52 protein-coding genes are annotated in these 53693 nt (G+C 39.4%); 9 read left to right on the top strand and 43 right to left on the bottom strand.

The features are described from left to right. Positions 1-129: 129 nt before the first annotated feature. The 3 genes from FFR60_RS20335 to FFR60_RS20345 all read right to left on the bottom strand — a co-directional run bounded on the left by FFR60_RS20335 (position 130) and on the right by FFR60_RS20345 (position 3489). On the bottom strand, positions 130-1893 hold the full coding sequence (locus FFR60_RS20335; protein WP_137665592.1) for a choline/carnitine O-acyltransferase: 1764 nt from the start codon (positions 1891-1893) through the stop codon (positions 130-132). 456 nt (positions 1894-2349) lie between these two features. Continuing rightward, on the bottom strand, positions 2350-2862 hold the full coding sequence (locus FFR60_RS20340) for a dihydrofolate reductase family protein (RefSeq protein WP_137665593.1): 513 nt from the start codon (positions 2860-2862) through the stop codon (positions 2350-2352). Between the two features lie 60 nt (positions 2863-2922). Beyond that, entirely contained in the window at positions 2923-3489 is a 567-nt protein-coding gene (locus tag FFR60_RS20345; protein WP_137665594.1) for a DNA-3-methyladenine glycosylase I, read from the bottom strand. 143 nt (positions 3490-3632) lie between these two features. On the opposite strand from FFR60_RS20345, the gene FFR60_RS20350 reads away from it, so the two are divergent. The 4 genes from FFR60_RS20350 to FFR60_RS20365 are packed head-to-tail and all read left to right on the top strand — an operon-like array spanning position 3633 to position 6745. Continuing rightward, positions 3633-4019, top strand: a complete 387-nt coding sequence (locus tag FFR60_RS20350; RefSeq protein ID WP_137665595.1) for a GntR family transcriptional regulator — start codon at positions 3633-3635, stop codon at positions 4017-4019. Continuing rightward, complete coding sequence (locus tag FFR60_RS20355) at positions 4016-4900, top strand: ATP-binding cassette domain-containing protein (RefSeq protein WP_137665596.1); 885 nt, start codon at positions 4016-4018, stop codon at positions 4898-4900. The genes FFR60_RS20350 and FFR60_RS20355 overlap by 4 nt, the downstream gene beginning before the upstream one ends. Beyond that, a complete protein-coding gene (locus FFR60_RS20360; RefSeq protein ID WP_137665597.1) occupies positions 4897-6123 on the top strand; it encodes an ABC transporter permease in 1227 nt (408 codons plus the stop codon). Before FFR60_RS20355 ends, FFR60_RS20360 begins: the two co-directional genes overlap by 4 nt. Positions 6124-6130: 7 nt before the next feature. Further along, on the top strand, positions 6131-6745 hold the full coding sequence (locus tag FFR60_RS20365; protein WP_249355053.1) for a VanZ family protein: 615 nt from the start codon (positions 6131-6133) through the stop codon (positions 6743-6745). A 144-nt stretch (positions 6746-6889) separates the two neighbouring features. Here the strand turns inward: FFR60_RS20365 and ffh are convergent, their stop codons facing one another. The 3 genes from ffh to FFR60_RS20380 form a co-directional block, all read right to left on the bottom strand. Further along, complete coding sequence (gene ffh / locus FFR60_RS20370) at positions 6890-8305, bottom strand: signal recognition particle protein (RefSeq protein WP_137665599.1); 1416 nt, start codon at positions 8303-8305, stop codon at positions 6890-6892. 102 nt (positions 8306-8407) lie between these two features. Then, positions 8408-8746, bottom strand: coding sequence for a putative DNA-binding protein (locus FFR60_RS20375; protein WP_088932897.1), 339 nt, complete (start codon positions 8744-8746; stop codon positions 8408-8410). Further along, positions 8746-9207, bottom strand: a complete 462-nt coding sequence (locus FFR60_RS20380; protein ID WP_088932898.1) for a 2-thiouracil desulfurase family protein — start codon at positions 9205-9207, stop codon at positions 8746-8748. Before FFR60_RS20380 ends, FFR60_RS20375 begins: the two co-directional genes overlap by 1 nt. Positions 9208-9329: 122 nt before the next feature. On the opposite strand from FFR60_RS20380, the gene FFR60_RS20385 reads away from it, so the two are divergent. Together FFR60_RS20385 and FFR60_RS20390 are read left to right on the top strand one after the other, a co-directional pair. Beyond that, positions 9330-10025, top strand: coding sequence for a response regulator transcription factor (locus FFR60_RS20385; RefSeq protein WP_088932899.1), 696 nt, complete (start codon positions 9330-9332; stop codon positions 10023-10025). Next, the gene (locus FFR60_RS20390; RefSeq protein ID WP_137665600.1) at positions 10022-11758 is read left to right on the top strand and encodes a sensor histidine kinase; all 1737 of its coding nucleotides are present in this window, start codon (positions 10022-10024) and stop codon (positions 11756-11758) included. Before FFR60_RS20385 ends, FFR60_RS20390 begins: the two co-directional genes overlap by 4 nt. A 78-nt stretch (positions 11759-11836) precedes the next feature. Here FFR60_RS20390 and FFR60_RS20395 read toward each other — a convergent pair whose 3' ends face one another. Further along, entirely contained in the window at positions 11837-12709 is an 873-nt protein-coding gene (locus FFR60_RS20395; protein ID WP_137665625.1) for a phosphate ABC transporter substrate-binding protein PstS family protein, read from the bottom strand. A gap of 241 nt (positions 12710-12950) precedes the next feature. Here FFR60_RS20395 and FFR60_RS20400 point away from each other — a divergent pair, with 241 nt between their 5' ends. Continuing rightward, a complete protein-coding gene (locus FFR60_RS20400; protein ID WP_137665601.1) occupies positions 12951-13151 on the top strand; it encodes a DUF4649 family protein in 201 nt (66 codons plus the stop codon). Positions 13152-13192: 41 nt separating this feature from the next. Here the strand turns inward: FFR60_RS20400 and FFR60_RS20405 are convergent, their stop codons facing one another. Next, positions 13193-14359, bottom strand: a complete 1167-nt coding sequence (locus FFR60_RS20405; protein WP_137665602.1) for a pyridoxal phosphate-dependent aminotransferase — start codon at positions 14357-14359, stop codon at positions 13193-13195. A 366-nt stretch (positions 14360-14725) separates the two neighbouring features. Between FFR60_RS20405 and FFR60_RS20410 the strand changes: the two genes are divergently transcribed. Then, positions 14726-15091 (top strand): hypothetical protein, encoded by a 366-nt coding sequence (locus FFR60_RS20410; RefSeq protein WP_249355054.1) that lies wholly within the window; start codon positions 14726-14728, stop codon positions 15089-15091. A gap of 34 nt (positions 15092-15125) precedes the next feature. Here FFR60_RS20410 and FFR60_RS20415 read toward each other — a convergent pair whose 3' ends face one another. From FFR60_RS20415 to rpsB, 27 genes are all read right to left on the bottom strand, one after another. After that, positions 15126-16028 (bottom strand): helix-turn-helix domain-containing protein, encoded by a 903-nt coding sequence (locus FFR60_RS20415; protein WP_137665604.1) that lies wholly within the window; start codon positions 16026-16028, stop codon positions 15126-15128. A gap of 87 nt (positions 16029-16115) precedes the next feature. Next, complete coding sequence (locus FFR60_RS20420) at positions 16116-16304, bottom strand: DUF6440 family protein (protein WP_137665605.1); 189 nt, start codon at positions 16302-16304, stop codon at positions 16116-16118. Positions 16305-16454: 150 nt separating this feature from the next. Further along, positions 16455-17282, bottom strand: a complete 828-nt coding sequence (locus FFR60_RS20425) for a MerR family transcriptional regulator (protein ID WP_137665606.1) — start codon at positions 17280-17282, stop codon at positions 16455-16457. Between the two features lie 12 nt (positions 17283-17294). Continuing rightward, a complete protein-coding gene (locus tag FFR60_RS20430; protein ID WP_137665607.1) occupies positions 17295-18035 on the bottom strand; it encodes an ABC transporter permease in 741 nt (246 codons plus the stop codon). Further along, a complete protein-coding gene (locus FFR60_RS20435) occupies positions 18028-18750 on the bottom strand; it encodes an ABC transporter ATP-binding protein (RefSeq protein WP_137665608.1) in 723 nt (240 codons plus the stop codon). The genes FFR60_RS20430 and FFR60_RS20435 overlap by 8 nt, the downstream gene beginning before the upstream one ends. 67 nt (positions 18751-18817) lie before the next feature. Then, the gene (locus FFR60_RS20440) at positions 18818-19216 is read right to left on the bottom strand and encodes a GNAT family N-acetyltransferase (protein ID WP_137665609.1); all 399 of its coding nucleotides are present in this window, start codon (positions 19214-19216) and stop codon (positions 18818-18820) included. Positions 19217-19310: 94 nt separating this feature from the next. Then, positions 19311-20258 (bottom strand): riboflavin biosynthesis protein RibF, encoded by a 948-nt coding sequence (ribF, locus tag FFR60_RS20445; RefSeq protein WP_088932911.1) that lies wholly within the window; start codon positions 20256-20258, stop codon positions 19311-19313. A 47-nt stretch (positions 20259-20305) separates the two neighbouring features. Further along, positions 20306-21262, bottom strand: a complete 957-nt coding sequence (truB, locus tag FFR60_RS20450) for a tRNA pseudouridine(55) synthase TruB (protein WP_137665626.1) — start codon at positions 21260-21262, stop codon at positions 20306-20308. A gap of 211 nt (positions 21263-21473) precedes the next feature. Continuing rightward, entirely contained in the window at positions 21474-23555 is a 2082-nt protein-coding gene (locus FFR60_RS20455; RefSeq protein WP_137665610.1) for a cation:proton antiporter, read from the bottom strand. Positions 23556-23559: 4 nt separating this feature from the next. After that, complete coding sequence (locus tag FFR60_RS20460; protein ID WP_088932913.1) at positions 23560-23850, bottom strand: hypothetical protein; 291 nt, start codon at positions 23848-23850, stop codon at positions 23560-23562. Positions 23851-24057: 207 nt separating this feature from the next. Continuing rightward, positions 24058-24405 carry a 30S ribosome-binding factor RbfA gene (rbfA, locus tag FFR60_RS20465; protein ID WP_088932914.1) on the bottom strand — a complete coding sequence of 116 codons (348 nt, stop codon included), beginning with the start codon at positions 24403-24405 and terminating at the stop codon, positions 24058-24060. Between the two features lie 81 nt (positions 24406-24486). After that, a complete protein-coding gene (gene infB / locus FFR60_RS20470) occupies positions 24487-27204 on the bottom strand; it encodes a translation initiation factor IF-2 (RefSeq protein ID WP_137665611.1) in 2718 nt (905 codons plus the stop codon). 12 nt (positions 27205-27216) lie between these two features. Further along, a complete protein-coding gene (locus FFR60_RS20475) occupies positions 27217-27519 on the bottom strand; it encodes a L7Ae/L30e/S12e/Gadd45 family ribosomal protein (RefSeq protein ID WP_171004990.1) in 303 nt (100 codons plus the stop codon). Further along, positions 27512-27808, bottom strand: a complete 297-nt coding sequence (gene rnpM, locus FFR60_RS20480; RefSeq protein WP_088932915.1) for an RNase P modulator RnpM — start codon at positions 27806-27808, stop codon at positions 27512-27514. The genes FFR60_RS20475 and rnpM overlap by 8 nt, the downstream gene beginning before the upstream one ends. A gap of 19 nt (positions 27809-27827) precedes the next feature. Next, positions 27828-28994, bottom strand: a complete 1167-nt coding sequence (nusA, locus tag FFR60_RS20485) for a transcription termination factor NusA (protein ID WP_137665612.1) — start codon at positions 28992-28994, stop codon at positions 27828-27830. 113 nt (positions 28995-29107) lie between these two features. Next, positions 29108-29581 carry a ribosome maturation factor RimP gene (gene rimP / locus FFR60_RS20490; RefSeq protein WP_137665613.1) on the bottom strand — a complete coding sequence of 158 codons (474 nt, stop codon included), beginning with the start codon at positions 29579-29581 and terminating at the stop codon, positions 29108-29110. Between the two features lie 166 nt (positions 29582-29747). Further along, entirely contained in the window at positions 29748-34091 is a 4344-nt protein-coding gene (locus FFR60_RS20495; RefSeq protein WP_171004991.1) for a PolC-type DNA polymerase III, read from the bottom strand. A 98-nt stretch (positions 34092-34189) separates the two neighbouring features. After that, positions 34190-35458, bottom strand: a complete 1269-nt coding sequence (gene rseP / locus FFR60_RS20500; protein ID WP_137665615.1) for an RIP metalloprotease RseP — start codon at positions 35456-35458, stop codon at positions 34190-34192. Between the two features lie 141 nt (positions 35459-35599). Next, positions 35600-36394: a phosphatidate cytidylyltransferase gene (locus tag FFR60_RS20505; RefSeq protein ID WP_137665616.1), complete on the bottom strand. Its 795-nt coding sequence runs from the start codon at positions 36392-36394 to the stop codon at positions 35600-35602. Continuing rightward, positions 36391-37188: an undecaprenyl pyrophosphate synthase gene (gene uppS / locus FFR60_RS20510; protein WP_088934648.1), complete on the bottom strand. Its 798-nt coding sequence runs from the start codon at positions 37186-37188 to the stop codon at positions 36391-36393. The genes FFR60_RS20505 and uppS overlap by 4 nt, the downstream gene beginning before the upstream one ends. A gap of 334 nt (positions 37189-37522) precedes the next feature. After that, positions 37523-38809, bottom strand: coding sequence for a PTS cellobiose transporter subunit IIC (celB, locus tag FFR60_RS20515; protein WP_137665617.1), 1287 nt, complete (start codon positions 38807-38809; stop codon positions 37523-37525). Positions 38810-38827: 18 nt separating this feature from the next. Further along, complete coding sequence (locus tag FFR60_RS20520) at positions 38828-39775, bottom strand: DUF7916 family protein (RefSeq protein ID WP_443093131.1); 948 nt, start codon at positions 39773-39775, stop codon at positions 38828-38830. Between the two features lie 131 nt (positions 39776-39906). Next, complete coding sequence (locus FFR60_RS20525) at positions 39907-40752, bottom strand: MurR/RpiR family transcriptional regulator (RefSeq protein ID WP_088932921.1); 846 nt, start codon at positions 40750-40752, stop codon at positions 39907-39909. A gap of 315 nt (positions 40753-41067) precedes the next feature. After that, positions 41068-41625, bottom strand: coding sequence for a ribosome recycling factor (frr, locus tag FFR60_RS20530; protein ID WP_088932922.1), 558 nt, complete (start codon positions 41623-41625; stop codon positions 41068-41070). A gap of 1 nt (position 41626) precedes the next feature. Next, entirely contained in the window at positions 41627-42349 is a 723-nt protein-coding gene (gene pyrH, locus FFR60_RS20535) for a UMP kinase (RefSeq protein ID WP_088932923.1), read from the bottom strand. A 129-nt stretch (positions 42350-42478) separates the two neighbouring features. Then, the gene (tsf, locus tag FFR60_RS20540; RefSeq protein ID WP_137665618.1) at positions 42479-43363 is read right to left on the bottom strand and encodes a translation elongation factor Ts; all 885 of its coding nucleotides are present in this window, start codon (positions 43361-43363) and stop codon (positions 42479-42481) included. Between the two features lie 78 nt (positions 43364-43441). Beyond that, positions 43442-44239 carry a 30S ribosomal protein S2 gene (gene rpsB / locus FFR60_RS20545; protein ID WP_088932925.1) on the bottom strand — a complete coding sequence of 266 codons (798 nt, stop codon included), beginning with the start codon at positions 44237-44239 and terminating at the stop codon, positions 43442-43444. A 404-nt stretch (positions 44240-44643) separates the two neighbouring features. Here rpsB and FFR60_RS20550 point away from each other — a divergent pair, with 404 nt between their 5' ends. Beyond that, a complete protein-coding gene (locus FFR60_RS20550; protein WP_088932926.1) occupies positions 44644-45123 on the top strand; it encodes an arginine repressor in 480 nt (159 codons plus the stop codon). 37 nt (positions 45124-45160) lie between these two features. Here FFR60_RS20550 and argS read toward each other — a convergent pair whose 3' ends face one another. The 8 genes from argS to tsaB form a co-directional block, all read right to left on the bottom strand. Further along, positions 45161-46852 carry an arginine--tRNA ligase gene (argS, locus tag FFR60_RS20555; protein WP_137665619.1) on the bottom strand — a complete coding sequence of 564 codons (1692 nt, stop codon included), beginning with the start codon at positions 46850-46852 and terminating at the stop codon, positions 45161-45163. A gap of 389 nt (positions 46853-47241) precedes the next feature. Beyond that, the gene (gene argF / locus FFR60_RS20560; protein ID WP_137665620.1) at positions 47242-48255 is read right to left on the bottom strand and encodes an ornithine carbamoyltransferase; all 1014 of its coding nucleotides are present in this window, start codon (positions 48253-48255) and stop codon (positions 47242-47244) included. A 147-nt stretch (positions 48256-48402) separates the two neighbouring features. Continuing rightward, on the bottom strand, positions 48403-49749 hold the full coding sequence (locus tag FFR60_RS20565) for a cation:dicarboxylate symporter family transporter (RefSeq protein WP_137665621.1): 1347 nt from the start codon (positions 49747-49749) through the stop codon (positions 48403-48405). 423 nt (positions 49750-50172) lie between these two features. Further along, positions 50173-50619 (bottom strand): DUF3788 family protein, encoded by a 447-nt coding sequence (locus FFR60_RS20570; protein ID WP_249355055.1) that lies wholly within the window; start codon positions 50617-50619, stop codon positions 50173-50175. A gap of 31 nt (positions 50620-50650) precedes the next feature. Next, positions 50651-51673: a tRNA (adenosine(37)-N6)-threonylcarbamoyltransferase complex transferase subunit TsaD gene (gene tsaD, locus FFR60_RS20575; protein ID WP_137665622.1), complete on the bottom strand. Its 1023-nt coding sequence runs from the start codon at positions 51671-51673 to the stop codon at positions 50651-50653. Beyond that, entirely contained in the window at positions 51666-52091 is a 426-nt protein-coding gene (gene rimI / locus FFR60_RS20580) for a ribosomal protein S18-alanine N-acetyltransferase (protein ID WP_137665623.1), read from the bottom strand. Before rimI (FFR60_RS20580) ends, tsaD begins: the two co-directional genes overlap by 8 nt. Position 52092: 1 nt before the next feature. Beyond that, positions 52093-52641: a ribosomal protein S18-alanine N-acetyltransferase gene (gene rimI / locus FFR60_RS20585; protein ID WP_088932933.1), complete on the bottom strand. Its 549-nt coding sequence runs from the start codon at positions 52639-52641 to the stop codon at positions 52093-52095. After that, positions 52625-53332: a tRNA (adenosine(37)-N6)-threonylcarbamoyltransferase complex dimerization subunit type 1 TsaB gene (gene tsaB / locus FFR60_RS20590; RefSeq protein ID WP_137665624.1), complete on the bottom strand. Its 708-nt coding sequence runs from the start codon at positions 53330-53332 to the stop codon at positions 52625-52627. Before tsaB ends, rimI (FFR60_RS20585) begins: the two co-directional genes overlap by 17 nt. Positions 53333-53693: the final 361 nt, after the last annotated feature.

Genomic DNA, 53693 nt, shown 5'->3' on the forward strand with positions numbered 1-53693 from the left:
AAAACTATATTTAGCCATAAAAATACCGACCTCCCGAAGTTAGATTTTTGGTCTAACTTTTGGGGGTCGGTACAATCTCCTGATAGTATAGGCATTTTTATTATTGAACAGAAAAGCAAAGTAATACTGCTAAACTAAGTCCAACAGTTCAGCTAACTGTTCCAGATATTTCACTATTTTTTCAGACATTTCCTTTGCGGCATTCTCCTGCTCTTTTTTTGCAGAAATATCGATAATGATTCGATCATTCAGCAGACTATAATAAAGACCAAAACCGACTGGGTTCACCGGACCAAAGGTAAAGCTTGCTAGAATAGGAAAAGGAATTCCGGTCGAGGAAATAAAGTCACTTTGCATTTTCTTCAAACTGTCAGCTTGGAGAAAATAATTCGCCTTTTCTGGTTGAGCTTGTGTCAGCTGATTGATACAGCTTAAACCGAATAAATGACGCTCTATACCCTGCCCCATTTGACATTTTCCGATTCGCTGAGTGTGTGCAGCCGCGGCTTGATGAATTTTTTTAATTAGCAAAGAACGATCCGTTGCCTGTTCTTCTTGGAACCAGTAAGAAACGAGTTCTTTTTTTGATTGACTAATCGAGCGGGCAGAGGCTGTTCTTCCTTCGTAATAATGACGCATGGCAACTGGTTCGTACACACTTTGAAGTTGAGCAAACTGATCATATTGCGCTAACGCCAAAGCAATATGAAAGAAGGCATCCGGACTGATTTTGGCTTTTTTGATCAACCCTTTTCCAAAGTGTGAAAACTCGTGATGTACAAAAGCGTGTCCTTCATATACCTGCTGTACCTCTTCTTTGCATTCATTCAGCAAATCCATTGCTTCTGGTGTCAATAACCAATCCAGCTTTGTCAGCAACGGATTTGCCGGTCGTTTTTCGATCAACGGAGTTGCACTGCATTTCGTGAAAACTTGACTTAAAACATTTAAAACCGGTACGCCGTCGATAGCGGTATGCTCAAAATTTAGACTGACAGCGCCATTTTCGTGTATCAATAATTGCATAGTTTTAGAAAACCACTGATCTTGCCACCCTAGCAGGCCTTCCTTCATTTGATCTTGAGTAGATTCTGGTGCGGAGCTAGGAAGTCCGATAATAAACAGCGCATTTTTAATTAAATGAAGGATATGCTGATTTTCGCTTTTTTTCCCTAACTCTTCATAAGTTTGGTGAGCCAAATTGCGATTAGCACCACTCAAGCTTTCTACGCCAAAGCCCTGTTCATTTTTATCAGCGCTGAGAGAGCACAGATTTGCATGCAGCTCATCTGCACTGATTGCTTTTCCTTTATTATCTGTTACTTTTAATTGATAGAAGTTGCTATCCTTAATGACAATAATATGATTATTTTCAGGAGAATCGTCACCTACAAAAAACTTATCCTTACCGCTATCAGGCAACCGACAGCTTTTAAAAAGATTACGATAATAGCTCATATCCACATTATTTCCTTTAGGATCAAGCTCCAGCGGATAAGTCTCATTGATCAGTGAAAGAAAAATTAACGTCAGCCGCTCAATGATTAAAGCTGCTTTAGAATTTATTGAACCAAGGTGCTGGTGGTATTCGGGACGAATCGTCAAGGAAAAATTGGTTTCACTTTGAATATTTCCACGAGTATTCAGATAACTTTTTATCCAAAAAGGTGCAAGCCAGCTTCCTGTAGTGTTTTGAGCATGTTCTTCCAAGGCACGTTGTAAAACAGGTCCCTCCTGCTTAGCAAAACGCTCAGAGAATGTTTCAAATTGCAGCAACTCCTCCGAAGAAACAACTGGTTTTACCCATTCATTCAGTTCTTTCAATGTGTTTTCCAAATCAGGAACTGGCAGCTTCGCCAGCGTGCTTCTTAAATCTTCTGTATACTTCTTCATCTATACTCTCCTTCTGCTTCTTTTTCGGTTCTAATGCTAGTTTTACAAACCAACCCATCAAAATACAGAAACCAATAATTAATACCGATATCCAGATATTCTGCATTAAACTATTACTAGCACGCGTCTTGTCAATAGGATACTCTGATTGAGGAAATGAGAAAATTCCTAAAACGAAGTCGATTCACCGAATTTATCTAAGCTTAACATATAGAAAGCATGTTTTTGGAAGCGTTATAGTATTCTAGTTTAAATTTTTTAACTATATGGAGTGAAGAACCTTTTTTGATCATAAAACTCAAAGCAAGCGAAAGTTTCTTCCGCGGTTGCACACCGACAGAGTATAGATAAAATTTTTAACTGATAAAACTTTTAATCCGACCACAATACAAACTAATTAATTACATCAAAAAAAAGATTCCTTTTCCAGTTTTCATTGGAGAAGGAATCTTCTTTTTATTTTTTTAAATGTAATTGAGCAAATTGGCCAAATTGTTCCGTTTCCAACAATTGGAATTTCTGCTGATTGGTTTGAGGCAAGAATAACGGCACTCCCTCACCTAATAAAATCGGTACAATCTGAATCCACCATTCTTCGATCAAACCCGCCTCAATCACAGGCTTCAATAGTGCTCCTCCACCAACAACCCAAACGGTTTTATCCGAAGGAAGCTTCTTAATAAATTCAACTGGATCTTCATTAACCACCTGTATATTATCATCGACTTTAATCGCCGAATGACTAAAAACATAGTTTTTCTTTTCTGGATAGAAGACTTCTGACCCCGCATCACGTTTACCAACTTCATAAGTTCGCCGTCCCATTATCGTGTAGTCAATCGTTTGATAGAACTTTTCATAAGGTACAAGCTCTCCGCCTTCTTGATGATACAGCCACTCTAGTCGGTCCTCTTTATCTGCCAAATAGCCATCTAAACTGATCGCTCCATAAAAAACTGCTCTTGCCATCAAACCCCTGCCTTCTATTCAATTTCTTTGCGTCACAAACATCCTGAAAATTAGTCAGCACTAATCTTGCACTAACTCCTTATGACGAAAACACTCAGTTTCATGATCATTCACGATTCCAACTGCTTGTAAAAAAGCATAAATCGTCGTGCTGCCAACAAACTTGAAGCCGCGTTTTTTCAAATCCTTTGCAATTTTATCTGATAAGTCAGTTTTAGCAGGTACCTCTGAAGCGGCCCCCACTTTATTATCAATTACTTGATGGTCGGTATAGCCCCATAAATAATCCGAAAAACTTAATCCTTCAGCCTGCATCTCTAAAATTTTCTGTGCATTGATGATAGCAGCTTCGATCTTGCGGCGATTACGAATAATTCCGGCATCTTGCATTAACTCTTCTACCTTTGCTTCATCAAAATTAGCGACCTTTTCGATCTCAAATTGTTCATATGCTTGGTCAAAATTAGCCATTTTATTCAAAATAGTTTGCCAGCTTAACCCTGCTTGGTTCATATCCAAAACCAGCTTGCGAAACAGACGTTGATCATCATATTCTGGAACACCCCACACCGTATCATGATACACCTGCATATTTTCATTATTACCTGACCATTGACAACGATACATCTTCATCACTCCTATTTTTAAATTTTAAAAAAGCGAACATACGCTCCCCTTTAGTATAGCAGAAAATGAAAAAAAGTCATTGCCTAACTAAAGTGTACTATGTATACTAGTACACATAAACAGCCGAATAGGGTGGTGATGAGATGGTTCATATCGATAAAAACAGCAGTCGAGCCTATTATGAACAATTAGTATTAGGAATCAAAGAAGATATTTTACATGGAATTCTGCAGCCTGGTGACAAGATTCCCTCAGTCAGAGAAATGGCTAAACAGCTTTTGATGAATCCCAACACGATCAGTAAAGCTTATAAAGTGCTGGAAACAGAAAAAGTTTTAGTTACGGTCAAAGGCAAAGGCACCTTTGTTCGTGCAATTGAAGAAACGCCGCGAGATGAAATTCGCGTTCAAGAACTAAAGAATGACTTAAATGAATTAGTCATTGAAGCGCGACACTTACAAATCTCACAGGAAGAATTAGTGCAATGGATTAAAGATGCAGAAAAAAGTTTAGGAGGTCACTCATCTTGATTGTCAAACAGCTAACCAAAACAATCGATCACCGCTCAGTCCTAAAAGACATCGAGTTTGAACTATTTGAAAGTGAAATTGTTGGTCTGGTCGGCCTCAACGGTTCCGGAAAGACTACCTTACTACGTGTACTAGCTGGACAATATCTACCAGACACGGGCGATATCACGATCGACCAAAAATCAGTATTTCAACATCCGATCGTTAAACAAGAAATCTTTTTTATTGATGAAAAAGAAAATTTTTTACGAACGTATTCTTTGCGAAAAATCGCCAAATTTTATCAAATAGCTTACCCGAAGTTTAATCAACTATTATTTTCAGACTTAGTCAAAAAACACGAATTTTCATTAAAACAGAATTACCGTCAGCTTTCAAAAGGTCAGCAAGCATTATTCCAAATTATTTTAGCTGTCTGCTCCAACGCACGCTATTTATTGTTGGATGAGCCCTTTGATGGGTTGGATGTCATTGTAAAAAAAGAAGTAATTGGATTATTAATGGAACATTTGGGTGAACACTCGCGAACTGCTCTGATTTCATCCCATAATCTGACTGAATTAGAAAATTTGGTTGATCGTGTTTTACTCTTAAAGAATCAGTCGATTATCAAAGACTATCGCTTGGAGGAAATGCGGGAAAATGCCAAAAAGCTTCAACTTGTTTTCAAAACAAAAAAAGTCCCTTCTGTGGTGAAGGAAAATTCCAAAATGCTGGATTTTCAAGGGCGGGTGGTTACGGTTGTCTTTGAGCATTTTTCAGAAGAACTAGAGGCTGCAATCAAAGAATTCGATCCTCTCGTTTACGAAGAATTACCTTTGTCCTTAGAAGACCTCTTCGAAGCAAATCTAAAACAACATAGAAAGGGGAGCTTAAAATGATTCGGTCCATTTACTTTGAACGTTATAAGAAAGTTTTGATTGCGGCTTGCGTGCTAGTCATTGGTTCATGCCTCTTTAATGCTGTGAACCAAAATAACCGATGGAAAAATGCATATAATGATCCGAACGATAAGCAATTCTACGAAGAGCACAAAGAAAATCTGTCCTCTTCATGGGACAATGTTGAAATGAAAGAAGTGCCGTTTGCTTCATATAAGGATTATCGTCAAGAGCAACTTATTTTTTATAGTATTGGCTCACCTGATTCTTTCTATACACAAGAAGGAGTCACTTTTGAAATAATTTCAAAAGCATCCAACTATTCCAAAATGTTTCCTTATGTTTCAAATTTCTCTTATATGTCTGAAGCATTTCTATTACTGTTCGTTCCTTTGATTGGTTTTTTACTCTTTTTTATTGATCAAAAAACCGGCTTTAACCAGTTTTTATTCTCATTAGGGGCTTCAAGAAAAGAACTGTTCAAGAAAAAGCTTTTATATGTCGCATTGCCTTTTCTGCTTTCGATCCTAGTTGGACAATCACTTTACGCTGTTTTGATTCATACATTAATTCCTGCGCCATATATGAATGCAACGCTGGGACAACTGTTTACTTCTGTCATCAGCAACTTTTGTTTGCTATCCTTCATGTTTGCCAGCAGCGCCTTTATTGGATCAATGGTAGGAAATATTGTTTTCGGGCCCTTAACTTGGGCCGTTTACTGGTGGTTAATGCTTAATTTCCCACGTAGTGTTTATAGTGTAGGAAATATCATCTACACAGCAAAGCAAATTACGCATAAACAATTTCCTAAAACTTTATTTGTTAGTTCAGTTGGAAAAATGGGTGGCCACTGGTGGATGAATCTACTATTTATTTCACTCAGTTCACTCCTTATGTTTTGGGCTTTCAAAAAATATCAAACTATCTCGCTGGAAAATGATAACGCCTATTTACTGCACAAAAAATCTCGTTGGCCAATTTGGGGAATAATGACGCTTTTTACCTCATTTATCCTTAATACTAGCTTCTTTGATCCGTGGGGTTACTTTTTAAGCAGAAAAATTTATGAGCAGGCCGATATTTCAATCAGCAACCCAATCTTGTCAAACATTACTGTAACTTTAATTGTCGGTCTAATCTGCGCATTTATCATTTTTTTCCGCGGGTTTACAAAAACTCTGACCCGCGCCTTGAACAAACTAAACCAGCGAACGGGGTGATTCTTTGATGATTTTAGATATTCTATTCCTAATCTATCGCGTTGCCTGTATCTTTTTACCGTGTCTTATCTATCAATTCTTCACGTTAAGAAGGAAAAATGAAAATATTTTTCTTTCATCCATGATTTGGCGTTGGGTCTTTCTGTTTTATCTTTATCTAGTTATCGATGTCACTGGGATTGGAACACTTGGGGATATTCTCAGCTACCCAGAGTTGATTCGATCTGAGGAAATTAATCTCATTCCATTTCAATCTGGTGTTGGTATGTTGAATATTCTGAATATCATCATGTTTACACCGCTAGGATTTTTATTACCGCTGATTTGGAAGCAGTGTCGCAACTTAGGAACTACAGTTTTATTAGGCTTTGAGTTTTCGTTAATGATTGAGCTTCTTCAATTATTTAATCGCAGAGCGACGGATATTGATGATTTGCTCATGAACACTCTCGGTGCGCTCTTTGGCTTTCTCATTTGGAAATTCAGTCAAAGGATCATTCACAAAGTTCCTAAAGATATTCAGATGTTTCCTAAACGAGAACCGCAAATCTATCTGCTTCTAAGTCTTGCTGGCGTCTTCTTTCTTTTTCACTGGCGATTCTTTCTGAAGCTGGCTCTTTAATAAAAAATGTATCTACCCCAATACACGTACCACTGTATACTCGACATTAACAACGATTTGTTTTGAAATAGCTGTACCGCATTATGAAAAGTTTAACGCATAAAAAAAGCGTCTGTCTCGTATTTGAGACAGACGCGGCTTTTCTTATTTGCGTTTCTTTTTTCTCTTTTTGTTCTTCTTGACCATACGATTCATGGCCATCTTACCCATTTTCCCTTTGATACCTGTGCCAAACATTTGATCCATTCCTGCTGGCATACTGCCTTTACTCATTTGCTGCATCATTTTGCGTGATTCTTTGAATTGCTTAATCATGCGATTGACTTCTACCACTGAGTTGCCTGAACCAGCGGCGATACGCCGGCGACGGCTTGGGTTCAACAAATCTGGATTTTCCCGTTCTGCCGGTGTCATTGAGAAGACCATAGCTTTTTTACGCTCGACATCTTTAGGATCGACTTTGACGTTTTCAATACCAGGCATTTGACTCATACCAGGAATCATTTTCAGCAGATCCTCGATTGGGCCCATCCCCATTACTTGATCCAATTGCTCGATAAAGTCATTGAAGTCAAAGCTGTTTTCCTTCATCTTGCGGGTAAGCTCTTCCGCTTTCTTCTCATCGTAATCTTGTTGGGCTTTTTCGATCAGGGTCAGCATATCCCCCATACCCAAGATTCGGCTAGACATCCGATCTGGATGGAAGACTTCTAAATCAGTCAGCTTTTCACCTGAACCAATAAATTTGATTGGCGCACCAGTCACAGCACGAATCGACAGCGCCGCACCACCACGAGTGTCACCATCTAATTTAGTGATGACCACCCCGGTAATTCCCAGCTGTTCGTTAAAGCTTTCTGCGACATTAACGGCATCTTGACCGGTCATGGCATCGACAACTAGCAGAATTTCATTCGGCTCGGCGATTGCTTTGATTTGTTTTAACTCTTCCATTAAAGCTTCATCAATGTGCAAGCGACCAGCCGTATCGATCAAGACATAGTCATTTTTATTTTCTCGAGCTTGTTCCATCCCTTTGCGTACGATCTCAACCGGACTGACATCCGTGCCCATATCAAAAACGGGAACATTCAATTGTTGGCCTAAGACTTTCAATTGGTCGATGGCCGCTGGACGGTACACATCACCTGCGATCATTAAAGGACGCGCTTTTTCATTTTTAATCAATTGGTTGGCAAGTTTTCCAGCAAAGGTTGTTTTACCTGCCCCTTGCAAACCAGCCATCATGATGACTGTCGGGATCTTTGGTGATTTTTCGATACCGACTGCTTCAGATCCCAGCGTCTTAGTTAATTCTTCATCAACGATTTTGACGATTTGTTGTGCTGGGGTCAGGCTTTCCATCACTTCAACACCTAAAGCTCGTGTACGTACTTCCTTCGTAAATTGCTTCACAACTTGTAAGTTAACATCGGCTTCTAGTAAAGCGAGACGAATTTCTCGCATCATTTCAGTGATATCTGATTCTGTCACTTTTCCTTTTTTACGTAATTTTCCCATCGCAGCTTGTAGGCGCTGCGTCAAACTTTCAAATGCCATTGCTTATTTTCCTTTCTACTATTAAGGTACAAATTTTCTCAAAAAAATCCTGTGTCCAAACGGTCAATCAATTTACCAAATTATAAAATCGATCTGACATTTTTATTCGTCTAAATCTTGTAAGCCCGTGATTGTTTCGGCTAAGAATTCATCTTTAGGGTAATGCTCGGTTACATACAGCTCCAGCTTATCCAGCTGCTCTTCTCTTACGATGTAATCAGAAAATAAATGCAGCTTGCGCTCGTAATCTTCCAAGATTTTTTCTGTTCTTTTGATATTATCATAAACCGCCTGCCGACTCACCTGATATTCCTCGGCAATTTCTCCTAAAGAAAAATCATCAGCGTAATACAACTCCATATAGTTCATCTGCTTTTCTGTTAACAGCGTCGCATAGAATTCAAACAACGCGTTCATGCGATTCGTTTTTTCGATCTCCATTACGTCATCCTCATTTCTTGCCAATTTTCTTCAGAATAAACGGGTAATCCCTGTTGGATAAAATACGCGGTTGCCACACCCGCTCCTTTGATTCGCGTACCGGAGAAGCTGCCATCATAGATTAAGCTGCTGCCGCAGGACGGGCTTCTTTCCTTTAGAACCAAGCCTGTAATCTGCAAATCGCGCAATTCTTCGTAGGCTTTGATTGCCCCTTGCTTAAAGGCTTCAGTCAAATCATTTCCTGCATTGTCCAAAACCCGTGCTTTGCCCTGCCACACATCAAAACCATCGCCGCCTTGTATCTCTGCAGGATGCCGTGGTGTTGGCAGTCCGCCTAAAACTTCTGGACAAACCATGATTGCTTGACCTGCTGACACCAAATGCTTCAGCTCTGTGATTTCATTTGATCCACCGTCATAACGACAAGCTATGCCGCCTAAACAAGCACTAATTCCCAACATCGTTATTTCTCCCATCAAATTAATAGAAAATAGGTGACAAAACTGCCTTCCCATTATACCATTTATTCAGGTATGGAAATAGTCTTTCACAAATGAAAAGTTTTTTAAAAAAGGAGACCCTTATGAAACGTGTATTAGTCGTAGACGATGAGCTTTCGATCGTAAAGCTGCTAAGCTTTAATTTAGAAAAAGAAGGTTATGCTGTCACTACCGCCGAAGACGGAAAAGAAGGCTATGAGCTGGCCTTGAATGAAAAATTTGATTTTATTATTTTAGACGTGATGCTGCCATCGATGGATGGGTTGGAAATCGCGAAAAAATTACGGCAAGAAAAAGTCGACACACCAATTCTAATGCTCACCGCTAAAGACGATGCGATTGACCGCATTTTAGGGTTGGAGATCGGAGCCGATGATTACTTGACTAAACCGTTCTCTCCTCGAGAAGTATTGGCCCGAATGAAAGCCATCTTCCGGCGAGTGGAGCCGCGCCAAGAAGTTATCGAACATGAATTTTTAACAGCCGGCGAGATTAAGGCCGATCTTTCTAATTATCAAGTGACTGTACGAGATAAAAAAATCGAATTGACTCCAAAAGAGTTTGAACTGCTGGTCTACTTTATGAAGCGTAAAGAGCGTGTAATCGATCGCGACACTCTGCTTGATCGAATTTGGCAGTATGATTTTTCTGGGCAAAGTCGGATCGTGGATGTTCACGTGTCCCATTTACGGGAAAAAATCGAAGTTGATCCCAAGCATCCGCAATACCTGCAGACTGTCCGGGGCTTCGGCTATAAATTTCAGGTGCCGGCTCAATGAAACGTAAGCATTTAGACTATCTAATTCCCTTCTTGCTGATTTGTCTGCTCTTTTTTGGCAGCTGGAAATTAGCCAATCATTTCTATACAAAAGAATTATTGGAGCAGCAGGAAGAATTTCTGACTAGTAATGGGGAGCTTATGATCCATCGGTTAGACCTAAATCAGCTGGATTCCAGCAATAACAAACAAGCGATCGAAAGTTTTTCTAAAGAAGCCCATGACCGAATTACATTATTAGATGCAAAAGGAAAAATAATTTTCGACAGCACGGAACCGAATCTTACTGGGAATCGTGAAAATAGACCGGAAGTAAAAATAGTTTTAAACAGCAATGATGTTGGTTCATCGGTTCGCTACAGTACAACGCTAAAAACGGAATTGCTCTATACTGCTCAGCCGATTCGCTCTGGCGATGAAACGGTCGGAATTTTGCGTGTCGCAAAAAGAACCTCCGCCTTTCAACCTAAAACGCGGAATTTCCAGCGGACGATTTTTATTATTTTGTTCTTATTTTATGCGTTTATCTATTTGATTATCTGCTATTTGACTTATCAGCGAAATCGACCGATCGAAACAGTGCTGCCGGTTTTACAGCGAATGTTGAAGGAACCCGAAAAGAGCAACTATGTCATGCAGGATTCGCCGCAATGGCAGGAGCTGTATCTCACAGTCAATCAAATTAGTGAACAGCTGAATGAAACCTATGCGGCCTACACCTCAACCGAGGAGCAATTTTCAACACTCTTTCATGAACTGACTATCGGAGTCTTCATTCTTGATACCGAAGGACGCTTCATCATGATCAATCCGGCGATGGAAGAGTTATTACAAATTGGCGGGGCCAATGAGCACTATTATTGGCAAGTGATTGAGGACAATAAATTTATTCAGTTGATCCAGCAAGTTCTAGTGGATAAAAATCAAGTCCACCAAGAAATTTCAGCCAAACTGCCAAGCTCGATGAATTTAGATATTCGTCTGCGGTATATTGAAAATGAAATCAAAGGGGATCAAATCATGGGAACCGTCTATGATCTGACCCATGTTCGCCGCTTGGAAAAAATCCAACGCGACTTTGTGGGAAATGTCTCACACGAATTAAAAACACCCGTAACCTCTTTATTAGGTTTTACGGAAACTTTATTGGATGGTGCCAAGGATGATCCAGAATTGACCGAAGAATTTTTGAACATTATGCAAAATGATGCGAAGCGTTTGCAGCGATTGATTCAAGATATCATCGAATTATCAAAAGACAGTGATGATCTGGCTGAGGATCGGCAAACGATCGAACTGAATCATTTTCTTCACCAGCAAATAGGCTTGTACGAACATTTACTGAAGAATAAACAAATCACCGTTGTTGTCGATGGTGCAGAAAACTGTTTTTATCAAACACGCCTAACATTCTTCCAACCGATCATCAAAAATCTTTTGGAGAACGCGATTCAATATTCACCTGAAGAAAGTCTGATCGAGTTAAGCTATCGCCTAACAGAGGAATTGGAAATAACCGTTACCGATCACGGAATTGGGATGTCTCAGAATGATCAAAAACGTATTTTCGAACGCTTTTATCGCGTAGACAAAGCACGTGCCCGCAACTCTGGCGGAACCGGACTAGGACTTGCGATCGTCAAAGAATACAGCGAGATTCTCGGCGGAACGATTGAAGTTGAAAGTCATCCAAAACTTGGCTCAACCTTCATTCTTAAATTACCAAACAAATAAGGATCGCGGAATAATCCGCGATCCTTTTTTTATTTAGGGAAGCTGTTGATTTGTCTTCAATCACTCCTGTGAAGCTGTTTATTTCACTGTGCCGTCAACAGAGCGTTCAACTTTCATTGAAGTAATTGGCAAGTAGCCCAATTCTTTGACTGGACCTGACTGGATGTCATCGCTGGTCATGTATTTCAAGAAATCGGCTAATGCCTTTTCTGGTTTGCCATTTGTATACATATGCTCGTAAGACCAGATAGGCCATTTGTTAGTAGTGATATTTTTGTCGTTAGCTGTTACACCATCTAATTGCAGTGCTTGCAGACTATCATCAACGTAAGATAAAGCAAGGTAGCTGATTGCACCTGGAGTCTGCGCCACGATTTTTTTCACCGTACCCGATGAATCCTGTTCTTGTGACTGAATCGGTTCTTTACCGTCTAATCCCCATTTTTCGAAGGTCGCGCGTGTTCCGCTGCCTGATGCCCGGTTCACTACTTGGATCTCTTCGTCTTTTCCGCCAAGCTCTTTCCAATTCTTGATTTTTCCTGTAAAGATATCGATTAATTGTTGTTTGCTGACATCTTTCACACCTACATCTTTATTTACAACTGGGACAAAGCCAACTACTGCGACTTTATGATCCACTAATTTACTAGCGTCCACGCCGTCTTTTTCTTCAGCAAATACATCGGAGTTGCCGATTTCTACCGAACCGCTCTCAACTTGGCTCAAGCCTGTACCGCTTCCGCCGCCTTGAACAGAGATTTGAACGTTGGGATGATCTTGAGTATAGCTTTCTTGCGCCGCATCAACTAACGGCTGCAAAGCGGTCGAACCTACTGCTGTAATTTTCGCTGTATCCTCTTTAGCTGAGCTGGGATCCTTTGTTGCATTGCCGGTACCGCACCCAGCTAGGATAATCCCTGAAAATGCTAATGCTAAAATAATTTTCTTCATCATGTACACTCCTTATAATAGATCATGCTTTTTTGAGAAATCGACGCAATCCATTGGGCCGCCTCTCATATCTTTAGTACATGGTTACTTTACCAATGGAAAGTAAATATCCTGTTGAATGCATGTAAACGATCGGTAAAGAACTGTAAATGTTTGGTAAAGACATATTAGCTTACTTTTTATTAGTTTTGATGTACAATACCTTTGCAATGAAAATTACAAATGAGAGAAGCGAATAAAGATGTTAGTGATTACCTATGAACTAAACGACTCTGAAAAAGAAAAAACGTATCCTAGTGCCAATGATTTTGTTGCGGCACAGTTAAAAGAGGTTCCTGATCTGCCAGATTATTATCATGTAGTGAGAGCAACTATTGATGGTAAAGAAGTCGACTTGACTGAAAAGACCATCAGCGGTCTTTTCAACTACTTAAATAACTAAAAAAGAAACGATCAAATCTTTTTCGATTTGATCGTTTCTTTTTAATTTTCTACATATGCTGCTAAGCGGTTCATTGCTTCGACTAAATTTTCCATTGAAGCCGCATAACTGATTCGAACATAGCCTTCACCTTCTCGGCCAAAGGCGATTCCCGGAATAATTGCTAATTGATTTTTTTCGGCAAGGTCAATACAGAAAGTCATCGAATCTTGTTCAAGACCTGCCGGTATTTTTGCAAAGATGTAAAATGCACCAGAAGGTCGTGCTACTTCAAAGCCTAGTTTCGTCATGGCTTGATAGACATAATCACGGCGTTCTCGATACTCTTCTCTCATTATTTCAGCGTCAGAAATCCCTTGTACTAAGGCACGAACTGCAGCCTTTTGGGAAATCGTCGAAGCCGCTGTTACCAAATATTGATGGACTTTGATGATCTGCTCAGTTAATTCCGCCGGTGCGAAGATAAAGCCGATGCGCCAGCCGGTCATGGCATGAGATTTTGACAAGCCATTAATTAAAATCGTTTGTTCCCGTAAATATTTTCCGAATGAAACATGCTTCGTCTCATAATTCAGCTCACTATAAATTTCATCGCTGATTACAAAAATCGGATATTTTTTCAACGTCTCGCTCAACGCAGAAACTTCTGCTTCATTGTAAGCCACACCCGTTGGATTGGATGGCGATGTGATAATGATTGCTTTGACCTTATCCCCATGCTCTGCCATCGCCTGATCGATTTGTTCCGGTGTTAAGACAAAACCAGTTTCCCGAGTATCGATATAAACAGGCTCAGCACCCGCCAATAAAATCAGCGGTTCATATCCTGGATACGTTGGTGCCGGCAGCAATACTTTATCCCCTGCCTCTAAAATGGCTAACAAACTAGCCGACAGCGCTTCGGTTGCTCCTACGGTCACCAAAACTTCGGTCGTCGGTTCATAATTCACTGTATATTTCTCAGATAAAAAACGGCTCGCTGCTTCTCGAACATCGATCAAACCAGACATGCCGGTATAATGGCTGAAATTATCCTTGATCGCTTGCTGCCCTGCTTCTTTGACGTGCTCGGGGGTATTAAAATCCGGCTCGCCTAATGTCAGCTTCAGCATATTAGGAATTCCAGAGACTTTTTCATCAAATTGACGAATCAATGAGACGGCGATTTCATAAACATTTTTGTTAAATCGATCTTGCAATTTATTCATATAACCCCTCCATTTTTAATCATATTATCACAATCTCTCAGATAGTAAAGAAAAAATATCTCCTGTCTATTTGCTTAGTAATCGCTATCTTAGCCAAATTCCCGTTGATTTCTGCTATTGATTTATTTTTACTTTCTGAATTTTTAAAGATTTTTATTGGATTTCTTTCTTTTTTAAACTCGCAAATTTTACTTTCGGAAGAAAAAATTTAGCTCTAAACAGATAATGTTTTGTTGATAGCAGCATAAAAGAACTTTCATTATCAATCGTATTTTTTACTTTTATATTGCTTTGACCATTCTTCAATCATAAAATAACTATAGAAAATTATTTAAGGAGGTTTTTTCGCTGAATAGGAAAAGAATCATGCAAAGTCCCTTTATTTTCTTTTTGATTCCCTATGTCCATCTTTCATTGGCAATTGATTACCTCTTTGACTCGATTATAGGAATTTTTCTATTTTTAATTCTTACGGTGATTATCGGGTTTTATGCTAAAATAACGCAACAGATTTCCTTGCTGATCATTGGAAATATCATCAATATATTATTGAGCAGTCTGCTAATCATTTTTAAAAGTCCTTTGATTACTCTGTACCATACATCTTCGCCCTTCACAGCAGCCGTCCCCTTGATCGCACTATTTCTAATTACACAGCTGACTGGTATTTTTTGGGGCTACGCGTTCCACAAAGAAGCAGCACTTTCAATTGATAAAGAAAAAGAAAATTAAAAATCTTCGGATCGTTAAATTGATCCGAAGATTTTTATTTGTTATTTGTCGGTTTGATCCATATTTCGATTTTTGGATCATTGGTCACATTTACATATTTCTGAATCAAAAATGGTTCCATCTCTTCCATTCCGATGTCATGTTTTTGCAGCCACGTTCCAAAAAAATAGTTGTTTGCTTTATACAAAGCATCTTCTACTAAATACTTAAAATTCTCCGCCTCAAATGTGCAGACATAAAAATCACCAGACTCTAGACAAAATTGATCAAACCCAGCGGCTTCACTGCTATTAGATAGACCGCCTACAAAATATTGAACTTTACCCGGTGTGGCATCGGTCGTAAAATAATCAACTTCAAGTCCATCTTCCGTCAAATTGGGAATCGTGTCTTTCTTCTCATGAAATTCATCCCACAATTCAATCAGTGTGTTCACACCAGCAGTATTCATTTCTCTCGCATCTACTTGTCGTGAAATACCGGTGTAATATTCTTTTTTCTCAAGTTTCCGCTGGTTTATTTCCAACACCATATCATCAACCATCAGCGGCACGCCCTCATCCACCAGCGTGTAATAAATCGACAAATCCGGCTTCAAAAAATCCGTTAGCAAGATTTTACTTTTACGATACACATCAGGCGTGATTCCATAAATTTCTTTAAAGGCCTTAGTAAACGTTTCGTGACTATTAAAACCGTACTCCAGCGCAATATCTGCGATTCTTCGATCAGTCGATCTCAATAAAGGTTTCGCATTTGCAACTCTTCTAGCCTTGATATACTCATTCACTGTTTTTCCAACCAAACGGCTAAATAATTTTTGAAAATAGTACAGCGACAAATAGGAAACTTTTGCCAAGTCTTCAATCGTTAATTCTTCTTTGATGTGCTCTTCAATATGGTCTACTGATTTTTGGATAGCTTCCCAAGCATGCATTTTACTCACTCCTCACTCGATTACCTTTTTCCTTTATAATAAAAGTTTAGCATAAGAGTAAAATACAAGCTTGTTCGCTAGTGCCGTTTATAATTTATTCAATTCTTCGGCTGGTGTGATGACTGGTTTCCCCTCTTTGTCTAATAACGGCGTTAACCCGCCAGCATAACCAACTTTGTTAAACATGTAGTTCACACCCGTTTCACGATCAACAAAGACCATGATTGCGTCCAATTTCCCTTGAGAATACACCCTTACAAAACGTTCTTTTGCCATTTTTCTTTCCTTCTTTCCTTTTTTTATAGCGTTTTCATTGAAACTAAATCTAGCGTAGCACAACCGACTCAACCAAACAATTAATTTTTGTCATTTTTCTTCAACAAATCACAAAAAAAGAAATCTTTTTGCAAAGATTTCTTTTAATCCTTATATTTTTTTGACAGGAATTTGGATTTCTGTCAGCCAGTCATACTCAGAGTCCTTATTCCAAAGCCCATCAATATAATTTTCTCGAGCTGAATCAATAATCTCGTAACCATTATTTTCAACAAATTCGATTGCTGCGGCATATGCTTTAGGAATACCTTTATATGAGCCCTTATGCATTGTACAAACTGCCTCAGGTACTTCATCAATGTATTTGAATTTTAAGTCACCTACATCTTCCTTCATTTCAGTCACAGCTTCGCAGATTTCGATATCGATGTTTTCCTCTTTATACTCATTATCATGGTAGATATTAAAACAATATTCCGGTACAGCACATACACACCCCGCTCTTTCCATCTGTGCACCCATCTCAGGAATCGTCGAAAACAGCGCCTGAAAATTCGGGACAGTTTTCCGCATCGAAGCGACGATTGCTTCCGGCAGCTTTTTGACTACCATATGATAATTTTCTTCTTCCTGTTGTAGATAGCCTTCGATCTGAGAAAGCATCGACATACGTTCGGAAATTTCTTTCATTAACTGCTGCTTCTTCCGTTGCAAGATGCGCTGCTCACTTACACCGTCTTGCACTTGCTTGATTTCTTCAATACTGTAGCCGATTCCTCGCAGTGCTAAAAGACGATGCAGCGGCTCCAGCTGGCTGGAGCTATAATAGCGATACCCATTATCAGGATCGATGAAGCGGGGCCGCAGCAGCCCCACTTCATCGTAATACCGTAATGTTTTGATTGTCACTTGATTCATTTTAGAAAACATCCCGATGCGATAGAGTTTTTCTTCGATTTTTTCACATTCCTGTTCCATGAAGTCCTCCTTTTATTCCCAACGAAATAGTTTCGCAGCTAATCCGAAGCCTGCGACTGTGATCACACCCAATAGAATCAGAACAAACTGCGGATTACCGACTGGTTGATTCAGACTGACACTCTTTAGTAGTTGAACGCCTTGTGTTAATGGCAGAACACTTGCAACTTTTTGCATTCCTTCTGGAAAGATTTCAAAAGGAATCACGGCACCCGATAAAAACAGCATCGGAAAATAGACTAAACTGCAAACTAGATTCGCGATCTTCATGTTTTTACACACACTGGCGATCAATAGTCCTAGACTATACATAGCAATCATAACTAAAAAGTAACTAGCAATCAATAATCCCCAGCTTCCCCGCATCCGATAACCTAGAAAAACAACCGATACAAGTGCTACTAATCCAGCAGAGATGATTGCCGTGACCATGGCAACGACCACCTGAGTAGCGATCAAATGACCTGGTGAAGCAGGTGTCACGAAAAAGTGCTTGAGTATTTTCTTGTCGCGATAATCACAAATTGTCAGCGGAATACCCATGAAAGCAGTCGCACAAATACCTACGGCTAAAAGAGAACTAAAACTGCTGTCTAAAAAAGTATAGGAAGCATTGCCCGCTTGCTTATTCCCCGCAATCATGGTGATCAATAGCAAGACACCTAAGGGCATGCCGATTCCAAAAAGAACACCATCAATTGAACGAAGCGCTAATTTTCCTTCGATTTTCGCTAAGTTAAGTACCTTATTCATCTTCATCCTCCCCTACATACCAAAGATAGGCATCTTCCAGATTATTTTGACAACTCTCAGTCAATAACTCAGAAACTGTTCCTTCCGCGACCATGTTGCCTCGCTTGATCAGAAAGAGTCGATCACAAAGAATCTCGGCCTCTTCCATATAATGAGTCGTCAAGAAGATTGTCAGTTGCGTCTCTTTGAGTTTGAGCAAAGTTTGCCAAACGTTTCTGCGTGCTTCAGTATCCAATCCCGTCGTTAATTCGTCCAAGAAGATAATTTCTGGATCTGGAATCAAAGCGAGTACAATAGAAAGTTTTTGTTTTTCGCCGCCTGAGAGCTTCTCGACAGGCTGTGCTTCAAATCTTTCTAACTTAAATAAGTTCAATAATTCTTGATAATCTCGCGGCTCTTTGTATAAACTTGAGATCTCTCGGCATAATTCCCCCACCCGGATATTATTTTGATAACTGGAAGATTGTAGTTGTACGCCCACTCGTTCAAAAACTTCACGGCGCCGTTTACGCGGGTCCAGCCCTAAAATTTTGGTAGAGCCTTGATCGGGTCGCTTGATTCCTAAAAGTGTTTCAATCGTAGTCGTTTTCCCCGCTCCATTTGGCCCCAACAGACCAAAAACTTCACCTTTATTGATGGTGAAGGATAGTTGGTTGACGATTTTCTTTCCGCCAATTTCTTTTGTTACTTGTTTTGCTTCGATAGCTGGATTCACTCTGATCCTCCCCTTTCATTAACAGAATACTATCTCCTGTTAAGGGAGAGTCAACAGCAGAAAAAAATTATTGCTGCTTCACGATAAAAATCGTTCCTTCTTTCTGATAACCTTGTTTTTCGTAATAAGGATCAACATCGCTCATTACATACACCTTTTGCTCAGGGAAATCCTTGCAAGCTTGCTCCATCAGGTAGCGGCCATAATTTTTCCCGCGACAACTGGCATCTACCAATAAATCGTACACATAAACACCAAAACCATCATCTTCGCGACAGCGAGCATAACCGCAGAGCTTTTCAGCCTCGAAAAGTAAATAGGTCAGAGAAGTTTGCAAAGCAGTCGAATATTTTTTTCGCTCCTCGCCGCGACAATATTCGTTCCACTCCGCTTCCTTTTCCATCATCACAAATAATTGATCTTCATCAGTTTTTTTATAAGGTCGAATATACCAATCATTTCCCATTTAAATGACTCCTTTTTATTTTATGATAGCAAATACGATTCGGTTCTGCTTCGGTAAATTTTGTCAAAAAAAAAGACATCCATTTCTGAATGTCTTAGTTCTGTTCAAAATAATCTCGCGCAGCCTGCTCATCCGCATCCAGCTGCTTAATCAACCCTTCAACTGATTCAAAAGCTACTTGTCCCCGCAGCATATGATACCAGCGCACCTTGACCTTTTCACCATAAATTTCTTGATTAAAATCAAAAATGTTGATCTCAACCGTCAGCATCCGATTCGAACCAAAGGTGTCATTATGTCCGATCGATCCCATTGCCGGATACCACTCATCGCCGACTTTGATTTGATTAACATAGACTCCTTCTTTAGGCAATTTCATATCATCAGGCACTTGAATGTTTGCCGTGGGATAACCGAGAGTTCTCCCGCGTGCTTCCCCATGAATAACAGTTCCGCTAGTTTCATAAATATACCCTAACAAATGATTCGCCTCATCCAAACGTCCCTCCGACAGCAATCGGCGAATACGTGAAGAACTGATTTTTTCGGTTTCATGCTCTTCTGTTTTCTTCGCAACGATCACCACTTCAAAACGATCCTTGGCATATTTAGGAAGATGCTTGGCATCGGCGGTTTGATCCTTGCCGAAATTATAATCGAAGCCTGAAACTGCGGCTTTAGCATGCAGCCCAACGATATACTGATCAACAAAAGCTTGCGGATTCAGTGCGGCAAATGACGAGGTGAATGCTACTTCATATAAAAGATCCACACCTAACTCTGCCATGCGTTCCTCTTTCTGTCTTAAAGTAGAAAGATATTTGATTGGTTTGCTTTGCACTTGCTGGAATACAACTGCAGGATGTTGGTTAAAGGTCATCACCGCTAATTTTAAATTCTTTTCTTGCGCAATCTTTTTACCAGTATTAATCACTTCTTGATGTCCCCGATGAACACCATCAAAAAAACCTAAGACTAACACACAATCTCCTGCAGGAATTTCTTCTGGTTTATAAGGATGACGTAGTTTTATAATTTCCATCTGACATGCCTCCTGATTCCTATCCATGAATTTATTTAAGTTGTCTATTATTCGTTATCAGACAAACTGTGACTAGCAGGACTGACTTCGTTTCGTATCACTTTGCTGGGCTTTAGCAGCCAATTTTTTTCTGGATGCTGTCCATACAGACTGACTAACTGATCATTATAAAAGAAAGCAATCAGTTCGCCCGGCATTTGCTTGATTCCAAAAGCCTTCATTGGTAAAACCTGCCCATTTTTAACTTTTTGCCAATCAGCATCCGTCAAGTCGATCCGCGGAAATTCTTTCATTGCCTCTTCGATCGGCTGTAGCGCTTGATCGATCTGACCTTTTTCCATCAGTTCGCTGACTTGAGCTAAGGTAGCCGCCTGCCCTACCGAAAAGCCGCCGCTGGCTAAACGTGTCAGATCAGACATGTGCGCTGGATAGCCCAGTTTTTCACCAAGGTCCACCGCTAAGGTTCGAACATAGGTCCCTTTGCCGCAGGTTACCTGAAACCGCCAGCTTTGCGTTTTATTCGCTTCATTATAAACCGGCTCTGTCGTCCGTTTAAAACTTTCAATTACCGCCTTACGCTCTGGTCGTTCCACCGTCTCACCAGCCCGTGCATATTCATATAAACGCTTGCCGTTGACTTTGACAGCCGAATACATCGGAGGGATCTGCTTGATTGTCCCGATGAATGTCGCCATCATTTGATCAATTTCTTCTATTGAGAGTGGTTGCTCTACGGCTCTAGTCTCGACAACTTCACCGCTGCGATCCTCCGTTGTGGTAGAAAAACCCAGTGTGATCTCACCTTCATAAATCTTTCCGCTATCTTGTAAATACTCGATCACTTTGGTTCCTTTTCCAATACAGATCGGCAAGACACCATCCACATCAGGATCTAACGTACCACCGTGACCGACTTTTTTTGTTTGTAAAATTTTTCTTAGTTTAAAGACACAGTCATGACTCGTCATGCCGCGTTCTTTCCATAACGGCAAAATACCGTCCATCGCTGTTTCCTCATTTCCATTTATAATCAACGTTCCCATTATAGCATAGCTGCTCTGAGAAATGGCAAGTCAACGCTGGCTGCTTGACACTGTATTTAACTGTCGAAGAATACATAGCTCACTCAGCAGACAGACGATTCGACTAGACTTTCTAAACAATGTATTTTTACTTTCTTAAAGCACAAAAAAACCGTCAATTATAACTGACGGTTTAGTAATTCTTTTCTTTAGCTTTTTTCTTTTGACGTTGCCGATTGATCACAAATGAAATACTTGGATCAGATGGCTGCTGCATTGCATAGGATTCTAATTGATTGACTTGGTGCCGATAATTATTGGCCGCAAAATTAGAAATGTCCTCATTGCCTTCGTACTTATCAATAAGTTTTCTTTCCAAATAAAACCCGCGAATCAATTCTTTCGCATAAATTGGATCTTGCTGAATCAAATAGGTGCCAAATAATCCATGACCGCTGACTTGGTGCATCAAATTTTTCCGTTCATCAACAAAGAAATCAATCAAATCTTCATCATAAACATCCCGCAGGTTTTCTAAACTATCTAATATCGCTTCGCTGTTGCGAATAAATATTTTTCTAAGTGTAGAAATATCTTCATTGTCCACTGTCTCTTTACGCTTCTGCCGCCGCTGCCAAAACATTTTTGGATGCATAATGACACGAATAATACGCCGAACAAAGATCAACCAAAAACTAAGTAAGGACAACATTTGTTTCGTAACCGATTCAGACACGTTTGAAATAAAACGTGAATACAAGCGATAAGCGCCTGAATCAATTTGATGGCGTCTAAAGCTTTCATCCAGTCCGTCGCGTTCAACCGAGATAATCAATGCTTGGATTTCTTGAAATTCCTGCTGCGCACTTTCCGGCATCGAATTATTAAAGACCATTTGAATACGCCCTTGATAATTCGCAATTACGGCAAGCAGTGCAAAGCGTTCTTTTTCGCTTAACTTTTTATTATCTAAATCTTCGTAAAGCTCGCTGATCACTTCACGAAGAATCAACATTAACTTAGGATCGGTAGGCGGTACAACTTCCCCTTCCGATAGAATCGGCAACAAAATCATACCGATGATTAAGGTTAAAAAAGTCACGCAGGCTGTAATGAACAATAGCAGCGATCGTTCAGGAAACTCCAAACCATTGATTGTTGTCGGTAAAATGAAAATTGTAGCGATACTGACAGTCCCCTTAACACCGCCGAAGGTCAACAACAATCGATCTCTCAACTGTTCATGATTTCTCTTCCAGCCTTGGGTAACGATGTAAAAACCACTAACAAACATGAATCGTAAAACGAATAATAGAACCGTGAGTAACAATACGATGCCTAATAGATGAATGTTGGAATAATTTCGACTATTCCAGACTGGAGAAAAGACTTGGGATAGTTCAATCCCTAAGAAGATAAAAACTAATGCGTTCAGCATAAAGCTGATCGTGCTCCATGAGCTTTCAGTTACATTAGAAAGCTGGGCTTCGAATAAATTAACTCTCCGGAAGCCGGTTGCCTGCAAGACACCTGTAACAACCGCTGCAATAATCCCGGAAGCATGAAATAATTCCGCAATAAAATAGGCCGCAAACGGCAAAATCAATTCAATCAGCAGATACGCCGATACGTCTTGAGCTGAGATGCGCTCAATAATTTTTATGACTTCATTTTTGACCCAAATGATTACTAAACCAACTAAAACACCAACGATACTTGATTCAAGTAAAGAAACTGACGCATCCGCCGCAGAAAATTGACCAGTCAATAACGCAGCTACAGCAAACTGAAAGGCTGTTACGCCCGTTGCATCATTGATCAGTCCTTCGCCTTCTAAGACGTGCATCACCGATTCAGGAATATTTAAACGTTTCGCCAGCGAACTAACCGCTACCGCATCAGTTGGTCCTAAAGAAGCTCCAAAAGCTAAACAAGCCGCGATCGGAATCGCTGGCAAAATACTATGCAAAACAAAACCCAAACCAAACAAGGTAAAGATCACGCCGCCAAAAGCCAGAAGCAAGATCAAACCGAAATGTTTCAAGATCGACGGAATATCTGCGGTCTCACCTTCTCGGAATAATAAGGGCGCAATGATCATTACTAGAAATACTTCTGGCTCAAAATGGATGGAGCTGCCGACTTCGGTAAATCCAAGAATGATACCGATAATGATTTGGATCATAAAGATTGGAAACGACGGGAAAACTTTTGCTAAAACATTCGATAAGGTAATGGCAATGGCTAAAATGATAATAATCTCAATTAAGCCCATTCACTCACCTCTTGGAACAATTCTCTTTTGCCTTAAATAATAATTTTAAGAACTCTCTTTTCTTGATAATGATTCGATCTTCCAAATCAGACAGTTCTTTTGATTCACCATCTAACGAAAGCTGAGCACGCTTTGTTTCCATACGCAGCAAATCATGCTTCATTCGTTCTAATTTACGAGAAGTTAAGACATTGATTCTCTTTATTTTTTGTTTAACGGCTTTACGTTCTTCAGGGCTCAGGTTTTCAAATTCTTTATGGAGAGCCTTCATCCGTTCTTCAAATTCCGTAGTCATTTTAGACTTTGCCTCCTTGAAAAAATATCCAGCAAAAGGATTAAATACAAACTGCATACACTTTAACAGGATTTGTCCAATAATGCAATCAACACAGTATCCAATTCGACAACCAACCATTAATTATTAAACTTCTCAATTAAACCGCACCAAAAAAGGGCAAATTGTCAAAAAAGAACCCGAAAAATTCTTCGGGTTCTTACGAATTTATTCTTTATTTAAGTCACGGATCATTTGATCGATTTTAGAACCATATTCAACTGATTCATCTAATTCAAAAAATAATTCTGGTGTTTTATAGATCGATAGGGCATGGCCTAATTCACGACGAACCAAGCCGCTTGCTTTATTCAATCCTTCTTGTGCCTTTTCTTTGTCTGATGCCTTATCAGATAATAGGCTGTAATAAATCGTCGCTTGCTGCAAGTCGCCTGTGACATGAACATCAGTGATGTTTACATCCTGGACCCGCGGATCACGAACTTTTTTTCGCAAGATGTCATTGACCTCTTTTAAAATCTCTTGAGCGAGACGACGATCGCGATAATTTGGCATAACGACTGCCTCCTTGTTCATACTAATTCATTTGCCTTCGATACTCCGCTGCATATTAAAAATACACAGCGGAACTGGCAACTATTTTGGTTTGATTTCTTCCATAATAAAGCCTTCGATTACATCGTCGACTTTAATGTCGTTGAAGTTTTCGATCATAGCGCCACATTCGTAGCCCATCTTAACTTCTTTCACATCGTCTTTGAAACGTTTCAAGCTGGCAAGCTTACCTTCAAGAATAACGATACCGTTACGAATGATCCGCACACCGCTATCACGTTGGATCGAACCTTCGTTGACATAACAGCCAGCGATGGTACCAATTTTAGAAACTTTATACGTTTCGCGAACAGTCATTTGACCAGTGATTTTTTCTTCGTATTCAGGGTCAAGCATTCCCTTCATCGCTGTTTCGATTTCTTCGATTGCCTTGTAAATGATACGGTGCAAACGAATATCTACTTTTTCAGCAGAAGATTGCTGTTTCGCTTGAGGTGTCGGACGAACGTTAAATCCGATGATGATCGCATTACTTGCGGCAGCTAGAGTAACATCACTTTCATTGATAGCACCTACTGCTGAATGGACGATCTTCACACGAACGCCTTCAACATCGATTTTCTTCAATGATGCGGCCAATGCTTCAGCAGATCCTTGCACGTCAGCTTTGATGATTACATTAACTTCCTTCAATTCGCCCTCTTTAAGAGATTCGAATAAGTTATCTAATGTCACACGAGCACTTGAACTGCGGTGTTCAAGCAACGCACGTTTCGCACGTTCTTCCCCGGCTGCACGCGCTGTTTTTTCATCTTCAAAGATAGCAAAACGATCTCCTGCTTGAGGAACATCATTCAATCCAGTAATTTCCACTGGTGTTGCTGGTCCTGCAGCTTTTTCACGACGACCAATATCATTGGTCATCACACGAACACGACCATAAGTGTTACCGACAACGATTGGATCGCCGACTCTCATCGTACCTTGTTGAACCAATAAGGTTGCAACTGGTCCTTTTCCTTTATCAAGACGTGCTTCGATAACTGTTCCGATGCCGTGTAACGTTGGATCAGCTTTCAAGTCTTCCACTTCGGCAACTAATAGAATCATTTCTAGTAATTCCTCAATGTTTTGGTTGAACTTCGCTGAGATTTCAACGAAAATCGTATCGCCGCCCCATGCTTCAGGAATTAATTCATATTCGCTTAATTCTTGCATGACATGCTGAGGGTTTGCACCAGGTTTGTCAATTTTATTTACTGCTACGATAATCGGCACTTTCGCCGCTTTCGCGTGGTTGATCGCTTCAATCGTTTGCGGCATCACTCCATCATCAGCTGCTACAACTAAAATCGTGATGTCTGTGATACTTGCTCCACGGGCCCGCATGCTAGTGAAGGCCGCGTGTCCAGGTGTATCTAAGAAAGTGATCGGCTTGCCGTTGATATCGATTTGATAAGCACCGATATGCTGCGTAATTCCGCCTGCTTCACCACTCGTTACACGAGAATGACGCAATGTATCTAGTAATGTTGTTTTACCATGGTCAACGTGCCCCATGATTGTTACTACTGGAGGACGAGAAACTAAGTTTTCTTCGTTAACATCTTCCACATCGAAGAAACGATCGATATCAGCAATATCAATTGTAACTTTCTCTTGTGGTTCGATACCGTAATCAGCAGCTAACAATTCAATTGTATCTTTATCTAATGGTTGGTTTTGGTTAACCATAACACCCATCATAAATAATTTTTTGATGATTTCAGCAGGCTCGCGATGGATTTTCTTCGCGATATCCGCCACATTCATACCTTCTGTATATTCCAAGATTTCTGGTAATTCACGGAATTTACGTGGAGGCACAGCAGGCTTATTGCTTTGTTGCTGTCTGCCTTTTTTACCTTTTTTATTGAATTTGTTTCTGTTGCGATTCTGATTGCCGCCAAAATTATTATTACGGTTTTGATTGCCATAATTATTTTTATTGCGGTTTTGGTTACTACTTTGATTTGTTGAACCACCTTGTGCCGGACGTTGCGCATTGTTCGTTCCGCTTTGAGCAGGACGTTGGCCTTGACTTTGCGTATTATTAGTATTCCCCTGTGTTGGGCGTTGACCTTGGTTTGGTCGTTGTGTGTTATTTGCACCGCTTTGTGCTGGGCGTTGACCTTGGTTTGGGCGTTGTGCATTGTTGTTTGCACCGCCTTGTGCCGGGCGTTGGCCTTGGTTCTGGCGTTGTGTGTTGTTTGCACCGCTTTGTGCTGGACGCTGACCTTGGTTCTGGCGTTGTGCATTGTTTGCACCGCTTTGTGCTGGACGCTGACCTTGGTTTGGTCGTTGTGTATTATTGTTTGCACTGCCTTGTGCTGGGCGTTGACCTTGGTTTGGTCGCTGTGCATTGTTCGCACTGCCTTGTGTTGAATTTTGGCGTTGTGCATTGTTATTGGTACCTTGATTTGGACGTTGTCCTTGGTTTGAACGGTTTGCGTTCGCTGAGTTATTCTGTCTATTGTTTTGTGTCAAGTCTTTATTTCCTTTTCTATTCTGGAAATTTGGGTTGTTCTTCGAGCTCTTTCCATGGAATTTTGGTTTTTCGTGCTGGTTAGCTGATGGTTTTGCTTGAGTAGTTTGTTTCGGCTTGCTAGAAAAAGCTTGTTTCAATTTTGATTCATCGTCTCCTGATAATGAACCCATATGATTATTAACATCAATACCTAAGGTCTGTGCTTTTTCTACAACATCCTTACTTGATTGATTCACTTCTTTGGCAAATTCGTATACTCTTTTTTTTCCCATGCAATCACCTTCCTAACCTGTTATTAACGTCATAATTTTGTCGGCGAATCCTTGGTCCAAAACCCCGATAACTTTTCGTGGTTTTCCGATTGCGCCTAAAATCTCTCCTTGAGTAAATTCGACAAAACATGTCGTCTGATAATACTTACTTTTGTCTGATACTTTTTTCTGAGTGTTTCCACTCGCATCAGTAGTAACAATCACAAGCTTCACTTTATTTCTGCGAATCTCATTGATCGTCATTTCTTCCCCTGTGATCAGTTTGCCTGCACGCATTGCAAGGCCTAACATGTTCAAGGCCTTCTGCTTATTCATTGCCAAAGAGCTCTCTTCTGGCTTTTTGGTGTTTCACATAATCCAGTAGTTCTTGATAAAAATCATCAGTCAATTCGATGTCCAGTGTACGGTCTAAGATGCGTTTTTTCCAAGCTTCTTCAACTTCAGCCGGCTCCAACGCAACATAAGCGCCGCGTCCTGGTTTCTTGCCTGTAGGGTCAATTGAAACTTCACCCTCTTTTGACTTAGCGATGCGAATCAATTCTTTTTTAGGGAACATTTCACCGGAAACGACCGATTTGCGCAAAGGAACTTTTCTTTTTTTCATTTGCAGTCCTCCTAATTAACTATTCTTCATCTTGAACAGAAGCGTCGTTTTCAACTTCTTCTGTCATTTCTGGTGTTGTTTCTTCAATTTCCTCTTCTGCACTAGGATCAATTTCCTCAATTTCTGATTCATCATAGTTTGCGTAAAATTCTTCCATGTCTGATTCAGATTTGATATCGATTTTATGCGCAGTTAGCTTCGCAGCTAAGCGAGCATTTTGTCCGCGTTTGCCGATTGCCAATGATAGTTGGTAATCAGGTACTACTACGGTACAAACTTTTGGATTATCAATATCGAAGATTACATCTTCAACTTGAGCTGGATTCAAGGAGTTCGCAATAAATACTGCCGGATCCTCGTTCCATTCAACGATATCCATGTTTTCGCCTTTTAGTTCATTAACAATTGCTTGTACTCGTTGTCCTTTTGGCCCAACACAAGTTCCAACTGGATCAATATTTGGGTCTGTTGAACGAACAGCAACTTTCGCGCGATCACCAGCCTCGCGAGCAATGCTGACAATTTCGACGATACCATCATAGACTTCAGGAATTTCTTGTTCAAATAAACGGCGTAACAAATCAGGATGACTGCGGCTTACAAAAACTTGCGGTCCTTTTGATGTGTTTTCTACGCGAGAAACATAAACTTTGATACGATCATGTGGTTTATAGTGTTCATTTGGCATTTGGTCTTGTTTCGAAAGAACCGCTTCGATCTTGCCTAAGTTGACATAGATATAACGATTATCTTGACGTTCAACCACACCCTGCATAATGTCTTTTTCATAAGCACTATATTCGTTGTAGATGATGCTGCGTTCGGCTTCACGTACACGTTGCAGGATGACTTGCTTCGCTGTTTGAGCAGCAATTCGGCCGAAATCCTTTGGCGTTACTTCAAAACGAATCGTATCCCCGATTTCATATGCTGGATTGATCTCCATTGCATCTTTCAGCGATACTTCTAATTGTGAATCCATAACTTCTTCCGTTACTTCTTTCACGGCATATACATGAATATCGCCTTTTTTTTCGTTGAATTCCACTTCAACATTTTGCGATTGACCGTAATGACGCTTGTATGCTGAGACTAAAGCTGCCTCTAACGCCTCGATTACGATTTCTTTCGAAACACCTTTTTCTGCTTCTAGAGTATCCAACGCATTCAGCATTTCTTTACTCATTCTAACTTTCCTCCTAGTTCATATTAACGAATCTATTCCTCAGAGTAAAAATAAGTTTGGCTTTCACCACGTATATCAATTTACTAAGAAAAAATAGGTTTGATTTCAATTAATTAAAATTCGATCGCAAAGCGGGCTTTTGCAATATTCTTACGATCAAAAACCATATCTTTAGTGCGGGTCTTAATTTTAACTGTTAATGTCAATTCATCTTCAGTTAAATCTTTCAAAAAGCCTTGATATTGTTTTTCACCATCAACATTTTGATATAATGACACATTAATATATTGTCCCAGCGCTTTTTGATACTCTTCTTCTTTTTTCAATGGACGTTCGGCCCCTGGTGAAGAAACCTCAAGGAAGTATGCTTGCGGAATCGGATCTGGATCGATTGAATCCAATTTATCGCTAAGTTGTTCACTGACAAGGGCGCATTCTTCAATATCGATTCCGCCTTCTTTATCAATAAATACTCTTAAAAACCAACTTTTTCCTTCTTTCACAAATTCCACTTCGACCAGCTCAAAATTATGCTCATCTAAAATAGGTGTTACTAGGTCAGTCACTGTTTCGACTACACTGCTCAAACTGTCAGCCTCCTTTATTCCATTAAAAAGAGTGAGCGAAAAATCCGCTCACTCACCATCACTCTATGATTACATTGTTATATTAGCACAAATATACTGAAAATTCAACCGCATCATTTTCATAGTGGAATTTTCTTTCATTTTAAAGCTGAATTTATCTTTTTCTTTACATATCAAACAATGAAAGTTGGTTTTCATCCGGCAAATCTTTTAACACCCCATGAGTATCCATATACTCGATTAAGGTCTTCGATACTTTACCTCGAGAGGCCAAATCTTCTTTTGATAAAAAGATACCAGCCTTACGTGCTTCAACAATTTGTTTTGCCACATTCATGCCAAGACTTGGTACAGCACGGAAAGGTGCGATCAATGTATCTCCATCAATTACAAAATCTTGAGCATCCGATTTGTATAAATCAATCATCCCGAAATGAAAACCACGTTCTAACATTTCATTACACAATTCCAAAACAGTTAATTGATTTTTCTCTTTTGTTGAAGCGTCCATTCCCTTATCAGTGATGGCCTTCATCGCAGCTTTGACTGCATCCTTACCTTTGGCCATTGCAACTAAGTCAAAGTCGTCAGCACGAACAGAAAAATATGCACAATAGTAAAGAATTGGAAAATAGACCTTAAAGTAAGCCACTCGCAACGCCATCAATACATAAGCTGCCGCGTGGGCTTTCGGAAACATGTACTTGATCTTCGAACATGAATCGATATACCAGTCTGGAACATTATTTTCTTTCATCGCAGCTAAATACGTTTCTCGTAACTCATCGTCGATTTTATTCCACTGACCTTTACGTACCGTCTCCATGATTTTGAAGGCCATTCCGCTATCAAGTCCTGCGTGAATTAAGTAGACCATGATATCATCCCGACAACCGATAACCTCGGCTAGGTTAGCTTCACCACGACTGATTAATTCTTCTGCATTTCCTAACCAAACATCGGTACCGTGTGACAAGCCGGAAATTTGCAGCAGTTCAGCAAAAGTTGTTGGTCCCGTTTCTTCTAACATTCCACGAACGAATCGTGTACCGAATTCAGGGATGCCTAGAGTGCCCGTTTTAGAATAAATCTGATCAGATTCAACGCCTAACACCTGCGGACCAGCAAAAATTTTCATTACTTCCGGATCATCAGTTGGGATCGTTTTAGGATCGACTCCCGATAATTCTTGGAGCATCCGAATCACGGTCGGATCATCATGTCCCAGAATATCGAGCTTCAAAACATTATCGTGAATCGAATGGAAATCAAAGTGAGTAGTTTTCCATTCGGAATTCCGGTCATCTGCCGGAAACTGAATCGGTGTAAAATCGTAAACGTCCATATAATCAGGAATGACAATGATTCCGCCCGGATGCTGCCCTGTCGTCCGCTTAACACCAGTTGCTCCTTTAGCTAATCGATCAATCTCAGCATTTCTAAAATGCAGATTATGATCTCGTTCGTATCCTTTAACAAATCCGTAGGCGGTTTTATCAGCGACTGTACCGATTGTACCTGCTCGATAAACATAGTCTTCTCCAAACAGCACTTTCGTATAATCATGAGCTTTTGCTTGATAATCCCCAGAGAAATTCAAATCGATATCTGGAACCTTATCCCCGTGGAAACCTAAGAAAGTTTCAAAAGGAATATCGTGTCCATCTTTATTTAGACGAGCACCACACTTTGGACAAGCTTTTTCTGGCAAGTCAAAACCAGAACCATAAGAACCATCCTCAAAGAATTCCGAATATTGACAATCTGGACAATAATAATGCGGCGGTAATGGATTTACCTCTGTAATACCTGTCATAGTGGCAACAAAGCTCGATCCAACCGAGCCCCGCGACCCTACTAAATAGCCGTCAGCATTACTTTTGTGCACTAATTTTTGTGAAATCAAATAAATAACCGAAAAGCCATTCCCAATAATCGAAGTCAATTCTTTTTCTAAACGTTTCTCGATGATATCAGGTAACGGATCACCATATAACTCACGAGCACGGTCATAACTTAATTTTTTGATTTCTTCTTCTGAACCAGGAATTTTAGGTGTATAAAGATCGTCTTTAACTGGAACAATTTCTTCACAGCTATCAACCACTGCATTGGGACCATCAACAACGATCTCTTTTGCTAATTCTGGACCTAAGAAACTAAAGGCCTGCAGCATTTCATCCGTTGTCCGGAAATGTACATCCGGTAAACTGTGACGATTTAACGGATTAGCTCCTCCCATTGAACTGATCAAAATTTTACGATAGATTGCATCCTCTTTATTCAAATAATGAACATCTCCAGTTGCAACCACTGTTTTGTTTAAGTCCTTGCCGATCTGAATCAAATTCCGCAAGATATCTTCTAAGTCCGACTCATTTTTAACTAATTCTTGTTCGATCAAAGGTGCGTAAACAGCCTTTGGCATCACTTCAATATAGTCATAAAAAGCTGCACGATTTTTGGCCTCTTCAACGCCCTTTTGCATCATCGCTTCAAATATCTCACCCTGCGAGCAAGCAGAACCAATCAAAAGGTTTTCACGCAGCTTGTTTAGTTGGGAACGAGGAATTCGCGGAACACGTTCAAAATATTCAACATTAGACATCGAAATTAATTTGAACAAATCCTTCAAACCAGCTTGGTTCTTCGCTAAAATCGTTGCATGGAACGGTCGTGCACGTTTATAAGAATCACCTTCACCAACATGATCGTTCAATTGGTCATGATAGTTCATGTCGTGTTTTTCGATCGCTTCTTTAACAAAAATCCATGCTAAATGTCCCGTTGCCTCAGCATCATAAACAGCTCGGTGATGTTGCTCTAGGTTAATACCAAATTTCTTAGTTAGGACGCCTAAACCAAATCGCTTAAACTCTGGGTATAAGAAACGAGCCAATTCCAAAGTATCGATAACTGGATTTGGTGTTTCCGGCATATCATGTCGAACATAGGTAGTATTGATAAATCCAATATCAAATGTCGCATTATGGGCCACTAAGATTGAACCTTCACAGAATTTTTCAAATAATTCCATGACTTCTTTTTCTGGTTTTGAGCCGCGTACCATTTCGTCAGTGATCCCAGTTAAATTGATCGTTGTTTCTGATAACGGATGCCCCGGGTCGATAAATTCTTCAAAGGTATCAACGACGTTTCCTTTGTGCATCTTAACCGCGGCCAACTCAATGATTGTATCGTATACGGCAGACAACCCCGTAGTTTCCACGTCAAAAACGACATACGTAGCATCTGTCAATGATTCATGAGCATCATTATAAGCAATCGGTACACCATCAGAAACGACATTTGCTTCAACACCATAAAGAATTTTTACACCGGCTTTTTTTCCGGCGGCGTGGGCATCAGGAAATGATTGAGCTCCGCCATGATCAGTGATTGCAATTGCTCTATGTCCCCATTTTCCCGCCTGTGCGACCAACTCACTGGCACCATTAATGGCATCCATCGTACTCATATTAGTATGAAGATGCAGCTCTGAACGTTTCTCTGTTGCTGTATCTTGCCGTTCTGGATGTTTAACTTCTTGAATATCTTGGGCATTCATAACTAAATCACGCATGAAGGTATCTTCTTGCACACTGCCTCGCACACGAATCCAACTATTGTTGGCAATTGCTTCAAAAATTGCCTCATCTTTTTCACCATTTGAAAATTTCTTTACTACAAAGGAAGACGTATAGTCAGTCATTTTTATGATCAAAATTTTCCGTTTTGAACGCAACTCACGTACTTCTTTATCAAAAATGAATCCTTCAATAGTAATCCGACGCTCTTCTTCAATGATATTGCCCATCGGTGTGATGGCTTCATCTGCCGGGATATTGCGACCCATTTGAATCGGTCCGTCAAAGTAGGCAGCACTTACTTTCTGTTCTTTTTTCTTCGATTCGTACTGCGCTATGCTGGCTGCTGCTTGTTCTTGCATCGCCTGTGCTTGCGCTTGTTTCCGAACTTCGAATTCTTGTAATTTTTTATCAGCTTGCTCTTTGTCTACTTCCGGATCGATTCGCAAATGTGGAAAGCCGTATGAGACTAAATTTTCTTCGATCAACGGCAAATACTGCTGCTTCAAAAATGGAATAACCGTCTCATTATCGATCAATAATACAATTCGCTTTCCTTGGATAACTGGCAGCGGTTTGCTCAAAACTTGCTTCACTAGCGGCGTATCACAATCTTGTTCACTCAAAGCCAACTGCCAATAATTTTGCAGAAGCTCTTCTTCAAATTGATTGTCTTCTGAGACGATATGTAATTTCACTTTCGCAATAGATTGGAAAGCGATTTGCAGCTTTTGGTAAAACGCATAAAATAATTTCGCCGGTAAAATTTCTGGTGTTTGAATATAAAATTCCCAAACACGTGATTTCTCATGAACAACAACCTCTTTGATCTCTGATGCTTGGATCATTGGATGTTGCTGCTCTGTCTCGGCCATTTCAATTTGTCGTAATAAATTTTCGAACAGCTCACGATTTTTAGACAAAATGACATCTCCTTCACTTTTTCAAGTATGTTCCAGTATACCTGTTTTTTTTTATGATTGCATTAGAAAAAGGATCGAAAAAATTTCGATCCTTTCATTTAAAAGAAGAAACGCTGAATATCATTCCATGTGACTAAAATCATCAGAAGCATGATAAACCCAAATCCAATCATGGTAATCATACCTTCTTTTTCTGGATCAAGCGGTTTTCCCCGTGCCCCTTCGATTAAATTCAGTAAAATCTTACCGCCATCGAAGGCTGGAATTGGCAGCAAATTGACAATTCCTAAGTTGACTGACAAGAGCGCCATCAAATAAATGACCGTTTTAATCCCCGCACGCGAGGCTTCCGCAGACATCTGATACATCATCACGGGTCCACCAAGTTTATCTAAACTAAATCCAGTGAATAGTGAACCTAACGCACCGAAAATTCTTGTAACCATATCCCATGATTGCGTTAAACCACCGACAACCTTATCTGTAAAACTGGTCTTCATATAAGGTGTTACACCGATTTGACCAACTTTTTCACCATTGCTTTTAACACTTTTCGGTGTCATTTGTACGGTTTTCTCTTTGCCATCCTGCTTGATCACAACCGACAATTCTTTTCCTGGCTTTTTCGTAACAGTATCGGTTAAATCATCCCAAGAAGAGATTTTCTTCCCATCTACAGAAACGATGGCATCATGATCCTTTAGCCCCGCAACAGCTGCCGGACTTTCTGCTTGCACCGTTCCTATCTGATTTGTATTGTAGTCTGCAACTCCACCTTGTAAGAAAGCCAGAGCGATAAACAATATGATAGTTAAAATAAAATTATTCATTGGTCCTGCGAAATTAGTCAGGATACGCGAGCCTAACTTAGCAGACTGAAATTGCACATCTCTTGGTGCAATACGGACCTCTGTTCCACTCTCTTCAATCACCGTGGCATCATGCTGAACTTTGTAAGTTGTTTCTTGGCTCTCGTCGCCATTCACATAACCTTTAATAACCAAATCATCTACAAGGTCAGCAGAGATTAATTCCATTGGAATACTGTTAGGTAATTGAATTTTTTTACTAACATTAATTCGACGAATCTCATTATTGGAGGTCAGCTCAACTGATAGCGGCATCCCCGGACTCAACTCAGTTTCCTCATCCTCCATACCTGCCATTCGAACATAGCCGCCGATCGGCAATAGACGTAACGTATATGTAGTGCCATCTTTTCCCATATGGGCTATAAGTTTTGGTCCCATGCCAATTGAGAATTCCCGAACTAAAATCCCTGCGCGTTTTGCAAAGAAAAAATGTCCGAACTCATGAACAATTACAAGGACACCGAAAACGATTAAAAACGTAATAATCGTACGCATAATTTTCCTACCTTCACTAGTTTCTTAGAGACAGTTTATCATAGTATCGAAAAAATATATTCCTTTACTGATCATTTCATAGAAAATTTAAAAAAATTCCGTGTAAATTTCAACATGAAAAAAAGAGCGTCTCCGCTCTTTTTAAAATACACCTAACAAATGCATCATTGGAAAAACAAACAACATACTGTCAAAACGATCTAGAATTCCGCCATGTCCTGGTAAAATATTCCCTGAATCTTTCACCCCATAATGACGCTTGATTGCTGACTCTACTAAATCGCCAAATTGACCCACAACTGAGAAAATAATTGTAAAGATAATCATTGTTACGAGATTATGTTGGAACACTGCTGGTTGAACTAAGACAAATACTATTGCTACTACAACTGCACTAGCAATCCCTCCTAATGCCCCTTCAATCGTTTTGTTGGGTGAAATATCTGGCCATAGTTTATGTTTTCCTATTTGCCGTCCTACCATATATGCACCGATATCCGTTGCCCAAACAACAAAGAAAGCAAAGAGCAAGATTGCCAAGCCATCCGCACGTGCTGTAACTAGATTTTGAAATCCAACTCCCACGTACAAACTTGCAACCACTGGAAAACCTGCTTCATCGATAGTATAAGTATTCTTCGAAACAACAGAGAATCCTAAAATAATCATCACTGTTAAATAGAACAATAAAAAATTGCTGTTATCGCCACTTAAAAAGGGCATCCAACGATCCGCTGGTAACACTAGAAAAACCGCACCTAAAATTGAAAGTACTCCTTCAAAGCTTAGGATTGCAAGTCCCTTCATACGAAACAATTCATATACACCAATCCCGGCTAATATTGCTGCCGCCAATTCAACTGCAATGCCGCCGACATAAAGAATCGGAATAAAGATTGCCAAGGCGACAACTGCGGTAATGACTCGCTGTCTCATTTTTTATCCTCCTTGTTCAAGCCGCCAAAACGTCGATTTCGTTGTTGAAAAGAAGCAATTGCCGCTTCTAAATGGTCCCCATCAAAATCTGGCCATAAGGCTTTAGTAAAATACAATTCGCTATAGGCTAGTTGCCATAGTAAAAAATTACTTATCCGTTCTTCCCCGCTGGTTCTTACGACTAGTTCAGGGTCCCGTAACTCTTTAGGCAAGAAACCTGTCATTAGATGATCACCTACGATGTCATCATCGATCGCTTCAACAGAAAGTTCGTCATCCTTAATTTCTTGTGCCATTTGTTTGATCGCCGTGATAATTTCAGCACGACTGCCATAGTTCAACGCGAAATTCAAAACAAGACCGTCATTTTGCGCAGTCTGTTCGATTGCTCGTTTTACCGCATCTTGCGTATGAGCGGGCAAATATTCTTCGTAACCCATTACATGAACTTGTACATTCTCTTCGATCAATTCTGGTACAAAGGTATCAAAAAAATCTACAGGCAACTGCATCAAAAAGTTCACTTCTTCTTCTGGGCGTTTCCAGTTTTCTGTTGAAAAAGCATAGAGCGTTAAAACTTTTACGCCTAAGCGATTAGCATGTTTGGTAATCTTTTTTACTGTTTCCATGCCTTCTTTATGCCCAGCAATTCTTGGCAGACGTCGATTTTGAGCCCAACGCCCATTACCGTCCATAATGATTGCAATATGTTTTGGCACAGCACCTTCAGGATCAAAAACGAATTGCGCTGCTTCTGGCGTATATTTTTGTTTTTGTGGAAAAAATCGCAACACCATGTTTTTCCCTCCTTTATTAAGATACAAATAAAAAACTTTTGAAAAGTCATCTGCCATTATAACAATAAAGTACGGTTATTCCTACGAAAAATGAATACCTTTAGGCTTTTTCAATGATTTTTGAACGCTGACATTTTTAAAATCGAACCATAAACTTGATCTTTATTCTCTATTGAACACTTTGAAAACCGATCTTATACCTAATATAGAACTAAGTATTCCTTCTTAAAATATACGTTTTAATTTCATTATTGCCGAATACCACAATTAATTTAAAGCATACAAAAAAGCGTCCTTCAAGTAGCTGACACCACTCAAAGAACGCTTGTAATCATTGTGCTTCGGATATCGCTTCTTCTTGCAACAACTGATTATCATAAATTTTGAAGAACAGCATATAAACAATCACGTCCAACAGAAGAACAATAATTTGCAAAATTGATCCGCTAATATGTCCGCCAGTTGCTAAATAGCCGCTAATAATAGGCGGTACTGTCCAACCTACATTTATTCCTACTGCCTTAGCCACCAGTCCGCTGGCCATCGACAAATAGCAGATAAGCACATTCATCACCGGAACTAAGATATATGGAATGAACATCATAGGATTCATTACAATTGGCAGTCCAAACATCAAGGGCTCGTTTATATTGAAAATCCCAGGTGCCAGAGTGAGGCCTCCCATCAGTTTGGATTGCTTACTTTTTCCGAAGAGCACAATAGCAATTACTAACCCTAATGTGGCACCTCCGCCTCCCATATAGACGAAATTCATCATAAATGGATAACTGACAATATGAGGGATCGCTTCTCCGGCCTGAAAAGCTACTCGATTTATATCAGAATTCATATACCAGATAGGATAAAGTACCGAACCGACTACATCAGCTCCATGAATACCACATAACCAGAACAAGGAAGTGATAATCACGACTACTATTGTCCCCAAGAGAGAACTGCCGATTAAGCTCAAAGGCCCTCCTAAAAGATTAGTGATCAGCACATGGGCATTTCCCAAATCAGAAACTTCGAGAACTTTTTGAATAATTGCAAATACAGCAATAATCACAAATCCTGGAATCAAAGAAGAAAACGAGCGGCTAACTTCAGGAGGTACAGTTTCGGGCATTTTGATTACAATATTTTTGCGAATAAATATTTTATAGATTTCCACTGAAACGATACCTACAATAATAGCAACAAATAAACCGCCGCTTCCAAGATAAGTGTAACCAAATCCGCTGACCTCATTTTTATCGACAATTTCTGGTGTCAAAATCAGAAATGAAGAAAGTGAGATAATTCCCGGTGCTACTCCGTCAAGCTTATAGCTTTTGGCTAAATTATACGCCACTCCAAAAGAAGCTACCAAACCCATTAAACCGAAACTACCGTTAACAATTTTGTTAAACCAAGTACCTAGATCCCAGTGGCTGGCTAACCATTCTGCATAATTAGGAAATGGCAAGCTGGACAAAATTAAAAAGAACGAACCAATAATAATTAGCGGCATAGCGAAAAGCATACCATTCCTAACAGCTAGCAGATGTCTTTGTGTACCAACCTTAACGGCTATAGGTGCCAGTTTCGTTTCCAAAAAACTGTTTACTTTTTTCATTCGAACCCCTTCTTTCTTTTAGCGGTTAATTGAACGAGCGATCATACTCAAGGTATGGCGCATGCCTCGAATCGCTATGGCCATTTCAAACAGATTTTCTACATTTGCCATACCGTTATAACCAGAGTCGCCGATGTGCTGAATATCCACTCCGATTTTTTTGTTCTCAATAGCAATTTGCCGAATTGTCTCAACTCTTGAACTTTCCTGACTTGTACCGATGGCTGACATAGTAAGAATTTCTTTTTCCTTAGCAAATGAAACGATTTCTCTCAAATCAGTTTCTCCCAATCCTGGAACAGTCCCAACAGCTGGCACGAGCAGAATATCAACACCATTTTCTACAAATTCTTCAATCGCTTCTTTAGTTACCACTGGTTCATTGACTCCAGAACTATGCATTTTCCCTGCAATGATCAAACCGCTGAAGTATTTTTTTGCCAGCTTAATGGATTCACCAATTGTCTGATTACTAACACCTGTACCGGGATTACCTGTCAAACAAATAAAATCAAAGCCTAACTCATTCGCTGCTTTTAAAGTCGCTTCAGTGCATTTTCGACCTTCAGGTATTTCCAAACGACCTTCCAACATACTGGTCCCTTCCTCAGCAACAGGTTCTAGGTTCACGCCTATTGGTCGACATACCAATTTTTTTAAATCTCGAATAAGATTTTTATTGAATGTTTTTGCTTCTTTGATAGAAGCATAATTCTGAAAAGAGACGCCATCCATTCCCATAATCAACGGCTCCAAACAGTCTAACAGATTCAGTAAGATCAAATCAGCACCCGCTGCCCGTGCAACCTCAGCATTTGTAACATCATGAATCACCGGTTCATGAACAATAACCATTTCAGAACAAACTGTTCTACCTTCAGAAGCTAGGATTGCTTGTTTTAATTCTTGCGGGTCCATCTCCATGAAATCGCTTGCATTACAACTTAATAATCGTTTCACATATATCACTCCTTTGTTCAATATTGTAAGGTAAATTTCTAGAAGATAGTTGTTTTCTAATAGATATGGCACATAGTTTCGGCTGTTTCTCACTTTAAGCAAAAAAAAACGATGTTTTGGAACAAAGTTCCAAAACATCAGAATAAAAAAGTGGAATCTGGGCCTAACTGTACAGAAGCATAGTTCATATCAAAATTGCGTTTGTAAATACAAGAATACAAGACATTCAAAATATATTCGATAGCAATCTGAGAAGAGAAATTCGAAACCTTGAAATGAAGATTCTCAAATTTAGGAATGTCCAAAATTAAATCAGCATACTCAGCGAGCGGGCTTTTGATATTTGAGGTAATGGCGATGATCTTACTGCCGTTTTCATGAAACATTCGTGCCTCATTTACCACATCTGCTGTTTTACCGCTATAGGAAATTATTAAAACGACATCGTCCTTATTTCCATTATTTGCTAAATGAAACTGTTCTGCCTGCGAGTTCACCAATCGAATGTATCGCCCAATCGGCAGCAATTTCATCTGAAACTCCTGTAAGCGAACATGATTCTGGCTAATGCCGATACCAATCAAAGTAGGAGCATTAATCAGCAAATCAACACTTTGCTGAAGTATTTTTTCGTTAAGATAGGCCTGTGTTTGACTGATGCTCTCTAAAGTAAGCTGGGCTATTTTCAAGGAGACCTGATAATCTGAATCATTTCTTTGAAACGGGAGATTTACATCTACTGTTTTTTCCAGCAAAAACTGGTTTTTCAATTCTTTGAATAGCTGAGTCTTAAAATCCTTAAACCCGTTAAAATCTAGTTTCTTACATACTCTAACAATCGTTGAAGTGGAAGAACAGCTTAGCTTTGCCAGCTGATAAATTGAAAGATCCAGAATATTTTCTGAATGTTGCATAATATAATTGATCACTGCCTGCTCGCTATCTGTGAAGATCTCTTGTTGCATTTTTTTCATTAAATCCATGACTCCACCTACTTTCCCTAAAGAACATTCGCTATTCATTATGGTAAATACTCAGAAAAATAATAACACCTGCCGCTTTTTTAATCTATGTAAAAAAATTGGATATCGGAAGCCTCGCTAATTAGATTTGGAAAAATGTTTATACTTTATCGTACATTAGAAACCATCCCAACGCAATTTTACCTCCGCCAAACAATTACTTATTGAATGCTTTTTTTAATGAATGCACTCGGATTTTTAAACCATATAGAATCTTGGAAGTGCTGAGCATACAAAAAAACCTGAAGAGAGTTTCTTCAGGTTTTTTCGAATAGATTAAACTTCTAATAGTTCTTTTTCTTTTTCAGCGACAATCGAATCAATCGCTTTAATGTTTTCGTCCGTTAAAGCTTGCATATCTTTTTCAGCATTGCGCAGATCATCCTCTGTCATATCGCCATTTTTTTGTTGTTTCTTGTAATCATCCATCGCATCACGACGAATGTTACGAACAGCGACTTTGGCACCTTCTGACTCTTTTTTCACTTCTTTAGCTAATTCTTTACGGCGTTCCTCTGTTAATTGAGGAATCACCAAACGTAGTACATTTCCATCATTAGCAGGATTTAATCCAATATCGCTGGCTAAAATCGCTTTTTCTACATCGTTGATCATGTTTTTATCAAATGGTGTAACCATTAAAACACGCGCTTCTGGTATAGTGATGGATGCCATTTGATTCACAGGTGTTGGGACACCATAGTAATCAACCGTGATGCGGTCAAGCAAACTCGCATTTGCACGGCCTGCACGAATTTGACCTAATTGACGCTGCAAAGCTTCTTGAGCTTTTTTCATTTTGTCTCTTGCTTCGTTCATTACTGTATCTGCCATTTTATTTCCCCCTTACAGTCGTCCCGATGTTTTCACCGAGTACAACACGTTTAATATTTCCTGCTTCGTTCAAATTAAAGACAACAAGTGGAATGTCATTGTCCATACTTAATGAACTTGCGGTTGAATCCATGACTTGTAATCCTTTAGCGATCACATCTAAATGAGTCAATTCTTCATATTTCACAGCATTTTCATCAAGTTTTGGATCAGCCGAATAAACACCATCGACATTATTTTTGGCCATCAAGATTACATCAGCATTTACTTCTGCTGCTCTTAATGCCGCAGTTGTATCAGTTGAGAAGTAAGGATTTCCTGTTCCGCCAGCAAAAATTACAATGCGGCCTTTTTCAAGGTGGCGTTCCGCTTTACGGCGAATATATGGTTCCGCGATTTGGCGCATTTCGATTGATGTCTGCACACGTGTTGGGACATCAATATTTTCCAATGCATCTTGTAATGCCAAGGCGTTCATCACTGTTGCCAGCATCCCCATGTAATCTGCTTGCGCACGTTCCATACCCATTTGAGCACCGATTTGTCCACGCCAGATATTTCCGCCGCCGACAATGATGGCCATTTCAATCCCTAAATCATGAACTTCTTTGATTTCTTCAACAATTTCTTGAATCACGGGTGGATTGATGCCAAATTTTTCATCGCCAGCCAAGGCTTCTCCACTAAGTTTCAATACTACACGTTTATACTTTGGTTCATTCATCTCAATACCTCCACTGTCACTCTATTGATATTTTAGCATACTCTGCCATTGAAGCCAGCCCAATTTGAATTAGCTTAAAAAAAGGGAGCGCACATCTTCCGTGCGTTCCCGACTGTTTAAAAAACAGAATTATTTTTTGATTTGGCTCATAACTTCTTCAACAAAGTTATCTTCACGTTTTTCGATACCTTCGCCTACTTCGAAACGAACGAAGCTTGCAACTGTAGCACCTTTAGAAGATACATATTTTTCAACAGTCATGTCAGGATCTTTAACGAATGGTTGATCAACCAAAGCGATTTCTGCTTTAAATTTATTTAGACGGCCAATAACCATTTTTTCAACGATATTAGCTGGTTTACCTTCATTTAATGCTTGTTCAGTAAGAACAGCTTTTTCGTGTTCTAATTCTGATTCTGGAATTTGGCTTTCGTTTACATAACGAGGGTTGATTGCAGCAACGTGCATTGCAACGTCTTTTGCAACTGATTCGTCAGTTGTACCGTTTAATAAAGCTAATACAGCGATACGTCCACCCATATGCAGGTATCCGCCAAATGCCGCATTATCTTCTTTTTCAACAACTTCAAAACGACGGAAGTTAATTCTTTCACCGATAACTTGAGTTGCTTCAATTAAAGCTGCTTCTAAAGTTTCACCTTTAGCATTAGTCAATTTCATTGCTGCATCCATGTCAGCTGGTTTGTTTTCAGCAACTAACTCTGCAATTTCTTTAACTAGGTCTTGGAACATTTCATTTTTAGAAACGAAGTCTGTTTCAGAGTTTACTTCTACGATTGCAGCAGTATTTCCTTGTACTGCGACTGAAGCTAAACCTTCAGCAGCGATACGGTCGTTTTTCTTAGCTGCTTTAGCCATACCTTTTTCACGTAAAAGATCAACAGCTTTTTCAATGTCGCCTTCTACTTCTACTAATGCTCGTTTAGCATCCATCATCCCTACGCCAGTCATGTCGCGTAGTTCTTTTACCATTTTAGCTGTTACGTCTGCCATTTTAAGGGCCTCCTTAGTTTTTCTAAAAAAGCTGCTTCAAAGGAAAATATTTACTTTGAAGCAGCATATGCTACGAAATTATTCAGCTGATTCAGTAGAAGCATTGTCGCCTTCCACTACATCAACGATTTCTTCGATTGAAGTTGCTTGTCCGCCATCTTCAGCTACGAAGTCTTCTTCTGCTACTTGATCTTCACCTTGGTTACCTTCGATGAACGCATCAGCCATTTTTGCAGTGATTAATTTCACGGCACGAATAGCATCATCGTTTGAAGGGATAACTACGTCGATTTCATCTGGATCGCAGTTTGTATCAACCATAGCAACGATAGGAATGTTTAATTTATGAGCTTCTTGAACGGCAATACGTTCTTTACGAGGATCAACGATATACATAACATCTGGAACGCGAGGCATATCAGCAATACCGCCTAAGAATTTTTCTAAACGTTCACGTTCTTTGTTCAAACCAACAACTTCTTTTTTAGGCAATACTTCAAAAGTACCGTCTTGTTCCATAGCATTGATTTGTTTCAAACGAGCAATACGTTTTTGAATTGTATCCCAGTTAGTTAAAGTTCCACCTAACCAACGATGGTTTACATAGTATTGACCAGCGCGGACAGCTTCTTCTTTGATTGCTTCTTGAGCTTGTTTTTTAGTCCCTACGAACAATGCAACGCCGCCATCTTCAGCAACATCTTTCATGTAATCGTAAGCTGCATCTACTAATTTGACTGTTTTTTGCAAGTCAATGATGTAGATTCCGTTTCTTTCTGTGAAGATATATTTCTTCATTTTTGGGTTCCAGCGACGAGTTTGATGACCAAAGTGTACGCCGGCTTCTAGCAATTGTTTCATAGACAATACTGACATTTGTGTTTCCTCCAATTGGTTTTTTGTTTTCCTCTCCTGCTCTCTTCTTTATAAGGAACTGACAAGCAGCACCGCCTTACAAATCAAGTCAGAATGTGGATTTTTTATGTATAGTCGCCTACACACAATTAGTAATTATACAAGAGTCTTTTTAATAAATCAATCTTTTTTCTTTCGCTTTTGATACATTAATATTTATAAAGGAATACTGTTTAAAAAAAATTTTTCTGCTATACTGGGTGCATAATTATAATTTCGAGAGTTTTTCTTAACGCTGTCAGTCTAAAAAAGCTGTCGTTTAGAATAACTACTATAATCCTTTATGGAATTTGACTAGAGTTTAAACTAATTTTTCAACTATTCTGGATAAATTAGTTCACTACATATGAATAAGGAGTTTTTTTATGCGAAAAAAAGATCGACATGAGTTAATCAAACGGATTATCACAGATAATCCCATTAGAAATCAGAACGAATTAATGGATTATTTACAGCAATATCAAGTTACAGCTACTCAAGCGACCATCTCAAGAGATATTCGCGATTTGAAAATCGTGAAAACAATCGACGAATCTGGTAAACCGCGTTTTGAATTGTTTCAAGAACAGCAGGTACCTTCTGAAGATGATGACATCAAACGTCTGATTCGTATGACGAACGACGTAATCGTTAAAGTTGATACTGTTGAATTTATGACAATCGTCAGCACCCTGCCAGACAATGCACATTTATTAGCTTCTGTTTTAGATGATCTTTCAAGCGAGCTGATCGTCGCAACAATGGCGAGCTTCGATACAATTATCATTATTTCAAGAACAGCTGATGACGCGCAACGAGTTACTGAATTTTTACAAGATCCAACAAATAGTTCGATTTTCAATTAGCAAAAAAAGCCAGAGAAAATTTTCTCCGGCTTTTTGTTTACATTTTATTTGGGGCATGAACACCTAATAATCGTAAATCTTCTTTTAAGATTACTGTTACTGCATGAACTAATGCTAGTCGCGCTTCTTTCTGGTCATCGTCCACCAATATTTTCGTATGTGCGTAATATTTATTAAAGGCCTGTGCTAGTCTGATCGAATGTTTTGCAATCACTGACGGTTCGTATTGATCCGCTGCTTGCATCACGATTTCAGGATAGCTTTGCAATAACTTGATAATCTCCCAACTGTCAGCATCATTCAATGCATAAACAGCTTCAGTATCAATACTAAATCCTGCCTTCTCCAAAATTGTCATTGCACGAGCATGTGTGTACTGAACATATGGACCGGTTTCACCTTCAAAGCGGACAACTTCCTCCAAGTTGAAGTCGAAATTATTCAAACGATCATTTTTTAAATCGTGGAAGACTACTGCACCGACACCAACCTGATGGGCCACCTCTTCTTTATTTGGCAAATCAGGATTTTTTCCTTGGATTTGGGCTAGCGCAGAATCTTTCGCTTCATTTAGAACTTCCTCTAATAAAACAATTTTCCCTTTACGAGTCGATAGCTTCTTGCCATCTTTTGTAATCAATCCAAATGGAATATGAACCATTTCATCTGACCAATCAAAATCCATTTCTTTCAAAACAGCTTTCAATTGTTTAAAGTGGCCGCTTTGCTCATTTCCTACAACATATAATGATTTAACGAAGTTATACTCACGTTTGCGATAAAGAGCTGCCGCCAAATCACGAGTAATGTACAATGTGGCTCCATCAGATTTTTTGATCAGTGCTGGATTCAACCCATATTTTTCAAGGTCTACAATTTCTGCACCTTCGTTGGTTTGCAACAAGTGTTTTTCTTCTAACATCGTCACAACTTCATCCATCTTATCGTTATAGAAAGCTTCTCCATTGAAAGAATCAAAATCAACTTCCAACATACCGTAAATTTTATTGAATTCTTTTAAAGATTCACTTCGGAACCATTTCCATAATTCTAAGGCTTCTTCATCATTTTCTTCCAATTTCTTAAACCAAGCACGTGCTTCATCATTTAATTCTGGTTCGTCTTCGGCCTTTTCATGGAATTCCACATACAAACGCAGCAGCTCATTGATTGGCTCTGCTTTAACTTTTTCTTCCGAACCCCATTTTTTATAAGCAACGATTAACTTACCAAATTGCGTTCCCCAGTCTCCTAAATGATTGATTTTGATTGGATTATAGCCGATCTTGCTTAAAATCAAACTGATTGAATTACCAATTACTGTAGAACGTAAATGTCCCATTGAGATTGGTTTAGCAATATTTGGCGAGGACATATCGATCGTTACATTGCCCTCATTGCCAATATTGCCATCTCCAAAATGATTTTCTTCTTTTGCAATTTGTTTTAAAACCATACTTGAGATCACTTCTTTTTTCATAAAGAAGTTTAAATATGGCCCCACAACCTCGATTTTTTCAAACGCTTCGGGGCTGATTTTTTCTGCTAATTCCGCAGCAATTTGTTGTGGTGCCTTTCGAAAAACTTTTGCCAAAACAAAAGCCGGAAATGCGACATCTCCATGATCCACTGATTTAGGATTTTCTAGTAAACGTTCTACTTCTGCCAACGTAAGATTTTCTTTAACTACTTCAAAAACAGCTTGTGCGACGATTTCTTTATTATTCATCCAAATTTCCTCCCTTTCCAAATAGCTATCTCAAGATTAAGATACTCATTTTCCAAAAAAGTATTTTATTCCCGTTTCGCATACGATTCTACTCAACTAGCTAAAAACTAGCAGCAGAAATCGCAAAAAAAAGCCCCTGATGTATAAAATACATCAGAGACGAGAATTCCCGCGGTACCACTCTTATTGTCGTAAACGACCAGCTTAGGCTATAACGGTAGCTGCCGTTTCATCTCAAAAGTGCGCCCTCTATTTTTGTTTATCCGGCTCTCACCTGCCCGAACTCGCTGCAAAACAGACCATAGACTTCTCTTTTTCATCGATGAAATAATTATCTGGCATTCATATTAACAGAAAATTCTTCATCTGACTAGTCAAGTAGGATATTTTTATGCTTTTGGAACAAAGAGATTTCCCAAAGTCGCAGCCATTACTGCTTTTATCGTATGCATGCGGTTTTCAGCCTGCTGGAACTGTAAAGCATTTTCACTGCGAAAGACTTCATCAGTAACTTCCATTTCAGCTAGACCGTACTTTTCTTTGATCTCTTCAGCTACTTCTGTTTCAAGATCATGAAAAGCGGGTAAACAATGCAAGAAGATCGTTTCAGTTTTTTTCGTTTTTGCCATCAACTCCTGATTGACCTGATACGGCAATAATAAGTCGATTCGCTCCTTAAATGCCTCTTCCTCACCCATTGAAACCCAAACATCTGTGTATATCACATCCGCTTGTGCTACACCTTGATCGATGTCAGCTGTAATTGAAATCTTTCCTTTTGAAGCTTCAGCATACTTTTTCGCCATCTCAATCAAGCCTTGGTCAGGAAATAGTTTTTCTGGTGTCACGATCGAAATATTTATACCTAGAATCGCGCTAGTAATTAAAAGAGAGTTAGCTACATTATTTCTACCATCGCCTACATAGGCTAAAGTTAGTCCTTCCAACTTTCCAAAATGTTCTTTGATTGTTAAAAAGTCTGCCAACATTTGCGTAGGATGCCATTCATCAGTCAAACCGTTCCAAACCGGTACGCCCGAGTGCTCTGCTAAAGCCTCGACAGCCGTTTGAGAAAATCCTCGATATTCGATACCGTCAAACATGCTTCCAAGAACTTTTGCAGTATCTTCGACAGATTCTTTTTTTCCTAATTGAATATCATTTTTCCCTAAATACTCAGGATGAGCCCCTAGATCAATTGCCGCTGTGGTAAAGGCTGCCCGCGTCCGAGTAGAAGTTTTCTCAAACAGCAACGCAATATTTTTCCCTGCTAGATACTTATGAGAAATATTTTGTTGCTTCAACTCTTTCAAATGCGCGGCAAAATCAATTAAATAGAGTAATTCATCTTTAGTAAAATCGATTTCTTTTAAAAAACTTTTCCCTTGAAAAATACTTGCCATTATAACTCCTCCATTTTTGAATATTAATTCGATAAAACACGCTTTAAATTCATTTTTATTCATAGTAACTGAATAATCAGAAAGTATCAAGCTTAATCATGCTTTATTTAAAAAAACTTCCCCAATTTCTTGAGGAAGTCATTCAATCTATTTTGCCTGCGACAATTTAATTCGATTTAACTTACAGGTGACGGCACTCGCTACTACTCCGCCATTCAAGTTAATTGCTGTTCGTCCCATATCAATAAGTGGTTCCACAGCAATGAAGACACCTACCAAACCAACAGGCAGCCCCAAGGCCGATAAAGAGATAATCGTTGCGACGGTTCCTCCGCCTCCTGTTCCCGCAATACCAAATGAAGTCATTGCGATTATGAAGCCTGCATAAAGTAAAAATTGCGGAGATAAAGGATTGATATTTTGTGTCATTGCGACTATTGCAATAATGATTCCGGGATATACTCCAGCACAACCGTTCATTCCCATTGATGTTGCAAAGGATGCAGCTAAGCTTGATACGCCTCGAGGAATATTCAGTTCATCTTGCATCTCAATATTCATCGGCATTGATCCAGCACTTGATGCTGTGATGAAGGCAAAGGATAGCACCGGAAATGCCTTAGCCAAATACCGAACTGGTGGTAAGCCGCAAATTGTTAAAATCACCAACTGAATTAGGAACATTATCAGCATTCCAATATAAGAAACTGCGAAAAATTTAGCTAGTTTCAAAACAGCCGAAGCATCATTATTAACGATTGTTGCGATCATGATTGTTAAGACTGCATAGGGTGCATAAGAAATAAATAGACGCACGACAGACATAATGATTTCGTAAGCACTGTCGAGAAAATCTTTAAATAGTTGCGCCTCTTTGACTTTTTTATCTTTAATTTTTAAATAAGCGATCCCCAAAAAGAAAGCAAAAATAACAACGCCCAATGTTGCACTCGCTCTTTGACCGGTCAAATCAAAGAATGGATTTGAAGGAAAGATCGCGATAATTTTTTGCGGCATCGTCAATGTTTGCTCACCGCCAGAAACATAGCTCTTTTGGATCTCATTGGCTGAATGTAATGCTGTTTGAGAAATATTGAAGGAATTTCCGTCAATATTTGAAAAGTATCCTGTTACAATCCCAACGATTCCGGCAATTCCAGCAGTTACGATTAACGTACCAATAATCGACATTCCGACTTTTAACACATTGGTTTTGATCTCAATTTTAGTAAATGCCAACAGCACACAAACGAAAATCAGAGGTACTGCAATCATTTGTAATAGTTTTACATAAACACTGCCTATGATTCCAATCCAATCAGATAGAATTACTCCATCTGCCTTTGGTAGAATTTGATTAAAGATCAACCCTAAAATGATCCCGATAGCCAAAGCCGTTACAACTCGTTTAGAAAACGACCATTTCTTTTGTTTCAAAAAGATTAGTCCATACAATGAACCCAACACGATAAGAAAAGATACTGCTAATAACACCTAACCACTCCATTTCAAATTGTTTGATAAAGATCACCGATCTTTCAATTTGAGCTTCTGCGGGATGAATATTCTATTATTAAACGATTTCATTTTTACGCAAGTGATCTATTTCACATTAATAAACGAACGATACCCATAAGAATATGGATTTACTCCCTTAGAAACTCTAAGTTCTATTTTTGATCAAAGTCACTTTTGATGTAAATACATATTCTAACGCCTCCATTCCAAAATTATTCACTTGCACTATATAGTATAAATTTATAGCAGCGACTTCACAATTAAGATAAAAGATTTATCATAATAGAATATAAGTTTTTCCAGCTGATTTTCTGCCAACGAATTAATATACCCCTTTTCCCGAGCTTTATTTTTTTCCACACACAAAAAAAGCAGCCAAAATTTTAGCTGCTTTAGTCATTATTTAGTCTTCAATTTTCGAACACGTAAAGTAATTAAATACTGGATATCCCTAAACGTTTTCTCAGAGGTGATATCCACGACGAACCAGTATCCTCCCATAACAGGTTTGCTTTCTTTAAATGTTTTTTGTACTTGTTCAGACATCGAAGAAACGTTCTCTGCTAGTTCTTCTTCAAAAAGTTCCGACACAACAACCATCATTCTTACGCAATCATCTCGAAGATAAATTGTACCAAAGTTTCCGCCATACTTTTTTGCTTTTAGATGCCAACCGCCAAATGCCCCTTTTTCCTTTGAGTATTCAATAGAAAATTTAGGTTGATACTCTTCTGACAAATAATCCAACAACTTTTCAAAATAAGTATCTGCAGCAAATTCTTTCATCTCTTCCAATGTCGGCTTTTCATCTATTGAAAATTTTCTCTGCCAGTTTTGCTCCATCATATCGCCTCCTTATGCTCATTATAGCAAGGAGTTAGATGTGCTGAAAAGCTAAACTTGGATTAGCATTTAAGCTCATACCAGCAAAATGATGCTTTTGTAATTCAACATGAGCAGCAGCCCCAATCATCGCCGCATTATCTCCACACAGACGTAATGGCGGTACAATCAATTTTACTTCAGGTAATTCTGTTTTTATCATTGCAGACATTCTTTCTCGTAAACCTTGATTAGCCGCTACACCTCCGGCTACAATCAATTGCTTAACTGGATAAGTCTTACAGGCCTTGATCGTCTTTGTCACTAATACATCAACAACGCTTGCTTGAAAACTAGCTGCTAAGTTTTTTTTGTCTAATTCTTCTCCACGTTGTTCCGCATTATGGGTAAGATTAATAAAGGCACTTTTCAATCCGCTAAAGCTGAAGTCAAAATTTTCTTCTTTGATCATTGCGCGTGGAAAATCATACGTGTCTTCCCCTTGATGAGCTAATTCATCGATTTCTTTTCCACTAGGGTAACTTAATCCTAATACTCGACCAACCTTATCATAGGCTTCTCCAGCAGCGTCGTCTCTAGTCTCGCCAATAATTTCAAATGAGCCATCTTCTGACATATAAACTAACTCTGTATGACCGCCGCTAACTAACAAAGCCATCAAAGGAAACTCCAAGGGTTCAACTAAACGTGCGGCATAGATGTGTCCTGCCATATGATTAATTGGTAATAAGGGTAATCCATTCGCCCAAGCAAAGGCCTTGGCTGCACTCAACCCAATCAATAGTGCTCCGACCAGTCCTGGTCCATAAGTTACTGCTACTGCTCGAAGGTCCTGTGCCGTCACATCTGCTTCACTCAATGCTTCTTCAATACAAATCGTGATCTGTTCGACGTGATGACGACTGGCCACCTCCGGTACGACTCCGCCGAATCGCTTATGACTTTTTATTTGTGAAGCAACAATATTAGATAGAATTCTTTCACCGTTTTCGATTACTGCAACACTCGTTTCATCACAGCTGCTTTCGATCGCTAAAATAAGTTCTGATTCATTCATCTGCATTTCCTACTTTCAAAGACATCAGTACCGCATCTTCTTGAGGGTGCTGATAATAATTTTTACGCGTTCCAATTTCTTGGAAGCCAAACTTTTCATAAAAAAGACGCGCCTCTCGATTCGAAGCACGTACTTCTAAAAAAATACTCGCTATCTTTTTTGATTCAGCGTGATCAATCAGACGCTTCAGTAGTTTTTTACCATGTCCTTGACCCTTGACTTTGGCCGCAATATTGGTAATTTCTATTTCATCGCATACTTGATGAAATCCTAAAAAAGCGATACATTCTGTTTCCTCGATAAAGTAGTGACTATGAGCTTGCCTCATGTCACTAGCGAATTGGGCAGCAGACCAGGGCGACTCATAAGCATATGCTGTCTGACTGATTTCCCAGAGTTTATGTGCTAAATCTTCCAATTTATTCCACTTCCAAACGTTTGATCATATCCAAAGCATCTTCATTATTCTCAGTGTAATAATTTTTGCGAATATTCCGAGCCGAGAACCCCAGCCTTCGATATAGACGTTGGGCATCCGTGTTACTGAGACGTACTTCTAAAGAGAGAGTTTCACAATCGTTCATTATAGCGAATTTTTCTACTTCGTCAATCAAAAGCTTACCGATACCGCGATTCTGAAAGCCTGTACCCACAGCAATATTTGTAATATGCGTATCGTTTCCAATCAAGCGGCTGCCGATAAAACCGGCAATTTCTTCTTTTTGAGTGACAATACAAATATATAAATGAGGAATTGGCGAATGAATCTCTGAAAGAAAAGCACTTTTCGTCCATGGAGTCTCGCCAAAGTAAACATCGCGTTCCAGTGCGATTAACTCTTTAATATCCTGATCGATAATTTTTCTTAATAAGTATTCTTCGTCTCTTAAGTTTACATATTTTGAATTGAAAGGATACTGTTTTCCGTATAAGATCGTTTTTACTAATCCGCTAAATTTTTTCAACATAATTATCGTCCTCTGGTCGATGCGTTTCCAGCCATTTTTCTTCCGCCTCTACCCGTTTTAAATATGCAGGTACTAATCCATGAATATTTTCGATCGGTTTCGCGAGAAAACCTAATTTCCCTAAAATTATTCCATTGGGTAAATTCATCTCATCTGCCTCTGAAATGTCTGCAGGCAATTGAGCTGATTCAATTTGTTCTTTGAATTTACTTGTTTCCCCAACGAACAAAGCTGGTTCCTTAATCTGATCCAATAAATCAGTTAATGCGATGTGCTGATCCGCCAAGACATTTATCAGCTGTTGGTTTTCCCAACGATAAACTCCAGCATAAACGTTATTCCGACGTGCATCTATCAATGGAATAATTAATTTTTTAGTACGAGCATTCCCAGCAATTACAGCCAAACTAGAGACCGTAGTCAACTCGATTTTTAATGTTTCTGCTAATGTTTTTGCAGTTGTTACCGCGATTCGGATACCCGTATATGAGCCTGGGCCTTTTGCTACAACGATTCGATCTAAATCAGCAGGCTTCAATCCACTGGCCTCCATCACAGATTCAATCGCCGGCATTAAGGTTAGACTATGATTCATTTTTCGATTCAGCTGAAAATGAGCCAATACCTGCTCATCTTCTAAAACTGCCACGGTTAAAGTTTGATTGGATGTATCCATCGCTAATAATTTCATAAAAGTTCATTTCCTCGCATTTAAGATAGCAATATTTTAACACAAACCATATTTGCTTTCCTACTAAGTGTGTAAGAATTTCTTCTTTCCCTAATTGACGACATTAGAAAGGCTTCGCGAACTCGCTCAGCTTTTGAGCAATAAGACTAAAATTTTGATAAGTCGTTTCTCAGACTTAACAAAATTTTCGCTTATTGCCGATAAAGCTTGTTCGTGAAGCCGGACACAGTTAAAGCTGTTGATTCAATGCTTTTACTTGAGAAATTTTTATCCTCTCTTTAAGAGGCGGATTGTCAAATCAAGTGCAACACTCGATTAAAAAATACTTCAAAAGGGGTTTTCCAATTTAAGCATTTACGAG

Source organism: Enterococcus hulanensis, assembly GCF_005405485.1.
Lineage (GTDB): Bacteria > Bacillota > Bacilli > Lactobacillales > Enterococcaceae > Enterococcus_A > Enterococcus_A hulanensis.

Excerpts from the sequence above, each read along its gene's own strand:
- FFR60_RS20475 (WP_171004990.1), bottom strand. The coding sequence starts at position 27,519 with ATGAATAAGCAGAAGGCCTTGAACATGTTAGGCCTTGCAATGCGTGCA.
- FFR60_RS20410 (WP_249355054.1), top strand. The coding sequence starts at position 14,726 with ATGCAAAGTCCCTTTATTTTCTTTTTGATTCCCTATGTCCATCTTTCA.
- argS (WP_137665619.1), bottom strand. The coding sequence starts at position 46,852 with ATGAATAATAAAGAAATCGTCGCACAAGCTGTTTTTGAAGTAGTTAAA.
- rbfA (WP_088932914.1), bottom strand. The coding sequence starts at position 24,405 with ATGCCAAATTATCGCGATCGTCGTCTCGCTCAAGAGATTTTAAAAGAG.
- FFR60_RS20360 (WP_137665597.1), top strand. The coding sequence starts at position 4,897 with ATGATTCGGTCCATTTACTTTGAACGTTATAAGAAAGTTTTGATTGCG.
- rnpM (WP_088932915.1), bottom strand. The coding sequence starts at position 27,808 with ATGAAAAAAAGAAAAGTTCCTTTGCGCAAATCGGTCGTTTCCGGTGAA.
- FFR60_RS20525 (WP_088932921.1), bottom strand. The coding sequence starts at position 40,752 with ATGGATTTAATGAAAAAAATGCAACAAGAGATCTTCACAGATAGCGAG.
- FFR60_RS20505 (WP_137665616.1), bottom strand. The coding sequence starts at position 36,394 with ATGAGACAGCGAGTCATTACCGCAGTTGTCGCCTTGGCAATCTTTATT.
- ribF (WP_088932911.1), bottom strand. The coding sequence starts at position 20,258 with ATGGAAATTATAAAACTACGTCATCCTTATAAACCAGAAGAAATTCCT.
- tsaD (WP_137665622.1), bottom strand. The coding sequence starts at position 51,673 with ATGAATGAATCAGAACTTATTTTAGCGATCGAAAGCAGCTGTGATGAA.
- FFR60_RS20365 (WP_249355053.1), top strand. The coding sequence starts at position 6,131 with ATGATTTTAGATATTCTATTCCTAATCTATCGCGTTGCCTGTATCTTT.
- FFR60_RS20460 (WP_088932913.1), bottom strand. The coding sequence starts at position 23,850 with ATGACTACGGAATTTGAAGAACGGATGAAGGCTCTCCATAAAGAATTT.
- FFR60_RS20340 (WP_137665593.1), bottom strand. The coding sequence starts at position 2,862 with ATGGCAAGAGCAGTTTTTTATGGAGCGATCAGTTTAGATGGCTATTTG.
- tsaB (WP_137665624.1), bottom strand. The coding sequence starts at position 53,332 with ATGAAATTATTAGCGATGGATACATCCAATCAAACTTTAACCGTGGCA.
- rimI (WP_088932933.1), bottom strand. The coding sequence starts at position 52,641 with ATGTTGAAAAAATTTAGCGGATTAGTAAAAACGATCTTATACGGAAAA.
- ffh (WP_137665599.1), bottom strand. The coding sequence starts at position 8,305 with ATGGCATTTGAAAGTTTGACGCAGCGCCTACAAGCTGCGATGGGAAAA.
- FFR60_RS20400 (WP_137665601.1), top strand. The coding sequence starts at position 12,951 with ATGTTAGTGATTACCTATGAACTAAACGACTCTGAAAAAGAAAAAACG.
- FFR60_RS20550 (WP_088932926.1), top strand. The coding sequence starts at position 44,644 with ATGCGAAAAAAAGATCGACATGAGTTAATCAAACGGATTATCACAGAT.
- celB (WP_137665617.1), bottom strand. The coding sequence starts at position 38,809 with ATGAAAAAAGTAAACAGTTTTTTGGAAACGAAACTGGCACCTATAGCC.
- FFR60_RS20375 (WP_088932897.1), bottom strand. The coding sequence starts at position 8,746 with ATGGAGATCGAAAAAACGAATCGCATGAACGCGTTGTTTGAATTCTAT.
- FFR60_RS20380 (WP_088932898.1), bottom strand. The coding sequence starts at position 9,207 with ATGTTGGGAATTAGTGCTTGTTTAGGCGGCATAGCTTGTCGTTATGAC.
- FFR60_RS20395 (WP_137665625.1), bottom strand. The coding sequence starts at position 12,709 with ATGAAGAAAATTATTTTAGCATTAGCATTTTCAGGGATTATCCTAGCT.
- tsf (WP_137665618.1), bottom strand. The coding sequence starts at position 43,363 with ATGGCAGACGTAACAGCTAAAATGGTAAAAGAACTACGCGACATGACT.
- FFR60_RS20405 (WP_137665602.1), bottom strand. The coding sequence starts at position 14,359 with ATGAATAAATTGCAAGATCGATTTAACAAAAATGTTTATGAAATCGCC.
- FFR60_RS20385 (WP_088932899.1), top strand. The coding sequence starts at position 9,330 with ATGAAACGTGTATTAGTCGTAGACGATGAGCTTTCGATCGTAAAGCTG.
- rseP (WP_137665615.1), bottom strand. The coding sequence starts at position 35,458 with ATGCGTACGATTATTACGTTTTTAATCGTTTTCGGTGTCCTTGTAATT.
- FFR60_RS20430 (WP_137665607.1), bottom strand. The coding sequence starts at position 18,035 with ATGAATAAGGTACTTAACTTAGCGAAAATCGAAGGAAAATTAGCGCTT.
- FFR60_RS20420 (WP_137665605.1), bottom strand. The coding sequence starts at position 16,304 with ATGGCAAAAGAACGTTTTGTAAGGGTGTATTCTCAAGGGAAATTGGAC.
- FFR60_RS20455 (WP_137665610.1), bottom strand. The coding sequence starts at position 23,555 with ATGGGCTTAATTGAGATTATTATCATTTTAGCCATTGCCATTACCTTA.
- argF (WP_137665620.1), bottom strand. The coding sequence starts at position 48,255 with ATGGCAAGTATTTTTCAAGGGAAAAGTTTTTTAAAAGAAATCGATTTT.
- truB (WP_137665626.1), bottom strand. The coding sequence starts at position 21,262 with ATGGACGGTATTTTGCCGTTATGGAAAGAACGCGGCATGACGAGTCAT.
- nusA (WP_137665612.1), bottom strand. The coding sequence starts at position 28,994 with ATGAGTAAAGAAATGCTGAATGCGTTGGATACTCTAGAAGCAGAAAAA.
- FFR60_RS20345 (WP_137665594.1), bottom strand. The coding sequence starts at position 3,489 with ATGTATCGTTGTCAATGGTCAGGTAATAATGAAAATATGCAGGTGTAT.
- pyrH (WP_088932923.1), bottom strand. The coding sequence starts at position 42,349 with ATGAATGAACCAAAGTATAAACGTGTAGTATTGAAACTTAGTGGAGAA.
- FFR60_RS20390 (WP_137665600.1), top strand. The coding sequence starts at position 10,022 with ATGAAACGTAAGCATTTAGACTATCTAATTCCCTTCTTGCTGATTTGT.
- FFR60_RS20350 (WP_137665595.1), top strand. The coding sequence starts at position 3,633 with ATGGTTCATATCGATAAAAACAGCAGTCGAGCCTATTATGAACAATTA.
- FFR60_RS20335 (WP_137665592.1), bottom strand. The coding sequence starts at position 1,893 with ATGAAGAAGTATACAGAAGATTTAAGAAGCACGCTGGCGAAGCTGCCA.
- rpsB (WP_088932925.1), bottom strand. The coding sequence starts at position 44,239 with ATGTCAGTATTGTCTATGAAACAATTGCTAGAAGCCGGCGTACACTTT.
- FFR60_RS20440 (WP_137665609.1), bottom strand. The coding sequence starts at position 19,216 with ATGGGAAATGATTGGTATATTCGACCTTATAAAAAAACTGATGAAGAT.
- FFR60_RS20425 (WP_137665606.1), bottom strand. The coding sequence starts at position 17,282 with ATGGAACAGGAATGTGAAAAAATCGAAGAAAAACTCTATCGCATCGGG.
- infB (WP_137665611.1), bottom strand. The coding sequence starts at position 27,204 with ATGGGAAAAAAAAGAGTATACGAATTTGCCAAAGAAGTGAATCAATCA.
- FFR60_RS20570 (WP_249355055.1), bottom strand. The coding sequence starts at position 50,619 with ATGATGGAGCAAAACTGGCAGAGAAAATTTTCAATAGATGAAAAGCCG.
- frr (WP_088932922.1), bottom strand. The coding sequence starts at position 41,625 with ATGGCAGATACAGTAATGAACGAAGCAAGAGACAAAATGAAAAAAGCT.
- FFR60_RS20415 (WP_137665604.1), bottom strand. The coding sequence starts at position 16,028 with ATGCATGCTTGGGAAGCTATCCAAAAATCAGTAGACCATATTGAAGAG.